56 protein-coding genes, 1 pseudogene and 1 other annotated feature (1 of these 58 running past the window's edge) are annotated in these 57,671 nt (G+C 44.0%); of the genes and pseudogenes, 24 read left to right on the plus strand and 33 right to left on the minus strand.

What is annotated here, in order from left to right; all coding sequences use genetic code 11:
- Window positions 1-262: 262 nt before the first annotated feature.
- A complete protein-coding gene (gene serA / locus Q7A53_RS19460) occupies window positions 263-1,846 on the minus strand; it encodes a phosphoglycerate dehydrogenase (protein WP_411790875.1) in 1,584 nt (527 codons plus the stop codon).
- Window positions 1,847-3,010 (minus strand): pyridoxal-phosphate-dependent aminotransferase family protein, encoded by a 1,164-nt coding sequence (locus Q7A53_RS19465; RefSeq protein ID WP_411790876.1) that lies wholly within the window; start codon window positions 3,008-3,010, stop codon window positions 1,847-1,849.
- Window positions 3,011-3,255: 245 nt separating this feature from the next.
- Here Q7A53_RS19465 and Q7A53_RS19470 point away from each other — a divergent pair, with 245 nt between their 5' ends.
- Entirely contained in the window at window positions 3,256-4,920 is a 1,665-nt protein-coding gene (locus tag Q7A53_RS19470; protein ID WP_411790877.1) for a peptide ABC transporter substrate-binding protein, read from the plus strand.
- 187 nt (window positions 4,921-5,107) lie between these two features.
- Window positions 5,108-5,746 (plus strand): YczE/YyaS/YitT family protein, encoded by a 639-nt coding sequence (locus Q7A53_RS19475; protein ID WP_411790878.1) that lies wholly within the window; start codon window positions 5,108-5,110, stop codon window positions 5,744-5,746.
- Between the two features lie 532 nt (window positions 5,747-6,278).
- Here the strand turns inward: Q7A53_RS19475 and hmpA are convergent.
- Window positions 6,279-7,511, minus strand: a complete 1,233-nt coding sequence (gene hmpA, locus Q7A53_RS19480; protein WP_411790879.1) for an NO-inducible flavohemoprotein — start codon at window positions 7,509-7,511, stop codon at window positions 6,279-6,281.
- A 182-nt stretch (window positions 7,512-7,693) separates the two neighbouring features.
- Between hmpA and Q7A53_RS19485 the strand changes: the two genes are divergently transcribed.
- Window positions 7,694-8,134: an Rrf2 family transcriptional regulator gene (locus Q7A53_RS19485; protein WP_411790880.1), complete on the plus strand. Its 441-nt coding sequence runs from the start codon at window positions 7,694-7,696 to the stop codon at window positions 8,132-8,134.
- 138 nt (window positions 8,135-8,272) lie between these two features.
- Here the strand turns inward: Q7A53_RS19485 and rpsR are convergent, their stop codons facing one another.
- The 7 genes from rpsR to Q7A53_RS19520 form a co-directional block, all read right to left on the minus strand.
- Window positions 8,273-8,500: a 30S ribosomal protein S18 gene (gene rpsR / locus Q7A53_RS19490; protein ID WP_411790881.1), complete on the minus strand. Its 228-nt coding sequence runs from the start codon at window positions 8,498-8,500 to the stop codon at window positions 8,273-8,275.
- 22 nt (window positions 8,501-8,522) lie between these two features.
- On the minus strand, window positions 8,523-9,005 hold the full coding sequence (gene ssb, locus Q7A53_RS19495; protein ID WP_411790882.1) for a single-stranded DNA-binding protein: 483 nt from the start codon (window positions 9,003-9,005) through the stop codon (window positions 8,523-8,525).
- 11 nt (window positions 9,006-9,016) lie between these two features.
- Complete coding sequence (rpsF, locus tag Q7A53_RS19500) at window positions 9,017-9,307, minus strand: 30S ribosomal protein S6 (RefSeq protein ID WP_411790883.1); 291 nt, start codon at window positions 9,305-9,307, stop codon at window positions 9,017-9,019.
- 143 nt (window positions 9,308-9,450) lie between these two features.
- Window positions 9,451-10,548: a redox-regulated ATPase YchF gene (gene ychF / locus Q7A53_RS19505; protein ID WP_411790884.1), complete on the minus strand. Its 1,098-nt coding sequence runs from the start codon at window positions 10,546-10,548 to the stop codon at window positions 9,451-9,453.
- A 256-nt stretch (window positions 10,549-10,804) separates the two neighbouring features.
- Entirely contained in the window at window positions 10,805-11,002 is a 198-nt protein-coding gene (locus tag Q7A53_RS19510; protein WP_411790885.1) for a DUF951 domain-containing protein, read from the minus strand.
- Window positions 11,003-11,022: 20 nt separating this feature from the next.
- Window positions 11,023-11,925, minus strand: coding sequence for a mechanosensitive ion channel family protein (locus Q7A53_RS19515; RefSeq protein ID WP_411790886.1), 903 nt, complete (start codon window positions 11,923-11,925; stop codon window positions 11,023-11,025).
- 52 nt (window positions 11,926-11,977) lie between these two features.
- Window positions 11,978-12,997, minus strand: a complete 1,020-nt coding sequence (locus Q7A53_RS19520) for a YkvI family membrane protein (protein ID WP_411790887.1) — start codon at window positions 12,995-12,997, stop codon at window positions 11,978-11,980.
- A gap of 89 nt (window positions 12,998-13,086) precedes the next feature.
- Here Q7A53_RS19520 and yyaC point away from each other — a divergent pair, with 89 nt between their 5' ends.
- Window positions 13,087-13,707 (plus strand): spore protease YyaC, encoded by a 621-nt coding sequence (gene yyaC / locus Q7A53_RS19525; protein ID WP_411790888.1) that lies wholly within the window; start codon window positions 13,087-13,089, stop codon window positions 13,705-13,707.
- 7 nt (window positions 13,708-13,714) lie between these two features.
- On the opposite strand, the pseudogene Q7A53_RS19530 reads toward yyaC, so the two are convergent.
- From Q7A53_RS19530 to noc, 4 genes and pseudogenes are all read right to left on the minus strand, one after another.
- A pseudogene (locus tag Q7A53_RS19530) lies at window positions 13,715-14,417 on the minus strand (DUF554 domain-containing protein).
- A gap of 74 nt (window positions 14,418-14,491) precedes the next feature.
- The gene (locus Q7A53_RS19535; protein WP_411790889.1) at window positions 14,492-15,334 is read right to left on the minus strand and encodes a ParB/RepB/Spo0J family partition protein; all 843 of its coding nucleotides are present in this window, start codon (window positions 15,332-15,334) and stop codon (window positions 14,492-14,494) included.
- Window positions 15,315-16,088 (minus strand): ParA family protein, encoded by a 774-nt coding sequence (locus Q7A53_RS19540; RefSeq protein WP_411790930.1) that lies wholly within the window; start codon window positions 16,086-16,088, stop codon window positions 15,315-15,317. Before Q7A53_RS19540 ends, Q7A53_RS19535 begins: the two co-directional genes overlap by 20 nt.
- A gap of 250 nt (window positions 16,089-16,338) precedes the next feature.
- Window positions 16,339-17,199: a nucleoid occlusion protein gene (gene noc / locus Q7A53_RS19545; RefSeq protein ID WP_411790890.1), complete on the minus strand. Its 861-nt coding sequence runs from the start codon at window positions 17,197-17,199 to the stop codon at window positions 16,339-16,341.
- Window positions 17,200-17,669: 470 nt separating this feature from the next.
- Here noc and Q7A53_RS19550 point away from each other — a divergent pair, with 470 nt between their 5' ends.
- A complete protein-coding gene (locus tag Q7A53_RS19550) occupies window positions 17,670-18,416 on the plus strand; it encodes an aminoglycoside adenylyltransferase domain-containing protein (RefSeq protein ID WP_411790891.1) in 747 nt (248 codons plus the stop codon).
- A 211-nt stretch (window positions 18,417-18,627) separates the two neighbouring features.
- Here Q7A53_RS19550 and Q7A53_RS19555 read toward each other — a convergent pair whose 3' ends face one another.
- Both Q7A53_RS19555 and Q7A53_RS19560 read right to left on the minus strand, forming a co-directional pair.
- Complete coding sequence (locus tag Q7A53_RS19555; protein WP_411790892.1) at window positions 18,628-20,199, minus strand: MFS transporter; 1,572 nt, start codon at window positions 20,197-20,199, stop codon at window positions 18,628-18,630.
- On the minus strand, window positions 20,180-20,740 hold the full coding sequence (locus Q7A53_RS19560) for a PadR family transcriptional regulator (protein WP_411790893.1): 561 nt from the start codon (window positions 20,738-20,740) through the stop codon (window positions 20,180-20,182). The genes Q7A53_RS19555 and Q7A53_RS19560 overlap by 20 nt, the downstream gene beginning before the upstream one ends.
- Window positions 20,741-20,912: 172 nt before the next feature.
- Between Q7A53_RS19560 and Q7A53_RS19565 the strand changes: the two genes are divergently transcribed.
- Complete coding sequence (locus tag Q7A53_RS19565) at window positions 20,913-21,053, plus strand: hypothetical protein (RefSeq protein WP_411790894.1); 141 nt, start codon at window positions 20,913-20,915, stop codon at window positions 21,051-21,053.
- A gap of 184 nt (window positions 21,054-21,237) precedes the next feature.
- Here Q7A53_RS19565 and Q7A53_RS19570 read toward each other — a convergent pair whose 3' ends face one another.
- The 4 genes from Q7A53_RS19570 to Q7A53_RS19585 are packed head-to-tail and all read right to left on the minus strand — an operon-like array spanning window position 21,238 to window position 24,565.
- Window positions 21,238-21,786, minus strand: coding sequence for a GNAT family N-acetyltransferase (locus Q7A53_RS19570; RefSeq protein WP_411790895.1), 549 nt, complete (start codon window positions 21,784-21,786; stop codon window positions 21,238-21,240).
- Window positions 21,787-21,798: 12 nt separating this feature from the next.
- Window positions 21,799-22,242 carry a GNAT family N-acetyltransferase gene (locus Q7A53_RS19575; RefSeq protein ID WP_411790896.1) on the minus strand — a complete coding sequence of 148 codons (444 nt, stop codon included), beginning with the start codon at window positions 22,240-22,242 and terminating at the stop codon, window positions 21,799-21,801.
- A gap of 48 nt (window positions 22,243-22,290) precedes the next feature.
- Window positions 22,291-23,550: an MFS transporter gene (locus Q7A53_RS19580; protein WP_411790897.1), complete on the minus strand. Its 1,260-nt coding sequence runs from the start codon at window positions 23,548-23,550 to the stop codon at window positions 22,291-22,293.
- Window positions 23,513-24,565, minus strand: coding sequence for an ArsR/SmtB family transcription factor (locus tag Q7A53_RS19585; protein ID WP_411790898.1), 1,053 nt, complete (start codon window positions 24,563-24,565; stop codon window positions 23,513-23,515). The genes Q7A53_RS19580 and Q7A53_RS19585 overlap by 38 nt, the downstream gene beginning before the upstream one ends.
- 150 nt (window positions 24,566-24,715) lie before the next feature.
- Between Q7A53_RS19585 and Q7A53_RS19590 the strand changes: the two genes are divergently transcribed.
- Together Q7A53_RS19590 and splB are read left to right on the plus strand one after the other, a co-directional pair.
- The gene (locus Q7A53_RS19590) at window positions 24,716-24,976 is read left to right on the plus strand and encodes a transcriptional regulator SplA domain-containing protein (RefSeq protein WP_411790899.1); all 261 of its coding nucleotides are present in this window, start codon (window positions 24,716-24,718) and stop codon (window positions 24,974-24,976) included.
- Complete coding sequence (splB, locus tag Q7A53_RS19595; protein ID WP_411790900.1) at window positions 24,970-25,998, plus strand: spore photoproduct lyase; 1,029 nt, start codon at window positions 24,970-24,972, stop codon at window positions 25,996-25,998. Before Q7A53_RS19590 ends, splB begins: the two co-directional genes overlap by 7 nt.
- A gap of 58 nt (window positions 25,999-26,056) precedes the next feature.
- Here splB and Q7A53_RS19600 read toward each other — a convergent pair whose 3' ends face one another.
- Window positions 26,057-26,536: a GNAT family N-acetyltransferase gene (locus tag Q7A53_RS19600; RefSeq protein ID WP_411790901.1), complete on the minus strand. Its 480-nt coding sequence runs from the start codon at window positions 26,534-26,536 to the stop codon at window positions 26,057-26,059.
- A 175-nt stretch (window positions 26,537-26,711) separates the two neighbouring features.
- Between Q7A53_RS19600 and Q7A53_RS19605 the strand changes: the two genes are divergently transcribed.
- Window positions 26,712-27,593 (plus strand): GNAT family N-acetyltransferase, encoded by an 882-nt coding sequence (locus Q7A53_RS19605; protein WP_411790902.1) that lies wholly within the window; start codon window positions 26,712-26,714, stop codon window positions 27,591-27,593.
- 224 nt (window positions 27,594-27,817) lie between these two features.
- Window positions 27,818-28,687 carry an SDR family oxidoreductase gene (locus Q7A53_RS19610; RefSeq protein WP_411790903.1) on the plus strand — a complete coding sequence of 290 codons (870 nt, stop codon included), beginning with the start codon at window positions 27,818-27,820 and terminating at the stop codon, window positions 28,685-28,687.
- Window positions 28,688-28,780: 93 nt separating this feature from the next.
- On the opposite strand, the gene Q7A53_RS19615 is transcribed toward Q7A53_RS19610, so the two are convergent.
- Window positions 28,781-29,650, minus strand: a complete 870-nt coding sequence (locus Q7A53_RS19615) for a DMT family transporter (protein ID WP_411790904.1) — start codon at window positions 29,648-29,650, stop codon at window positions 28,781-28,783.
- Window positions 29,651-30,105: 455 nt separating this feature from the next.
- Between Q7A53_RS19615 and nei the strand changes: the two genes are divergently transcribed.
- Window positions 30,106-30,972, plus strand: coding sequence for an endonuclease VIII (gene nei / locus Q7A53_RS19620; protein ID WP_411790905.1), 867 nt, complete (start codon window positions 30,106-30,108; stop codon window positions 30,970-30,972).
- Window positions 30,973-31,035: 63 nt separating this feature from the next.
- Here the strand turns inward: nei and Q7A53_RS19625 are convergent, their stop codons facing one another.
- The 10 genes from Q7A53_RS19625 to rpmH form a co-directional block, all read right to left on the minus strand.
- Window positions 31,036-31,797, minus strand: coding sequence for an SDR family oxidoreductase (locus Q7A53_RS19625; protein WP_411790906.1), 762 nt, complete (start codon window positions 31,795-31,797; stop codon window positions 31,036-31,038).
- 125 nt (window positions 31,798-31,922) lie between these two features.
- The gene (locus Q7A53_RS19630; RefSeq protein WP_411790907.1) at window positions 31,923-32,411 is read right to left on the minus strand and encodes a metallophosphoesterase family protein; all 489 of its coding nucleotides are present in this window, start codon (window positions 32,409-32,411) and stop codon (window positions 31,923-31,925) included.
- Window positions 32,408-33,022 (minus strand): hydrolase, encoded by a 615-nt coding sequence (locus Q7A53_RS19635; protein WP_411790908.1) that lies wholly within the window; start codon window positions 33,020-33,022, stop codon window positions 32,408-32,410. Before Q7A53_RS19635 ends, Q7A53_RS19630 begins: the two co-directional genes overlap by 4 nt.
- 194 nt (window positions 33,023-33,216) lie before the next feature.
- Complete coding sequence (rsmG, locus tag Q7A53_RS19640; RefSeq protein WP_411790909.1) at window positions 33,217-33,933, minus strand: 16S rRNA (guanine(527)-N(7))-methyltransferase RsmG; 717 nt, start codon at window positions 33,931-33,933, stop codon at window positions 33,217-33,219.
- A 15-nt stretch (window positions 33,934-33,948) separates the two neighbouring features.
- The gene (gene mnmG / locus Q7A53_RS19645; RefSeq protein ID WP_411790910.1) at window positions 33,949-35,838 is read right to left on the minus strand and encodes a tRNA uridine-5-carboxymethylaminomethyl(34) synthesis enzyme MnmG; all 1,890 of its coding nucleotides are present in this window, start codon (window positions 35,836-35,838) and stop codon (window positions 33,949-33,951) included.
- Between the two features lie 25 nt (window positions 35,839-35,863).
- Entirely contained in the window at window positions 35,864-37,240 is a 1,377-nt protein-coding gene (gene mnmE, locus Q7A53_RS19650) for a tRNA uridine-5-carboxymethylaminomethyl(34) synthesis GTPase MnmE (protein ID WP_411790911.1), read from the minus strand.
- 963 nt (window positions 37,241-38,203) lie between these two features.
- On the minus strand, window positions 38,204-38,818 hold the full coding sequence (gene jag / locus Q7A53_RS19655) for an RNA-binding cell elongation regulator Jag/EloR (RefSeq protein ID WP_411790912.1): 615 nt from the start codon (window positions 38,816-38,818) through the stop codon (window positions 38,204-38,206).
- Window positions 38,815-39,576, minus strand: coding sequence for a YidC family membrane integrase SpoIIIJ (gene spoIIIJ, locus Q7A53_RS19660; RefSeq protein WP_411790913.1), 762 nt, complete (start codon window positions 39,574-39,576; stop codon window positions 38,815-38,817). The genes jag and spoIIIJ overlap by 4 nt, the downstream gene beginning before the upstream one ends.
- A 95-nt stretch (window positions 39,577-39,671) precedes the next feature.
- The gene (gene rnpA, locus Q7A53_RS19665; RefSeq protein WP_411790914.1) at window positions 39,672-40,019 is read right to left on the minus strand and encodes a ribonuclease P protein component; all 348 of its coding nucleotides are present in this window, start codon (window positions 40,017-40,019) and stop codon (window positions 39,672-39,674) included.
- 91 nt (window positions 40,020-40,110) lie between these two features.
- Window positions 40,111-40,245 carry a 50S ribosomal protein L34 gene (rpmH, locus tag Q7A53_RS19670; RefSeq protein WP_411790915.1) on the minus strand — a complete coding sequence of 45 codons (135 nt, stop codon included), beginning with the start codon at window positions 40,243-40,245 and terminating at the stop codon, window positions 40,111-40,113.
- 682 nt (window positions 40,246-40,927) lie between these two features.
- Here rpmH and dnaA point away from each other — a divergent pair.
- The 8 genes from dnaA (at window position 40,928) to Q7A53_RS19710 (ending at window position 51,538) form a co-directional block, all read left to right on the plus strand.
- Window positions 40,928-42,283 carry a chromosomal replication initiator protein DnaA gene (gene dnaA, locus Q7A53_RS19675; RefSeq protein WP_411790916.1) on the plus strand — a complete coding sequence of 452 codons (1,356 nt, stop codon included), beginning with the start codon at window positions 40,928-40,930 and terminating at the stop codon, window positions 42,281-42,283.
- Between the two features lie 175 nt (window positions 42,284-42,458).
- A complete protein-coding gene (gene dnaN / locus Q7A53_RS19680) occupies window positions 42,459-43,601 on the plus strand; it encodes a DNA polymerase III subunit beta (protein WP_411790917.1) in 1,143 nt (380 codons plus the stop codon).
- Window positions 43,602-43,916: 315 nt separating this feature from the next.
- Window positions 43,917-44,138, plus strand: coding sequence for a S4 domain-containing protein YaaA (gene yaaA / locus Q7A53_RS19685; protein WP_411790918.1), 222 nt, complete (start codon window positions 43,917-43,919; stop codon window positions 44,136-44,138).
- A gap of 24 nt (window positions 44,139-44,162) precedes the next feature.
- Entirely contained in the window at window positions 44,163-45,281 is a 1,119-nt protein-coding gene (recF, locus tag Q7A53_RS19690) for a DNA replication/repair protein RecF (protein WP_411790919.1), read from the plus strand.
- Between the two features lie 9 nt (window positions 45,282-45,290).
- Window positions 45,291-45,572, plus strand: coding sequence for an extracellular matrix regulator RemB (remB, locus tag Q7A53_RS19695; protein ID WP_411790920.1), 282 nt, complete (start codon window positions 45,291-45,293; stop codon window positions 45,570-45,572).
- Window positions 45,573-45,635: 63 nt separating this feature from the next.
- The gene (gyrB, locus tag Q7A53_RS19700; RefSeq protein WP_411790921.1) at window positions 45,636-47,558 is read left to right on the plus strand and encodes a DNA topoisomerase (ATP-hydrolyzing) subunit B; all 1,923 of its coding nucleotides are present in this window, start codon (window positions 45,636-45,638) and stop codon (window positions 47,556-47,558) included.
- A 104-nt stretch (window positions 47,559-47,662) separates the two neighbouring features.
- A complete protein-coding gene (gene gyrA / locus Q7A53_RS19705; protein WP_411790922.1) occupies window positions 47,663-50,239 on the plus strand; it encodes a DNA gyrase subunit A in 2,577 nt (858 codons plus the stop codon).
- Between the two features lie 195 nt (window positions 50,240-50,434).
- Window positions 50,435-51,538 (plus strand): HD-GYP domain-containing protein, encoded by a 1,104-nt coding sequence (locus Q7A53_RS19710; RefSeq protein ID WP_411790923.1) that lies wholly within the window; start codon window positions 50,435-50,437, stop codon window positions 51,536-51,538.
- A 17-nt stretch (window positions 51,539-51,555) separates the two neighbouring features.
- Here the strand turns inward: Q7A53_RS19710 and Q7A53_RS19715 are convergent, their stop codons facing one another.
- Window positions 51,556-52,275, minus strand: coding sequence for a YaaC family protein (locus tag Q7A53_RS19715; RefSeq protein ID WP_411790924.1), 720 nt, complete (start codon window positions 52,273-52,275; stop codon window positions 51,556-51,558).
- A 176-nt stretch (window positions 52,276-52,451) separates the two neighbouring features.
- Here Q7A53_RS19715 and guaB point away from each other — a divergent pair, with 176 nt between their 5' ends.
- From guaB to serS, 5 genes are all read left to right on the plus strand, one after another.
- Window positions 52,452-53,921, plus strand: a complete 1,470-nt coding sequence (gene guaB, locus Q7A53_RS19720) for an IMP dehydrogenase (protein ID WP_411790925.1) — start codon at window positions 52,452-52,454, stop codon at window positions 53,919-53,921.
- Window positions 53,922-54,028: 107 nt separating this feature from the next.
- Complete coding sequence (locus Q7A53_RS19725; protein WP_411790926.1) at window positions 54,029-55,366, plus strand: serine hydrolase; 1,338 nt, start codon at window positions 54,029-54,031, stop codon at window positions 55,364-55,366.
- 126 nt (window positions 55,367-55,492) lie between these two features.
- Window positions 55,493-56,377, plus strand: coding sequence for a pyridoxal 5'-phosphate synthase lyase subunit PdxS (pdxS, locus tag Q7A53_RS19730; RefSeq protein ID WP_411790927.1), 885 nt, complete (start codon window positions 55,493-55,495; stop codon window positions 56,375-56,377).
- A 19-nt stretch (window positions 56,378-56,396) separates the two neighbouring features.
- Window positions 56,397-56,987, plus strand: coding sequence for a pyridoxal 5'-phosphate synthase glutaminase subunit PdxT (pdxT, locus tag Q7A53_RS19735; protein WP_411790928.1), 591 nt, complete (start codon window positions 56,397-56,399; stop codon window positions 56,985-56,987).
- Window positions 56,988-57,033: 46 nt separating this feature from the next.
- Window positions 57,034-57,260, plus strand: a binding site (T-box leader).
- A 154-nt stretch (window positions 57,261-57,414) separates the two neighbouring features.
- A protein-coding gene (gene serS, locus Q7A53_RS19740; RefSeq protein ID WP_411790929.1) for a serine--tRNA ligase crosses the window boundary here: on the plus strand, window positions 57,415-57,671 show its start. It continues 1,018 nt past the right edge of the window; 257 of the gene's 1,275 nt are visible here — the first part of the coding sequence; it begins with the start codon at window positions 57,415-57,417; its stop codon lies beyond the right edge, outside the window.

The raw sequence follows: 57,671 nt of genomic DNA on the forward strand, positions 1-57,671 counted from the left end.
TTGGATAAGTGTCCAACAATCGGGGGTCAGTGTAGGCCTTCCGGGATCTCACCTGTCATGTGCATCCCACAGGAGATTCCTGTGGGAATTGCGGGACAGCTGAGACCCCGGAGAGCTTTGCTCGAGGAGGCTCAGCGCGCGCCCCACGGAAAGCGAACCTTTTCCCGCAGCCCTTAGATCCCCACTATCGTCTCGAAACTGAGTCTTCCTATAAAAAGATCCTAAAAAAAGCAGGTAAGCGTTACGCTCACCTGCTTTGATCTTACAACGTCAAACACTGCACTTTCTTAATATTACCCACTTCAGCAAGCGATTCTTTACACTGGCCTTCGACTTCCTTATCGACCGTTAGAATCATGACCGCGTCACCGCCTAAAATCGTCCGGCCCACCTGCATCGTTGCAATATTCACATGATGCTCAGCAAGCAGACTTCCAACATGACCGATGGCACCCGGCTGATCCTGGTGATGGATCACGATTAAATGTCCTTCTGGAATCACGTCAATTGAATATTGATCCAGCTGAACAATTCGTGCGCCTAATCCATTCAGCAGAGTCCCGGCAATGCTGCGCTTTTCCTGATCCGTTTCAATTTCAACTGTGATCAGGTTAGTAAATCCTTTGGTCGAAGTAGATTTTTGTTCATTGATAATAATGCCTTTATCTGAAGCCGTCTTAAAGGCGTTCACATCATTGATCCGACTTCCGATATGTCGCTGCAAAATACCTTTAACCGCAATTCTCGTCAACGGCATGGTATCTACATCCAGCAGATCACCAGAGTAATAGACGTTCACTTTTTCCAATGCCCCATTGACTACTCTGGATAAGAAAGCTCCTAATCGTTCAGAAAGCTGGAAATAAGGGGCGATTTTATCCATCGTTTCTGAGGATACGGATGGCATATTTACCGGATGCTTCACGGTGCCTCCTCGGAGAAGTTCCATCACGTCATAGCTGACATCGGTCGCCACATTCTCCTGAGCTTCAATCGTGCTTGCTCCCAAGTGAGGAGTCGCGATGACTTCCGGGAGGGAAAGCAGCGGATGATCAACGGCAGGCTCTTCTTCGAATACGTCAAGAGCAGCTCCGGCAATCTTTCCGCTTTTCACAGCTTCATAGAGCGCATCCTCTTCAATAATGCCGCCGCGGGCACAATTTAGGATACGAGCTCCCGGCTTCATCAGCTGGATCGCTTCTTTATCGATTAAATGCTTCGTTTCTGCGATTAACGGGGTATGTACCGTTAAAAAGTCCGCCTGCTGCAGCACTTCCTGAACGCTGCCATGACTTACCCCCGCTTTGTCTGCTTTTTCTTTTGTTAAAAAAGGGTCATAAGCGACTACATTCATGCGGTGTCCTTTCGCACGCTGAGCGACCTCTTTACCAATCCTTCCAAAGCCCACAATACCGAGGGTTTTATTTTTTAATTCTACCCCTACGAACTTCTTGCGCTCCCAGTTCCCGAGCTTCAGTTGATGATAGGCCTGCGGAATATTACGGGCAAGTGACATCAGCATGGCCATCGTATGTTCCGCGGTAGAAATCGTGTTTCCATCAGGAGCATTGACCACGACGACTCCGTTCTCTGTCGCCGCATCCAAATCAATGTTGTCCACACCGACCCCGGCCCGTCCAATGACTTTCAGTTCCTTCGCATGCTCAATCACTTCTCTGGTCACCTGCGTCTGGCTGCGGACGAGAATCGCATGAGCGCTTCCTACAGCTTCCAGCAGTTCTTCATGGCTGAGGGAAGGATCCATCACCGCTTCCACATCTTCCGCATCTAATAGCGGACGAATCCCATCCTCACTTAATGGATCACAAATTAATACACGATGCATTTATACCAGCTCCCTTGCAGCAGTTAAATAGACTTCCTGGGCAGCTGCCGTACCTGCGCCAGCTTCAAATTCATGCCCTACCCTTTTTAAAACGATTTCCAGCACACTAATATATTGCAGCACATTGGCCGGGCGGCTGTAGCCCATATGACCGATTCTAAAAATCTGCCCCTTCAAATGCTGCTGACCGCCTGCGAGAAGCAGACCGAATTCTTCATTGGCAATTTTGCGCAGCTGTTCCGCTTCAAAAGTTTCCGGTTTGATAGCCGTCACCGTACAGGAGGCGTCCTCATCGGACACAAATAAAGGCAGATGAAGAGCTTTACAGGCTTCCCGGGTCATGCGTTTCATTAATTGATGGCGTTCATACACGTGTTCCAGACCTTCTTCTTCTATTAAATTGAGCACCTCTTCCAGTCCGAATAATAAGGAAAGGGCTGGCGTAAACGGAGTCTGGCCGTCCTGTAATTTCTTATCGTACGTTTTTAAATCGAGGTAGAAGCGAGGACGGTCATTCTGATGGATAACTTCCCACGCCCGTTTGCCAATTGCAGCAAAAGCCAAACCTGGAGGCAGCATCATAGCTTTTTGAGAACCTGAAACTAAGAAATCGATTCCAGACTGTTCCATATCGATCTTTGCTCCTCCTATGGAAGACACTCCATCTACAATCACTAGCGCTTCACTCAGCTTGTGCACACGTTGAGCGATCTCTTCCACAGGGTGCATGACACCTGTCGAGGTTTCACAATGAGTCACAAAAACGGCCTTCGTATCCGGGTGCTGTTTCAGTACGGCCTCCACCGCTTCTGGCTGCACAGCTTTTCCCCATTCCACATCGATTTGATGGACCGTTAATTCGTAGGTATTACAAATCTTCGCAAATCGTTCTCCAAACGCGCCGGCGACCACTACAATCACTTCATCGCCAGGCGAAGTCGTATTCACAACGGCCGCTTCCAGTGCCGAGGTTCCGCTTCCCGTTATCAATTGCACATCCTGAGAAGAACCAAAAACCGTCTTCAGGCGTGGAGTCATTTCCTTAAGTAAGTCTTTACACTTTTGTCCTCTGTGTCCAATGATCGGCTGGCTCATGGCACGATCCACACTGGGCGGAATTGGAGTCGGACCAGGTGTATGAAGTAATTCCCATTCACGCTTCATCTGCTTATTCCCTCCTGATTCTGGTTTCTTTTCCTTTTCGTTCATCCTTTAATGCGTTAGAAAAGAAATGATATTCCTTAATCCTATCAAAAGTTATTTCATTGTCAATCTTATTCGAATATTCTGCCATATGACTTTTTTTCTTTTTTTTCTCTTGTAAAATTACTGTAATATTCGGTAATAATCTGTATAATCAAAAAAGTAGGCATTTTTAGAAAATTACAAATTACTTTGGGGGGATTACTTTGAGAAAACACCGAAAACTATGGCTATTATTAACTTTGATGCTTTCCCTGGTACTCGCAGCATGCAGCGGGGGCGGAAACGATGAATCAAGTTCCGATGACAGCGATAGCAGCTCAGATTCAGATAGCTCAAGCAAACAGGAAATCACCGTAACAGCGAAAAGTGAGATCCCGAGTATGGATCCATCCTTAATCACCGACACTGTTGCCTTTCAATGGGCAGGGGAAACAACGGAGGGTCTTTACCGTTTAGGAGAAAACAGTGAACTTAAAGAAGGTATGGCTAAAGATAGCAGTGTCAGTGATGACGGCCTCACCTGGACGTTTAAACTGCGCGATGCCAACTGGTCCAATGGAGACCCGGTTACAGCGAAAGACTTTGTCTATTCCTGGAGAAGAGCCGTAACTCCTGATGTAGGATCCGAATATGGTCCGTATTTCCTTGGCGGCGTCATTAAAAACGCTACTGCTGTCAGCCAGGGCAAAAAAGATCCTGAAGAATTAGGCGTAGAAGCTGTAGACGATCATACGTTGAAAGTACAGCTTGAAAAACCTGTTCCATATTTCAAATCAATGACCGTATTTATTACATTCATGCCTCTTAATCAGAAATATGTAGAAGAACAGGGCGATAAATTCGCAACTGAAGCAGGAAACACACTTTCCAATGGTCCTTTCAAAATGACGGAATGGAATCATGGTGAAGGCTGGACCATTGAGAAAAACGATAAATACTGGGATGCCGACAGTGTGAAACTGGACAAGATCAATGCGAAAGTCATTAAAGAGATTTCAACCGGCGTTAACTTGTACGAGTCCGATCAGATTGACCAAACGGAACTCAATGCCGAGTTTGTGGATCAGTATAAAGGTTCCGAAGACTTTAACATTGCAGAGAAACCTTATCTTTATTTCTTTAAATTTAACCAGGATAACGAGGTTCTTTCCAATGTAGATGCGCGTAAAGCGATCTCTTATGCGATAGACCGTGAATCCTTAACGAATGTTATTTTGAATGACGGTTCAGTTCCGGCTGAAGGCTATATCCCGTCAAACTTTGTTTCCATGCCTGACAGCGACAAAGATTTCAGAGATGCGCAAGGTCCTCTTGTCAGCTACGACAAAGATAAAGCCAAAGAGCATTGGGATAAAGCTATGAAAGCCCTAGGAAAAGATTCCGTTACGCTTGAACTGCTTGGTGATGATACAGGTACTTCGAAAAATGTACTTGCTTATTACAAAGACCAGCTGGAATCCAACCTGGATGGTCTAACGGTTAAACTGGCCGAAGTGCCATTTAAAGAACGTGTCCGCCGTGACCAGGAGTCTGAATTTGAAATTGAAGCAGCAACCTGGGGTCCTGACTACGTTGACCCGAACACGTACATGAATATGTACCTGACAGATGGCCAGAACAATAACATGAACTATTCAAGCAAAGAATATGATGCATTAATTAAGAAAGCCAATGGGGAATATGCTCAGGATCCTGAAAAACGTTACCAGACCTTCCTTGAAGCAGAACAGCTTCTGCTTACAGAAGACGCTGCCGTAGCACCGATGTATCAGGATGCGAAAGCTCAGCTGTTCCGTCCAAGCATTAAAGGGGTATTTACTACCGCTACCGGACCTGAATTTGAATTTAAATGGGCTCATGTAGAATAAATTGAGACCATGTAATCAAGAGCCTTTCCATTTTGATGGGGAGGCTCTTTTTTAACCGCATTTATTTGAATAAAAACCTATATTTCTTGAAAAAGCGGGATGGATAAGATACGTTTACGTGACAAGTATAGAGAAGAATTCAGATCGGAAACGGATAGGGATGAGAACCGGAAAGGGGGGCAGGTTTATGAAAAGATTCTATCAACGGGCACTCTATTATAGCGTAGGAATTGTAGTATTAACTTTAGGGATCGCGCTTACGATTCACTCGCACCTGGGCACCTCTCCATTTGATGCGTTGCTCGTAGGGTTATACCGCACCTTTGGATTAACAATCGGCAGCTGGGAAATCGTTGTCGGGCTGTCTATGATTCTCTTTAACTCCATCGCTGATCGAAGACTTCCGGAAATTATTGCGCTTGCAACGTCATTCATGACCGGCGCGGGGATTGACCTCTGGGTGTATACCACCGGGAGCTTTATCCATCCTGAGGGACTTGCCTCCCAACTCGCCTACCTTCTGTTAGGAATGATCTTTGCCGGGTTAGGGATTGCGATCAACCTGCAGGCGGACTTTGCCCCTAATCCATTTGACCGCACGATGCTGGTGGTTACCAAACTCACCGGATGGAACGTTTCGATTTCAAGAGCAGTCATTAGTATTATCTTAGTGATTGCCGCCTTCCTCTTTGGCGGAGCTATCGGCATCGGAACCCTGCTCATCACGGTGTTCAGCGGAACAATTATTCAACTGTTCATGCGGGTCGTCAAACGGTTTGATAAACGGATTAACGGATCAGCATCGACATCAAAGACGAGTGCCTAGTACACTAAATACAAAAAAAAAAGGAGCCTGAAACAAAAGAAAATACCTGCCATTTAAAGACAAACAAGGGAAGTGCAGGGGTTTACTTAGAAAGAACGCTCCGGAAATACACTCCGCTTTTCGCGGGCGGCTGGTCTGCCTCCTCGTGCTGCGCACTCCGGGGTCACACCAATGCCTTCCTCCCGCAGAAGTCTCCGTGTATTTCCTAGGCTGGAATGGTTTCTAATTTTTATTTCCTTTTTCCTGTTCATCAGGGAAACAAACCATACGTCCTGTGTAACCGTCAAGAAATCCCACGTTATGCTGGACAGAACAAAACCCGCACGATGAAGACGTGTTAACCTCTTCATCATGCGGGTTTAATAATGGCTAACAGACTTCTGTTCCAGCCTCTTTCATAATGAATAGTTTCATGAGGAACGGCTTTTTCCCCTTCCAGCGGTGGCTGCGACAGTGGTATTTCACCAGGAGTCTTCGCAGGTAGATTGAGCAGTCAATTATCCATTTTGTACTCACATCCACCTTTTCATAGTCAATTAGATTTTTGATCTAAACTGCCGGCAGGACCGAAGAATTCATAATGGATCTGGCCAGCAGGGACTTCCCACTCTTTAAGTGACTGGTACATAGCTTTCATAAAGCCGGTCGGTCCACAGAAATAAAATTCGGCATCCTTGGGAACGAGACTTTTTAAATACGGCAAATCAATGTATCCTTCATGGTCAAACGCCTGTGTAGTTCGGTCCTCTTCAGAAGGAGTTTCATAGACGATCGCCGTGTTGATATCAGGAAGGCGCATTTCCTCTTTTAACCCATGCACCGCTCCGCTGCGGGCAGCATGAATAAAGAACACCTGCCGCTCAGGCTGACGGATATGAACGGTTTTCATCATGCTCATCAAAGGAGTTAAGCCTACTCCTCCGCTAAGCAGGACCAGCGGTTTATCAGATTTCATATCTAAGTGGAAATCTCCTGCAGGGGCCGTAAGCGGCAGAATATCGCCTTCCTTGAGGTGATGGTGCAGCCAGGAGGACACTTTACCCGCATCTGTTCCTGCATTGCCATCTTCCCGTTTTACACTAATCCGGTAGTGTTCTTGCAAGGGAGCATCAGACAAACTGTATTGTCTCACATGCGTATACTCTTCTCCTGGAATCTCTGCCTTAACCGTAATATACTGCCCAGGCTTAAAGTTAGCGATCGCCAAGCCATCAACGGGCTCTAAGTAGAAGGAAGTGATCTCTTCACTTTCGATCTGTTTACGGACCACCTTAAAGTTACGATAGCCTTCCCAGCCTCCTTCCTGCTGTTTCGCTGCTTCATACATCTTTTCTTCCACTTGAATAAAGACTTGAGCAATGACCCCGTAAGCCTCCTCCCACGCCTGCAGAATCTCATCGGTTGCCGCGTCTCCTAACACTTCTTTAATGGCTCCCAGCAAATATTCTCCTACAATAGGATAATGCTCTTTGCGCACCTGCAGACTGCGGTGCTTCTCTGCAATCTTTTCCACCGCTGGCATAATTTCATGAAGCCGGTCGATATGAGCAGCTGCCGCATAGACCGCATTGGCAAGCGCCCTTGGCTGCTTTCCTGCTTTTTGGTGGGTTTGATTAAATAGATTCTTTAATTCTGGGTGGTCTCTAAATAAATTCTGATAGAAACAGGTCGTAATTGCTTCCCCATGGATTTTCAGGACGGGTACAGTTGATTTAATAATTTCGATCGTGCGTTCATTTAATGGGTTTTTTGTTTGAGTCAGCATAATCATAACTCCTCTTTAAATGATGTATTTTGTTTACATCTTTATTATACTTATAAAAGAAGCATTTTAAATACACCTTTAGTGACAATTCTATGACACTGCATAGGGCGTCGGTCAGCATGCAAAGACACGGATGGGGAATCTGTGGTAAGATAATGGAAAAGTTGAATGAGGGACGAACAATGCGATTAAAGAAATACACGGATTACGCTCTGAGAGTATTAATTTATACAGCATCCAAGCCCGAGGGAGAGCTTGCCAGTAAAAAAGAAATTTCTGAGGTTTTTCATATTTCGGAAAATCACCTTGGAAAAATTATTCACCAGTTAAATAAATTTGAGCTGATCGAAACGATCCGCGGCCGGAGCGGTGGCCTCAAATTAGCAAAGCAGGCCGCTCAGATTAATGTGGGCCACGTTGTGCGTCTGATGGAAGAGGATTTTCTGCTCTTAGAATGTTTTGATAAAGACAACAATTATTGCGTCATCACTCCCGCCTGCAAGCTTAAGCACATTCTAAACGATGCCTTGCGAGCATTTTTAGAGGTGCTTGATCAATACACGCTTGCCGACTTGCTCTCCAATAAAGATGAATTACGCGCGCTGATGGACATTCGTCTTTAAACCTTATAAGAAAAAGCCTTGTCGTCATTAAACAGACGACAAGGCTTTTTGTTTACTTATGAAACTGGGATATGAATCTGTCTTTTAGACGATAAAAAAAGCACATTAAGTTCGGAAACTTAATGTGCTTTAAGTCTACTATTCAGTGGTGTAAGGCAATAGAGCCATTTGACGAGAGCGTTTGATCGCTTTTGTCAATTTACGTTGGTACTTAGCAGAAGTTCCAGTTACTCGACGAGGAAGAATTTTTCCACGGTCGGAAACGAAACGTTTAAGCAAGTCTGTATCTTTAAAGTCGATGTGTGTAATTCCGTTTGCTGTGAAAAAACACACCTTTTTGCGTTTACCGCGTCCACGACGTGCCATGAGGCGTTCCCTCCTTACTTAATTAGAATGGTAAATCATCATCTGATATATCGATAGGTTCCCCATTATCTGCGAATGGGTCCTCATTGCGCTGCTGGTTATTAGAGTCGAAGTTATTTCCTGATGGTTGATTCTGATTTGAGCGAGACCCTGAGCCTTGGTTTCCTCCACCTTGTGAAGATCCGCCTTTAGACTCCAGGAATTGAACGCTGTCTGCAACAACTTCTGTTACAAATACACGTTTGCCTTCCTGATTATCGAAGCTGCGGGACTGTAAACGTCCGTCTACTCCGACAAGGCTTCCTTTATTCATAAAGTTAGCCAGGTTCTCTGCTGCTCGTCTCCAAACGACACAGTTAATAAAATCTGCATCCCGGTCACCCTGATTATTCGAGAATGGACGGTTTACCGCAATGGTAAAGTTGGCGACAGCTACTCCATTCGGCGTATAGCGTAAATCAGGATCCTTCGTTAATCTGCCGACTAAAACGACACGATTTAACATCAGATCACTCCTTATTTGTCATCTTCGCGTACAGCGATGTGGCGGATAATATCATCCGTGAACTTCGCTTGACGATCGAATTCATTAATCGCTTCACTTGTACCTTTGAAGTCGATTGTTACATAGATCCCATCACGATAGTCGTTAATTTCGTAAGCAAGACGACGCTTGCCAACTTCTTTAACTTTTTCAATCTCCGCTCCGTTATCAGTCAGAATTGTGCTGAAACGCTCAACTACAGCTGTTTTAGCTTCTTCCTCGATGTCTGGGCGGATGATGTACATGATTTCATAATTTCTCATCCGTTTTCACCTCCTTATGGACTTAGCGGCTCCTTCTGGCTGAAGGAGCAAGGAGTAATTTCTATTCAATTACTCACAATGAAGTATTATAGCAAACTTGTTCAAGAAATTCAATACTTATAACGGAAGGATCCTGGAGTCGCTTATACGTTAAACCGGAAATGGATAACATCGCCATCTTTCACCAGATAATCTTTACCTTCTAATCGTACACGTCCGCGGTCACGGGCAGCGCCCATTGTTCCTGCTTCGACTAAATCTTCATAAGATACGGTTTCTGCACGGATAAATCCACGTTCGAAGTCCGTATGAATAATTCCAGCTGCCTGAGGAGCGGTCATGCCTTCTTTAAAGGTCCAGGCACGTACTTCCTGTTCGCCTGCTGTGAAGTACGTTGCCAGGCCGAGCAAGTTATAGGTCGCTTTAATCAGCTGATCTAATCCCGCTTCTTTAATACCCAGGTCTTCAAGGAATTCTGCTTTTTCTTCCCCTTCAAGCTCGGCGATTTCTGCTTCAATCTTCGCACAGATGACAATAACTTCCGCGTTTTCTGCAGCTGCAAACTCACGGATTTGTTTGACTTTATCATTGTCACCTTCGCCGATCTCATCTTCGCTTACGTTCGCTACGTAGAGGATGGGCTTGGAGGTCAATAGATGAAGGCCTTTAACAATCTTCTGCTGATCATCTGAAAAATCAACGGCGCGGGCAGGTGTTTCAGCTTCCAGAGCTTCCTGTAGCTTTTCAAGCACCGTGTGTTCCGCCACAGCTTCCTTATCTTTCTGACGGGCCATTTTAGCCACACGTGTCATCCGTTTAGAAACGGTCTCAAGGTCTGCCAAAATTAATTCCAAATTAATGGTCTCAATATCAGAGATCGGATCGACCTGTCCGGATACGTGGGTAATATTTTCGTCTTCAAATGCGCGGACGACGTGACAAATCGCGTCCACCTGACGAATATGAGACAGGAACTGATTTCCCAGTCCTTCCCCTTTACTGGCGCCTTTTACGATGCCGGCAATATCAGTAAATTCAAAAGCGGTTGGGACAGTTTTCTTCGGGTTCACAAGCTCGGTCAGCGTCTGTAAACGACGATCCGGAACTTCCACGATCCCTACGTTCGGGTCAATTGTGGCAAACGGATAGTTCGCAGACAGCGCTCCTGCTTGTGTAATTGCGTTAAATAACGTAGATTTTCCTACGTTCGGTAAACCTACGATTCCTGCTGTTAGTGCCATATAAGACTTTCACTCCTTAAGGATATACATACATGCATGCTAGTCATACCAATTATAGATACTGTGATTGAAAATAACAAGTTGTAGAGAAGCAAAAAACAAGCCTGTCTGAGCGCTTGTTTTCTTCCTTTTCGCTTATTAAAAAAACGATTACCGGCTTGCATACGCCTCTTAATTCTCCTAAACCGCTTGTTTTCTGATGCAAAAGTTTACAAAGACTCAGCAGAGCAGATACAAGTGGGCTGCTCGGAAATGGTTACGCTTCGTTTTTTTCCAATACTTTCTTCATCTTCGTTTCGAACTTCTTACGAGGAATTAAAATGCTGTGGCCGCAGCCTTCACACTTAATTCGGATATCCGCTCCCAGGCGGATGATTTTCCAGCGGTTTTCTCCGCACGGATGAGGTTTTTTCATTTGCACAATGTCCTCTAAATCATAATTCTTCTCAGGCATTTTACTTCCTCCTACTATGATTAATGAACAGGTTCTTTGACTTTTTCTTCGTCGTTTCTGGAATACATGACCAGACGAGGGAACGGAATTTCAATGCCCTCTGTGTCCAATCGAGTTTTCACTTCTTTCCGGATCGCTCGTGCCACAGCCCAGTGCTGCATCGGTTCTGTTTCAGCGATTATACGCATGACAACGTCCGATGAACCAAGACCCTGAACACCCAGCAATTCTGGAGTCAGCACGAGGTCGGGGTAGCGGTCCGGCAGCTCAGCCATCAGCTCATGCAGGACCTCTTCGGCCCTCTCAATATTGCTTTCATAAGCGATGCTCACATCAACAACGGCAATACTATTATGAATGGAAAAATTGGTGACTTGCGAGATGTTTCCATTGGGCAGGATATGAACCTCGCCTGTCCAGCTCTTTATTTTCGATGTTCGTAAGCCAATTTCCTCCACAAAGCCTTCCACACCGGAAGCCTGCACATAATCGCCGACGGAAAACTGATCTTCGAAGATAATAAAAAATCCAGTAATGATGTCGCGCACTAGATTCTGCGCGCCAAAGCCAATCGCAAGACCGGCAATCCCGGCGCCGGCAAGCAAGGCTCCGACATCAAGAGAAAAGGTGTCTAAAATCATGATGAACGCGGTGAAGTACACAATGTAGTTGATCGTGTTCATAACGAGCTTCTTCAGCGTCGCCTCTCTGCGCTGGGTGATTTTAAATGGCCCCCGGCGGCGATTTTCAAAAAACTGAGAGGTGATCCTTCTTGCAAGACGATTTACCACAAACGTTAAGACTAATATGAGCACAATTTGCAAAACAGCCACACCAATCGTTACCCAAAGATCTGGACCAGTAACATAGTCTATGGTGTTGTCCCACTTGTTTGCCACTTCCTTCGTCACCTTTGCCGTCACCTGTTATCCCTCCCATTACGCCAATGAATATGAGAACTATTCTAACAGGTTTTTAACGGATTTTGAATCTTTGTAATACCGGATAAAGCAGGAGAGAAGTGAGCACATACAAGTTCAGAACCCCATAAAGCGGGTACAAATACTCAATTAATGTCGAGAACCCGAAAGAGGTAAACGGAAGCATGAGCGCAATCATCCCCATCGCCACAATCCACAGGGGCTGCTTGGAAAAGTCTCGGAACCTGGTAACTAAGCCAAGCGTGCCTGATGCAGCCGTCGTGAAGATCGCAATCCAGAGCATTAACGACATGAAAATCAGCATCTCGTAAGGGTAGTGCTTTAGTATGGCAAAAAGTGGAATTTCATATAGGATGATTTCATCAGAAATTTGGATCAAACTATTATTATATAAATAGGAAATCACCCCGAGAATTAATCCGCTCCCTAAGCTGGCGACCCAAATCTCTCCTTTATATTTCACTTTATTCCCGATCGCCCCAAGGACAGCTATCAGCGGCAGAATGTTCAAAGCTGTAAACGGAAAGGCAGCCATCCAATTGCTCATTTCATCAAAATGACCGAAAATCTCTAAATTGTGGTCGTTAATAAACATGATTAACACAAACAGTAAACCCGTAATCAGCAAAGGGAGAACCAGACTGTTCACGGCGACAATCCCTTTCACGTCCCACACAAATAATAGAATGAGCGGGATCACAATAATCATCACGCCTAGCCGGTAGGAAAAGTGAAACGCCTGAAACGTCGCCCCGCTTCCTGCGAGCATAATGACAGTGGTCGTGAACAAATAAATAATAATCATGCCGTCATAGACAACCGTCAAATGTTTCCCCACAATTGCTTTCAGTACCGGAAGATAATGGCCTGACTGTTTCTTGAAGCTTATATCCAAAATCGACACACAGCATATGCTGAACATGATCGCGAACAACAGAATAGCCATGCCTGAGTCTTGTCCAAAAAATTGCCAAAGCTCCCTGCCAGAAGCATAACCAGCGCCAATCATCGTCCCCACAATCAAAAACATCCACTTGATTCCTGCTTTTAACATGACCGCTCCTCCACCTTAATGTATTTGGCACGTATAGAACCGTGAACAGACTTATATACTGTTACTACTATGTGTCTGGAGGAGTGGCTATGAATTTTAAGGACAAGTTTTCCAACAGTGAACGGCGTGTAAATATGGACGATCCGGATATGAGTCAGCAATTAAGTGTCTACTTAGAGGAATGGCTGCCGGCAGAGCGCGAAGTTATTATTACTTGCATCGGCACCGACCGGTCCACCGGGGATGCATTTGGTCCATTGATCGGGTCCATGCTTGAGGATCAGCTTCTAGAAACCTTTAAAGTCTATGGAACGTTAGAGAACCCGTTACACGCCTTAAATTTACATGAACAATTGGAACAGATTCATAGGCTTCATCCCCGGCCGTTTATTCTCGCCATAGATGCGTGCTTAGGAAAGTCTTCCTCTGTCGGCTGCGTCAGCCTGGGAAAGGGAACCATTTCTCCGGGAGCGGCATTAAAGAAAGACCTTCCTCCGGTGGGGGATGTTCATATCAGCGGGATGGTGAACGTCAGTGGATTTATGGAATATGTGGTCCTGCAAAATACACGGCTGCACATTGTGATGAAAATGGCCGCGCAAGTAGCCGCTGCTATTCGTTTAACCGATCAGCAGCGTTTCAGCAAGCGTGCCGCTGCGCCTGCCTATCCAACGATGGTTTTTCCCATAAAAAAACAGCAGCCTCTTTAGCTGCTGTCTAGAACCACTGAGCCACGTACAAAATGATTCCTACCATAAAGAGAGGGCAGTAGATTAGCGACACGGATTTTCGTTAATTTAAGGAGATTTAAGCCAATCGCTACAATGAGCAATCCTCCCGCTGCCGTCATTTCCGTAATAAATAAATCAAGCATCTCCTGCGGCACCCAGCGATTAATTTGTGTGGCAAGCAAAGCAATAGAGCCCTCATACAGCACGACAGGGATGACAGAAAAAATAACCCCGAATCCGAGCGTTGAGGTGAGCACAAGAGCGACAAAGCCATCAATAATCGCTTTCGTAATCAGAACTTCATGATCATTGCGCAACCCGCTGTCCAGCGCGCCAATAACCGCCAGCGCACCGATGACAAAAATCAGCGAAGCGGTAATAAATCCTTGAGCGACACTTGACTGTTTATCAGGACTGGAAAATTTTCTTTCTATCCAGCGGCCGATGTATTCCAGTCTCTCTTCTAAACGAATTGCTTCTCCCAGGATACCACCGGTTAACAGACTGAGCAGCACAATGACAATATTGTCCGTTTTAAATCCCATTTTCAAACCAATTAGAAGGACCGCAAGCCCGACACCGCTCATCACGGTTTCTTTATAGCGTTCGGGAATCTTGGTAAAAAACAACCCCAGAAGCGTCCCGGCAGCGATACAGGCCCCATTGACTAAGGTTCCTAGTAATACCATGACATTCTCTCCGATTTCTGTTTCCTGTGAAACATAGATTCCTTATGTAAACCTGCCTGAAGGTGCTCTATCCATCAGGCATCCTGTTCCTTTGTTTCAAACCATTCAAGGATTCGTTCTAAATCCTCATCATTAAAAAATTCAATCTCTATTTTCCCTTTTCGTTTCCCTTTATGAATCGTAACTCCTGTGCCGAGCTGCTCTTTCAACGTTTCTTCGCGGGCTTTTATGAAAATATCTTTCTCTGTTTCTTTCTTCTTCTTCGCGGCCTTCTGTTCATTCATATCCGCAATAAGACGCTCTACCTGCCGGACATTCAATTGATCTTTAACAATTTTATCAGCAACGGAGGAGAGCTCCTGCTTATCCTTCAATCCAAGCAGGGCACGGCCGTGGCCCATCGTTAAAGTTCCTTGATTCATATGCTTAATGATGTCCGACGGGAGCGACAGCAGCCGGACGAGATTAGCGATATGGGAGCGGCTTTTTCCTAACCGTCCGGCTAATTGATCCTGAGTGACGCCCAATTCCTTCATCAGGCTCTGATAAGCCATCGCTTCTTCAACCGGAGTAAGGTCTTCACGCTGTAAATTTTCGAGCAGCGCAAGCTCCATCATTTGTTCATCGGTCAGATCACGGACGAGAGCGGGAACTGAGTCGAAATCGGCGGCCTTGGCTGCCCGAAACCGGCGTTCTCCTACAACGATTTCGTAGCCTTTAATGCTTTTTCGAACGATGAGCGGCTGCAGGATCCCGTGTTCAAGTATCGACTGCTTTAGCTCGTCAATCGCTTCCTCTGTAAATTCTTTCCGGGGCTGATACGGATTGGGCCGGCATTCTTTAACAAGGACTTCACTGATTTCCTCACCCTGCTGCTTAATTAAGGATCCTAATCCTTTACCTAACCCTTTCGCCATTAGCGATCACTTCCTTTGCTAGGTCTAAATACACTTCAGCCCCGCGGGATTTGGGATCATATAAAATAATCGGTTTTCCATGACTCGGGGCTTCACTCAGCCGGACATTCCGGGGAATGATCGATTGATAGACTTTTTCCTGAAAATATTTCTTTACTTCATCAATTACCTGAATTCCCAAGTTCGTTCTCGCATCCAGCATTGTCAAAAGGACGCCCTCAATCATCAGCTGCTTGTTCAAATGCTTCTGCACAAGCCGGACGGTATTTAACAATTGACTCAGTCCTTCCAGCGCATAGTATTCACACTGGACAGGAATCAGCACAGCATCAGAAGCGGTCAGTGAATTAATCGTCAGCAGCCCAAGGGATGGAGGGCAGTCGATAATCACATAGTCATACTCGTCTTTAATTTTGTCGATGGCCTGCTTTAATCTTACTTCCCGGGAAATGGTAGGAACAAGCTCAATTTCTGCCCCTGCTAATTGAATGGTCGCCGGGATGGCATCTAAATTCTCTACCAGGGTGGTCGTCCGTACCTGACTTGCTTCCACATCGTCCACCAGTACATCATAGATGCACTGATCCATTTCCCCTTTCTCAACACCTATCCCACTCGTAGCGTTGCCTTGAGGATCTATATCTACCAGAAGTACTCTGTTATTTAAATATGCCAGGCATGCGCTTAAATTAACCGCCGTCGTGGTCTTACCTACGCCTCCTTTTTGGTTGGCAATGGAAATCACTTTCCCCATGCTGTCACCTGCCTCTTTCCTCATATTTCGATTCTTGCGTGAACCAATCCTGCTGCCGCCGTTTCCCCATCTCAAAAATCGATTACACCCTTGAAATTCCTCGCTTTTTCGGTACTCTATGTCTTTTTATTCTATCATTCTTCTAAGAAAATAGGAGGAAAAAGGCGGGTTTTATCCAAATATTAGAAATATTAAAGAATCCTTGAAAAAACACCCACCTTCACAGCCGTAAAGATGGGTGTTCAGAAAGCTATGATTTTTTCTTTGGAATTTTTATCGTGATTTGATAATAGTCTTCATGATCTTCTTCATCTGTTTCCAGATCAATGCCGGTGTCCGACACCATAGTAAGCGATTGGCGAATCGTATTCATCGCAATCCGCATATCTTTATTGACCCCTTTAAGGGTCGGTTTCTTTTTCTTCGGTTTAGGCTCAGCCAGCTTGGCGATCCGCTCTTCGGTCTGTTTCACATTTAGATGCTTTTCGATAATTTCAGCGAGAATTTTCTCTTGCAGCTCCGGATCCTTTATTCCAATTAAAGCACGGGCATGCCGCTCTGTAATCTTCTTATCCATAATTGCTTGCTGTACCGATTGCGGAAGCTTTAACAGCCTCATTTTATTAGCGATTGTCGATTGACTCTTGCCTAGACGCTGTGCCAAAGCTTCCTGCGTCAATTCATGGATTTCAATCAGCTTTGCGTAAGCCATGGCTTCTTCAATAACCGTCAGCTCTTCACGCTGCAGGTTCTCGATTAACGCGACGGATGCGGTCTGTGAGTCGTTCATGTCACGAATAATGGCGGGGACCGTTTCCCAATTGAGCGATTGAACCGCTCGCCACCTTCGTTCTCCAGCAATCAATTCAAAATCCTCATCATTTAAGCGACGGACCACAATTGGCTGAATCATCCCATGCGTATGGATCGTCTGGGCAAGTTCTTTTATCTTTTCGTGGTTAAATATCGCGCGAGGCTGGTAACGGTTCGGCTGAACACGTTGAACCGGTATTTGCAGAACTTCGTCAGGATTATATCCTTCCCCATCATTCTCATGATCAGATTCTGACTTGTCTCCCAGTCCGAACAAACGGCCAAAAGGATGTAACACGATCAGACACCACCTTTTTACGATCAAGCATACGCTACCTCTGCTGCCTGTATAGAACCAGCTCAAAAACAGAAAAAAGCGCTGCAGGCTTTCCGGCTGCTGCGCATAGGTATGCCGTTTTCACTCTTACGTTATTTTATCATATTTACAGTAGTAAAAGTATCTAGTATATGGAAAAATTAATAGATAGAATAGTCATAAAGAATTGTTTTTCTTCACACGTATATAGTCTAAGTATAGAAATAGACCACATGAAATGCAAAGTATTTAATTACTAAGGAGACTCGCAAAAATCGAGAATGGATTCACCATCCCTGTTACGGCAGGGTATACCCTGATTTACTAAGCTTAAAAATAATTTCCCGCACTCCTCTTTCATTCGTATGCTCATTCATTCGGCGCGGGTCCGGTATTTTCCTCTAAAAAATAACAGAAGGATGAAAATTTACAAACGAGAAAGGTTGATCAAAATGAACATAAACCAGTATGTCCATAAGCTCGTCCAAACCTTGGAACCCTCCCCTTTCGGAATCTATCAATATGGTTCCGGGGCCATTGGTGCATTTAATAAGGAACAAAGTGACTGGGACTTGATCATATTTTTTCATTCTGAAGATGATCTACTTCAGCTGACTCCGCAAATTCAAATGTTCCATGACACCATCCGCCATACATATCCTGAATTCTATCATAGACTGGACGTCATGTTCCTGCCGATTTCTGCGCATGGCAAAGGGAACGGCGACGTTTCTCCTTATCCCTCTCTTGAAGGCGGATCGTTTGCTTCCGCTAGCTATCATAACCTTAATGCGGTGACCTGGTGGACGTTGAGAACCAGCTGGTACGGCCCTGAGCTCCTTCCAGCTGTAACTATGGACGACGTGATGGAGGAAATGAAATATAACCTGACTCACTACTGGCCGCATTACATAGCCAAAGGGCAGCAGGCAGATGCAGACGGCGAGGAGATCGTCTGGGTCGTCTCGGGATTAGCGAGAATCCTCTATACGGTTGAATGCCACGACATTATCGGAAAAGAATCCGCTTTAGACTGGGCTAGGAAAATGATGCCTGAACACCAGGAAATTATCGATGAAGCTATTCAGCTGAGAAGGGGAAAGAAAAGCTTCGTCCTGGCAGATTCCGCCATGAAAGCGCAGGTCCTGCAATTCGCTGACCAGGCAATTGAGCTTGGGCAGCGCAAACTGAACCTGTAAAGAAAGGAACATAATTAGAAAAGCGGAATGTATTTCCGGAGCGGTCATTCAGGTAACCCTTTTCTATTCCCTTAATTGCAGGACAAAAATCCGAACGGTGATGAAATCATGTGATTAACACTTCATCATCGTTCGGATTTAATAATGGCTAAAAAGATCCCTGTCTCATTCTGTCATATGAAATTGCTTTTCTCTCGCAGCGTTAAAACGGTTAATCGACAAAATCACTCTTTTTAATGAGGAAGAAACTTAAAATCGCTCCCAGGCTTAAGATGATTCCCGCCGTGACAAAAACCTGGTCTAAGCTATTCACAAAGGCGGTCTGAGCAATATCCTGAATTTGAGAGAATCCCGGCATACTTTGATATTTATCGGCGCCTGCTCCTTCTAGACCCTGGCTCCCGGCAATCGGACCAGCCGAGGAAATTCCGTCAATAATATCCTGTTTCGCATCATCAGGAACTCCTTGCATATTTAAGCCGCTGATTTTCTCTTGAATCGCATTGACGTATTGGTTGGAGAGAACAGCTCCCAGAAAGGCTGTCCCAAAAGCGATTCCAATTTGTCTGGAAACGTTATTCACCCCTGATGCCATCCCGACAATTCGATTAGGAACGGTATCCACAGCAGTGGTCGAAATTGGAGGGTTAATCAGACCATTTCCTACACCAGCCACTAAGAATGCTGGTAATAAATAAATCCAATTGCTCTGGTCCTGCGTAGAAGATACGAGCGTCATCATAAAGTCAGCAATCGCAAGAATCGCTAACGCTGTGACGATCACGGGTTTTGAGCCGATTTTATCGGTCAGGTTTCCGGAAATGGGTCCAAGGAATAAGGCAAACCCGCTGATCGCAATAAATCTCAGTCCAGCTTCAAGCGCTGAAAACCCGAGATAATTTTGCAGATAAATGGTTAAATAGAAGAAAAGTGCATAAACACCTGCGCTTAAGCAAAAAGCAGCGATACAAGCCCCGGAATAACTAAGGTTTTTAAATATTCTTGGATTCACCATCGGGGTTTTTATTTTTAATTCGACTAGCACAAAGACGATAAAGCTGATGAGTGCTCCGCCTAGCAGCCCGATAATTTCAGGGGACGTCCAGCCGAGATCTGATTTATTCACTTCAATTAAACCAAATACCAGACAGAACATGGCCGCTGTAATCAGCAGAAATCCAATAATATCAATCGACTTCGAAGTTTCTTCATCCTTCGTTTCCTTAATAAAAAGAAAAGCCATCACTAAGGCGATCAGTCCAATTGGGAGATTAAGATAAAAGATCGACTGCCAGCTGAAATTCTGTACTAAAATTCCGCCTACCAAAGGGCCGATCGCTGTCGCCAGACCGCTGACGCCTCCCCAGACTCCAAACGCAATCCCGCGTTCTTTTCCAAAAAAGGTGGTCGAAATGATCGCCATCGATAACGACATCATGGCTGAAGCACCCAGCCCTTGAATTCCCCGGGAAATATTTAAGAAATTAATACCAGGGGCCAGCGCACATAGTAAAGAACCAATCGTAAATACGATTAATCCGAGCATGAAAAATCGTTTTCTTCCAAAAATGTCACCCAGACGCGCCACGGTAATTAAAGCTACCGCAAAGATCAATGTATAAGCATTCACAATCCATTCTAACTGGCTAAAATCTGTATTAAAATCACTTTGGATGGTCGGCAGGGCCACGTTTACTATGGTCACATCAAGCAGGGCCATAAATAATCCAAAACAAACGGCCGCTAACCCCCACCAGCGTTTATTACTTTTCTCCTGTGTCATACTTTTCCTCCTTCACGTGCTCCATCTCCTGTTTCAGCCATTGTAAATCGGCTTCGATCCGCTTGCTTCGATGAGTTAATACTGAATTAATACTTGTTTTTTCATCATTTTTAATTTCTTCTTGATCCATGACAAGGGAACGATTTTCTTCTACATAATCAAGAAGATAAAGCAGATAGCTTTTATGTTGTTCTAGAATCGCCAATCTCAGCTTTTCATTTATATGATGAAAGTTACTAAGCTTGATATGAAAAAGATCTTCCGTATTTTGGTCGTATTCTGCTGGTTCCTCCATTAATTCATCGAAACGGCTGAGACCTTTGTCCGTGATTTTGAGAATCTTTTTAGGACGTCCCGGACCGGATTGTTCCTGAAGAGTTTGAGTAATATACCCTTCCTTAGTCAGCCTTTGAAGCAGCGGATATAATACGCCCCAGCTCATCTTACGGTCAGGACCTATTATTTTCCCCAGCACATATTGAAGCAAATACCCATGCATCGGTTTATCTTTAAGTTCTCCTAATATAAATAATTCGTACATCGTAACCTCCTCATTCAATGACAGACCCTTACCGCTCCTTATAATATATCTATAAGATATAAATAACAACTATTTATGGGTCAAATTTATATTTTTTTTACAATCCAGCTTGATTAACATTTCTAAACCAGCAAAGACTAGAGAAAAAGCAAAGACATAGGGGGGAGAAGAGATGAATCAGGAAAGCAGAAGTGAAGATTATAAGCCGGCAGACCTTAACCATGGTATGCTCAGTGAAATTCAGCGTTTAGAGAAGCTTATGAAAGAAGAGACGACGGAGGAAATCATCCTCATTGCTTACAAACAACAGTAAAAAACGAGGCAGGGACAAAAGTCTTTCCTTCATTATAAAATCCGAACAATGACGGAATAACTTTGTTACCATTCCATCATCGTTCGGATTTACTTGTTCTGCTTGTTGTACACTTTTTACTTTTGATTATTCTGTTACCAAGGAGGAATCAAGAAATATAGTCCTACCCTCCAGCGTAGGTTCGTTATTTTGTTTCATGTGAAACATATGTACTTGAAAGAATTCCATAGATATCTACATCGGCATAGGTTCCCTGATGGTAAAGATCCTCTTTCAATGTGCCTTCATAACTCATCCCCGTGTACTCGAGAACTTTTTGCGAAGCAGCATTTGAATGTATGACCTGGGCCCAGATTCTATGTAAGTATAGCTCCTCAAAGCCAAATCGGATCACTCTTCGGGCCGCTTCTGTGGCGTACCCTTTTCCCCAGTAGGGCTTGCCTATCCAATAGGCAAGCTCCCCTTTATGATGGTTTTTATCGATACGGATCGTAATGGTCCCCACTAATTCTGCTTCTTCCCAGGTGACCAAAGCAAACGGATAGGCCGAACCTTTCTCCATCCAGCCTCTATGCAGGGCAATCCAATCTTCTGCCTTCTCCAATGTAAAAGGATAGGGAATCTGGGTCGTGGCTGCAATAACTGGATCATCAGCAAGCTTGGAAACCTTCTTCGCATCCGTGTACGAAAAGGGGCGTAGATGCAGTCGTCTTGTATTCAACTGGGGATCCATGAGATTTCCTCCTTAAATCGGCTTATCCATAACAATGCGGTGCTGGGAAAAGCCTAATTTTTCATACAGGTCGATGGCGAAATTGCCTTTATAGACGACGAGTCTGACCCGTTTCAGCCCATGATGCTTTAATTGATGGAGTGCTTCCTCCATCAATGCCGTCGCATAGCCTCTTTTTCTATATGGTTTTAACACATGAAGTTCATAAATAAATCCGAAATCATCCTGGGTGATTTCATCTTTCTCAATTCCATATAAGATCCATCCCGCAAACTCGTGAGTGTCAGGTTCCTTCATCACTAATACTCTTCCGCCTCTGAGCAGGACAGTATTCATCATTTCTGACGCTAAAGCATCATTCACATAGTAATTCCCCTGCGAGCCTTCATTAAACGACTCGGCCGTATGTCGTAAAATTTCCTCCAGATCCTTTTGCACTGCAGGCATGATGACCATAACCCTCTCCCTTTCTGTAAAAATAGTGTCGTTACTTAAGACTATTTGTTACAGAAGGGCTTTATTCCCTAGCGAACGATGTAAATAAAAAAAGGAAGACAATATGACGATCACACCGGCGGTAAGAATCGTTCTGCCCGTTCCAAAAGAATCGGCCAGGATGCCTGCTAAAAACGCAGCAAATGGCATGGTGAACCAGGTAAGAAAGCGGCTGGTGGCCTGTACTCTTCCTAATAAGCGATCGGGCGTTAATTTCTGCCTAATGGTAAGGATACAAGGACTTTGAATGGATGCTGCAAACGTACCTATAGCATTACCAGCCAGCAGCCAGACATACGAATCAGCATATCCGAAAAGCACGATTGAACCGCCGCCGATTATAGACCCTGCAAAAAGGATGGAGCGGTATGTAAGGTGCTTTCTGACAAAGCTCGAGGTAATCGAACCTAGAATCGCTGCAAGTCCTCCTGCCGATAGCAGCCAGCCGATTTGGACGGCATCTAAACGAATGACCTGTTTCAAATGAAACACCAGCATCGTTAAAAATAACGTCGTTCCGAAAACCGAAAAAAACATGGCAGCGTTGGTAAATAAGATCGGTTTCATTGACCAGACATAGTCAAATCCAGCTTTCACATCCTTCATAAACGCACGTCCTGAAACCTCTTCCCGAGACATAGGGAGGGGCAGACTGACCACCGCGCAAAGGGCAGCTAAGAAACTGAGTCCGTTCATAAATAGAGCGGCTCCAGGATTCATCAAGGAAATGACAATACCTCCAGCGGCTGGGGCCGTGAACACAGCCGTGTTAAATAAACTGGAATTGATCGAATTGACGAGCTGCAAATCTTCTTTTCTGACAAGCTTGGGAACAGAGGCAAATTGACACGTATTATAAATTTGACTGAATACCCCGATGAAAAAAGCAGTGCATGATAGTTCCATCATCGTTAAAAGACTGAAGAAATACAAGAGAGCTGTTCCGATTAACAGGAGAAAGCGTCCCAAGTCACACGCGATTAAAATTTTTTTACGGTTGAAATAGTCCGTGAAAACGCCCATGAATGGCTGTGCCAATAAAGGAAGACGCTCAAGTGCGGCAACCAGCCCCATGCTGAGGGGCGAGCCAGTGATTTCTAGTACAAGCAGTGGAAGTGCCAGCAGGTACATTTGATCGCCTACAAAAGAAATAAGATTACCGCCCATCAAGCGAAAAACCGGAAAATTCCGTTTCAACGGGAGAGGGGATTCGTTGGGCTGAACGAGCGGTTCACTCATAATGGCCGCCGGCGTACCCTTGTAATTCATGCCCAAGCGACGCTAATTGATGAGAAGCTACCTGATAAATAGCTCCGTTCTGCTTCACAAATCTCGCTGCTTTCAATTGCTTTACATGATGATGGACGGTACTTTTCCGCATAGAGAGGAGAGTCGTTAATTCTTTCAGCGTCCGTTCCTTCTCGCCAAGAATCTTCAGGATGCGCAAGCGGTTTTCATCTCCTAAGGCTTTGCATTTCTGAACGAGAAATTGGTCAGGCATATAAGGGTCTTCAGGATTCATACTTTCGTTCGCCACGGGATAATAAAATACTTTCGTATCCTCTAAATCGGCTTCTACATTCCACGGACGATACGTCAGGTGAGGAATGAGCAGCACACGAGAAACGCTGGGCTCTGGAGTATACTCAATTCCGCCCGTTGCCCAGCTGACGAGTTCCTCGGGATGCATCTTTTCTTTGGCCACAGCTTTTGACTGATGATCGCGGGAAAGAATCGCCTCCAGGTGATCCGCTTCCGGAGCAATTACCTGCTCGTACCAGCCTGTCATTACTTCAATTAAATGCTTCTTTAGCCAAGCCGGATCGGCAGTGGCTATATATTCAATATAGTCTGTTAAAAAGGCGTGACCGGCCGTGAGTTCTTGAAGATCCTTCACTGCTGCCAGGTCACCACGAGCAGCAGCCATTCGTGCTCCTGTTTTCTTTTTGCCCATAAAAGGGAGGCAGTTGAACTTCAAATCTTCCTCAGTAAGCTGTTGTATGTAGTGGGTAAAGTCGGCAAGAGTTAGTAAATGTGATTGATGAAGCAGTTCAAGAAGAGCCTTCCACGTATTATGCTGCTGGACGGTATCCAGATGCTGTTTCATTCCTTGAGACATTGATTTGCGAATCGCCTCCCATTCGTTCATGGGTTTTTCCAGCGTATCCCTTAAGGCTGTATTGGTTATCGCTGCGATACCCAGGGCTGTTTCCCAGAGCAAGGAAGACTGAACGGCGATGTGATAAGTTTCTCGGTTTCTGCTTGAAGAATTGAATACTTCCATTAAAATCACCTCTTTTATATTCTATATTTTTAGAACATAAAATTCAATAAATATCGAACCATTTAATTAAGGAAAGTGGGTATCTTTTCAAGTAATATTTTCGAAGGGTTGTGGAAGAATGAGCACAACGAACAGAAAGCAGGTGGTTTAATGGATATGTATAATCCTGTCTATCGAGCAGGGGATGTGGTGTACGTCATCTATCGCAACCCTCATACATTTGACGTAGCCAACGTTCAGCAGGCGGCAGTGGTCAAAGATCCAGAAGAGCCCGGAGAATTGGCCTTATTCTTATATGACACGTATTTCCCTCTGGATTCTGAAATCGCTGTTTATGCCTCTCAAGGGGAAGCGATGCGTGCTTATGAAGAAGTCTTCGGCAGCTTTGATATGGAGGGACCGCAGTGGTAAAACCTTTCGTACCTCAACTCGTTTATATTGAACCCCGTGCTTTAGAGTATCCATTGGGGAGAGAATTAAAAGAAAAGTTCGAGAATATGGGGATCGAGATTCGCGAAACCACCTCTCACAACCAAGTGCGAAACCTGCCGGGAGAAAATGATTTTCAAAAATATCGAGTGGCCAAATCAACTCTTGTGGTAGGCGTTCGAAAAACGTTGAAATTCGATACGTCAAAGCCATCGGCCGAATATGCGATTCCCTTTGCTACCGGATGCATGGGGCACTGCCATTACTGCTACCTGCAGACGACGATGGGGAGCAAACCGTACATTCGTACGTACGTTAACCTCGACGAAATCTTTGATGCTGCCGAGCAGTATATGCAGGAGCGTTCCCCAGAAGAAACCCGGTTTGAAGCTTCTTGCACATCCGATATAGTGGGAATCGACCACCTTACTCATTCCCTGAAGCATGCGATTGAATATTTCGGGAAATCCGAGCATGGAAAATTGCGATTTGTGACTAAGTTTGCTCACGTTGACCATTTGTTAGACGCTGAGCATAACGGCCGGACTCGATTTCGATTCAGCATGAACGCCGATTATGTCATTAAATTTCTCGAACCCGGTACATCGAGATTAAAAGAGCGTATTGAGGCCGCTGTAAAAGTGGCTGCTTCAGGCTATCCGCTGGGATTTATTATCGCTCCGATTTACTTATACGACGAGTGGAGAGAAGGGTACAAGGAGCTCTTTGAACAGCTTCACGAAAAGCTTCCCGCTTATGCAAAAAAGGATCTTACCTTTGAACTGATTCAACACCGTTTTACGAAGCCGGCGAAGCGTGTCATTCAGAAAAACTATCCTATGACAAAGCTTGAGATGGATGAGGAAAGAAGAATGTACAAATGGGGACGCTATGGAATTGGCAAGTATGTGTACCCTAAAGATGAACAGCAGGATATTCAGCGTACGCTGGGGGAGTATATTGAAACATACTTTCCTGAAGCCCGCCTCGAATATTTCACCTAAACCATGGGACAAAACGAAAAACCCGAACTCATTTCGAATTTGAGTTCGGGTTTTCCGCTTATTTTACAAAAGAATCGGTGTGAAACTCCTGAATCGAATTCCTATCTTCATCATACCGCTCCACCATCTTTCCATTCGTAAGCCGGTGAATTAGCTTTCTCCAGAACGCCTGGGCAGGATAATTCGCTTCAATTTGGGAAAGAGTCCAATGGCCAGGATACAAGTTAAACAGCATGGCAGCGGCTTCTTTTCCAAATCCGCGGCCGCTGTATTTAGCCATAATAAAAAATTCCTGAATCGTCTTCACCGCTGGTTCGTTTTCCACAAGAGCAAATCCAGCAAGCTCTGTCTCATACGTAATAAAGAAGGCTTGGAAAGCGGGATCGTTCCAATATTTGTTCAAATCAAACGGAAGATAGGTTCCTTCAGGCTCTAAAGTAATCGACGGTTTATACCGACTAAACTCGTAAATATAAAACTGCATGAGATTGTGGAGGAGGCCTTCCTCTTCTTTTTTTACGTTCTCTAACTTAATCAACTTTCTTCCCCCTTGTCATTCGACAATAAATTCCATATTTATCCTCTATTTTACCACTAAATCCTTACATTTTTCGCTGTTTATTTCCTCTATTTTTTCCCTGAGAAAAATAGTATAATTTAATTAAATCAAAAGATGTCAGAACATTCGCATTGTTTATTTTAGGAGGGTTCAGATGAAGGTACTTACATTTGATACGGGTTATTCCCATGTTGATGTTCAGCGCGAACGTCTTTATCCGTTATTTGAAGAAGTGTTCGGTATCCCCGCCGCAGAATTCCGCCGATTCTATGACCAGGGATTCTGGGATCACACCTATCAGCCTTTTACTTACCTCGTCGACAATCTCGCCATATCGAACGTATCGTGTTTCGATATGCCACTGATTATGGAAGGAAAAATATATCAAAGTGCGGGCATACAATCGTTTATGACACATCCTGAGTACAGAGATCAAGGGCTCATGAAGTCGCTGTTCAAGCTATTGCTGGAGCATATCGATGAGCGATATGAACGCAGTTTTCTCTACACATCCAATCCAGAGCTCTACACTCCCTATGGTTTTCAAACCGTGACTCAGCACTATTTTAAAACCCGTTATCTCCACAAACCTGCCCAACCGCTCCCGCTCAAAAAGCTGGACTTAGCTAAGGATGAGGATGCGAAGCTTGTGTATCGTTTACTTAAAGAAAACGAGCCAAGCTCCCACCAAATGACAGCGCTCACTTACCGTTCGGCCTTTTATTTAAACTTGATGAATTCCGAATTAGCCTCGCATTTATATTATTCGAGTGACTTAGACATTCTGATACTTTTCCATGTAATAGAAGATTGCCTGGAAATTTATGATTGTGCCGGGGCGCATATGCCGGACTTAGCGCAAATTTGTGATCTGATCCCTGTGCCTTTTCAGGAAGTCCACGTATTCTTTACTCCTGATCGGCTCAACCATCCGTTCGAACCGGAAGTTTTTCACCGGGGCAGTGACCTTATGGTGAGGGGGAAATTTCTAAAGCCCTTGAAACCGTTTATGCTGCCTATTACGGCAGAATTCTAATCAAAAGAATAAAATGACTGCAAAGCAGAGAATCGATACCTGATTCTCTGCTTTTTCATTTAAAGATAACCCCCTCACAGCATAGTCATAGAGCTTAGGCTCTTTTCCCAACCAGGAGGGTAATTCATCCTCTTTTTTAGAAAAATGAGTTTGAATTCGTCCATACGTGGAATCAATCATAACATCTTGTAAAAAGTACCAATTAAAAAAGGAGGATTCATCAAATGGATCGTATGAATCGACAAACCCAAGGCCAGCCAGGACAGGAACAATCCAGACAGCCCGGTCAAGAACAAGAGATGAACCCTAAGCCGCTCCAAGCGGATGAAGACTATAAAAGCGGAAATAAACTACAAGGAAAAGTTGCCCTCATTACCGGCGGTGACAGCGGCATTGGACGTTCAGTAGCAATCAGTTATGCAAAAGAAGGAGCTGACGTGGCGATCTCCTATTTAGAGGAACACGAGGATGCCGAATACACGAAAGCGAAAATTGAAGCCGAAGGACGCCGTGCCATTTTAATTCCAGGAGATGTCGGGGATGAAACGGTCTGTAAGCAGGCCGTAGAACGAACAGTCAATGAACTGGGCAAACTGGACATTTTAGTGAACAATGCGGCCGAGCAGCACCCAACGGATGATTTACTCAACATTTCTACCGAACAGCTGGAGCAAACGTTTCGGACGAATATTTTTTCCATGTTCCACTTAACGAAAGCAGCAATCCCTCATTTGAAAGAGGGAAGTGCGATCATCAATACTGCCTCCATTAATCCTTATACCGGAAATCCGGAACTGGTGGATTATACAGCCACAAAAGGAGCTGTCGTTGCCTTTACGAGATCCATGGCTAAACAACTGGTGAGTAAAGGCATTCGTGTAAATGGAGTAGCACCAGGTCCGATCTGGACACCGCTGATTCCTTCTACTTTCCCAGAAGATAAAGTCAAAGAATTTGGAACCAACACTCCAATGGGACGTCCTGGTCAGCCTGTGGAACATGCAGGAAGCTACGTACTGCTTGCCTCAGATGACTCCAGTTATATTACGGGACAATTCATTCACATTAATGGCGGTCTATACACTTCAAGTTAATTATTTTTGTAAAACCAGTAAAAAACGCCTTCATTGCGAAGGCGTTTTTTTTATGCCGTTAACGAACGATTTATTGAATGAAGTAAAATTTACTTAGTCGGACTGCTTTACACTCAGTACAGTAACGGTAACCAGGATGAGTACCATACCAAGTAGTTGAATCATTGTCATAGAGTCTCCGATAACCAGAACACCGAATAATGAAGCTGTTACGGGCTCTACCATCGCAACCATCGAAGCCGTCGTAGGAGCCGTCCGGCGGATACCAATGAAATACAGAATAAACGAAATCCCAGCACCTAAGATCCCTAAGAGAATAAACCATCCTGCATCGCTGGAAGTCAACGCAGCTGCCGTTTGACCCTTATCCGCAAAAACAAGAAGGATGATACAAAATGCAAAAAAGGCGATGGTTAAAGTTGTCTGTGGCTTTCCGATCTCAGATGCATTTTTAAACCCGAATATAAACAAGGCATAGGAGAGTCCGGCAGCAAGTCCTGAAGCAGCTCCTAGAAAACTCACCGTAATAGAATCCATATTGTAGGCACCTGTAAGCAGGATAATTCCTATAAGCACACCAGCGATACATCCCCATTTAAACCAAGTTGACCGCTCTATTCGTAATAAAAAAGAGAATAGAAGAACGAATACAGGGGCGGAATACATTAAAGTAGCGGCCACCGCAATACTGGCAGATTGAATACTGAGAAAATAAAAAGTGAAATTTCCTGCAACACCCACCCCGGCAAGTAAAGACCATTTGTATAACCGAGGAGAGAAACTCCAGTTTTGTTTAAAACGAAAGAGAAACCATACGAGAAAACAAAAAAAGCCAACCGCACCACGGTATAGGGAAATTACAATAGGGTCCCAGCCCTTACTCATTAAAATATCGGCAATGCCTCCGCTTACCCCCCAGCATATAGCGGCCAGCATAACTAAACCTATTCCTGCAAATCTCATGATCTCCCTCCTAAACATAAATGATACTGCGAAATTTTATACGCAATTAAAGACCTAACCTGACCATAATCACGTAAATTTAACAGCCTGATAATTTTCCATTTGCCCCTAATCAAACCTACGTTGTTTAAAAAAAGGTATTACCGTTAATTCCTTATAACTTCCATATTTAAACTATCATTTTTACAGAAAAAGATATTTCAATATATTATACCGAGATAATATATGTTAGGTGAGTCTAATTACACAGGGATGAAAGGTGTTTAGCTAAGCATTTGGTAATCATAGAGTTAAAAAGCTATAAACTGGTAAAGATAGTCATTTATTTTAAGGAGAATAATCATAAAAAGTATAGAAATTGATTTCTTAGAATAATTGTACGAAGTATTCCTCTCCCATTCTTCCCATCTTTACGTTAGACTGAAATCAGCAGAGTGAAGAGAGGAGGAATGGGTATGCCGGAAGGTCCCGAAATACGAAGAGCGGCAGATGAACTGGAAAACGCCTTGCTCCATCGGCCAGTTTTGGAGATCTCTTTTGCCTTTCCTTATCTGAAGGATTATGAACCCTTCTTTAAAGGATCATCTATTAAGAAAGTCGAAACGAAGGGGAAAGCCATGCTGATTCGATTCGATAATGGCTATACGCTTTATTCTCACAATCAGCTATACGGAAAATGGTATGTCAGAAATGCCTATAACTATCCTAAAACGAACCGGCAGCTTCGGCTTGCGATTCACAATGAAGAGAAGTCGGCTCTGCTTTACAGTGCCTCTGATATTGAAGTATTAAAAAACGAAGAAGTACCTGAACATCCGTTTATTTCAAAAACAGGTCCAGACCTTCTCAATGAACCCATCTCTGAGCAGAAACTCGTGGAGCGCTTTACAAGCAGGGCATTCACCAATCGAAAATGGAGCATACTTCTGCTGGATCAATCCTTCATTGCCGGAATCGGCAACTATTTAAGAAGTGAAATTCTATTTGCCGCTCAGATACACCCAGATCTGCGACCGGCAGACTGCAGTAGAGAGCAATTACACGATGCTGCTAAAGCGTGCATGGAATTGACGTGGCGATCCTACCGAAATAAAGGAATTACCAACGATCTTCAGTTAGCCCGGGAGCTAAAAGCGCAGGGAGCCAAACGGAATGAATATCGTCATTGGGTATTTAATCGCGAAGGGCTGCCTTGTCGGATCGACGGTACAGAAATTATCAAATTCCGCGCAGGTTCAAGACGGTGCTACTATTGTCCAACCTGTCAAAAAAGCAGCCGGGACAAAAATAGGTTCCACAGCAAAAAACCCGAACCCATGTAAATGACAGGGTTCGGGTTTTTCAGGTGTCTACTATTTTGTCGCCGACTCTTTATTTTTTTCTAATTATCTACCTAACCAGCCGCCATCAACAGCTAATTGATGACCGTGAACATAGTTAGAAGCATCTGAAGCAAGGAACACGGCCGTTCCTTTAAAGTCTTCAGGTTTTCCCCAATCTCCGGCAGGAATGCGGTCAAGAATCTGCTGATTACGATTCTCATCATTAATCAGTGCCGTATTCATATCTGTTGCCACATATCCTGGCACAATCGCATTCACATTCACATGGTGCTGCGCCCATTCATTGGACAGGGCTTTCGTTAATTGAGATACACCGCCTTTGGACGCTGCATAAGCAGGCACCGTGATGCCGCCCTGGTAGGATAAGAGAGAAGCAAAGTTAATGATTTTTCCGCTTTTTTGAGGAACCATATAGCGACCCGCTTGCTGACAAAGAAGCCAAACGGTTTTTAAGTTCACATTAATTACGTCGTCCCAGTCTTCTTCCGGAAAATCAACCGAAGGCGAACGACGCTGGATACCGGCACAGTTGACTAGAATATCAATCTTTCCGAACGAGGAAACAACGGACGGAACCGCTTCCTTCACCTGTTCTAATTGGTTGAGATCACAAGGAATGATGTGACACGTGCGGCCAAGCTCTTCGATTTCATTCTTCACATCTAATTGATCTGGATTCCTTTGAAGAAGAGCGATATCTGCTCCGGCTTCTGCCAAAGCCAAGGCGACAGAGCGCCCAATCCCTCTCGTGGCTCCTGTAATAGCTGCTACTTTTCCATCCAAATTAAATAGATTCTGACTCATAAAAATCCCCTTTTTCTCTCATATTTAAAACACTAATAAGAAAGCGTTCTCTTAACTACTTCGACTTTAACACTAAAATTCCTTTCTTGTATAGTGATAAGCGATAAAAATTTTTTTCACTTACCTTAAGTAAAGAATATATGGCGAGCTTCAATTTCTTCATTGACATGTAAAATACCGAAAGAATAATAGGGGAGTTTCCGCTTATCTGTGACAGATCCAGGGTTGAAAATCATCACCTTTTTGACATAACGCAAGAGCGGCAGGTGAGAGTGACCGAAAATAATCAGATCGACTTGATCTTCTGAAAAGGCTTCGACCACACGTTTCTCCGTGGTTTTCTTTTCTCCATGGCCGTGAACCAGACCGATGCGCTTTCCTTCTATTTCAAGAATTTGCTGAAAAGGGACCAGTGCCTTGATGTCATCTCCATCGACGTTTCCATACACTCCTTTTACAGGTGCGTAACCGGCTAATTCCTCATAAAGCGCAGGTGTCTGCCAATCCCCTGCATGAATGATTAAGTCTGCGCCAGGCAGCTCTTCTAATAGTCGTGAAGGAAGATTGCTGCCTTTTTTCGGGAAATGGGTGTCTGCTAATACGACGATCTTCATAAGCGTCCTCCTTCTAATCCTGACAAGCGATTCATCAACACGAGACTTTTATCCACACTCGTACAGATATACCCAATGATTTGCGGCATCGTAAATACCTGAAGAGGCGCGTTAAGATCCTCCTGACTGTAGTGTAAATCCTCTAGGGCAGAGTCGAGAAAGCTACTAAAGTCCGCTTTGTTCATCTCACTTATTTCTGGAAAGGAACAGAAGGCTTTCAAGCTTGCCTCAAGCTCTTCCTTTAATCCAAAATGCTTCAGTAATTTCCCATTCAGCAAACGAAAATCTTCATGGTAAACGGTATAAAATTGCGGATCATTTTTCATACGATTTCTCAACCAGGCAAAGTAGAAACCCTGCAGCCATATTTGGTCAGCAATTAAATGTGAATAATAGCCTAACCAAAAAGGCGAACTGAGCTCCTCTTTATGATCCGTAACAAAACGCTGTAAATCCATCGTTCTTGAATAATCCTCATGGTTGCCTATGTAATAATGAGTCGTGTCTTTAGAAGAAACAGCGTCCGGGGCTAAAGCTCCTGCAAGCATTTCGGTTTTCCGATCGATCGAATAGGCCTTGGCAATTTGATAGGCAGCAATTAAATGCATCACTCTGGAACCGATAACCTTTCACCTCACGATTGATATATGATTAACCTTCTTCTAAATTATCATAATTAAGATAAATAGGAAATTATATCCTTTAACAGAGACTTAGTCCGGCTTTTTGCTCCCCTTAACACGCAGAAAACCCGAACCATTGATTTCTTTGGTTCGGGTTTCTAATGACTTCCTGTTCGTTTGTATTATTGAATCGGCGCTTTATTCGGTGTTCCCGCTTTACGCGGGTATTTCTTAGGAGTTTTTCTGCGCTTTTCTACCAAGGCAATATTACGCTCGCCGCCTTCTTCAGGCAGTTCAAACGTGTGAATATCCTCAACCTCGCCTCCAACCGTCTGAAGTGCTAGATTTGCCTCTTCCATTTCATCCTGTAGATGAGGACCTTTCATGGCCATGAAATGCCCTCCTTTTACGGTTAAGGGTAAGCAAAGTTCACTTAAAACGGACATGCGGGCAACTGCTCTTGCCATGACTAAATCATAGCTTTCGCGAAACTTGGCATTTTTTCCGAAATTCTCCGCACGATCGTGATAGAAAGCAACCTCATCGAGTTCAAGCTCGTGGGCTAAGTGGTTCAGAAAAGTGATCCGCTTTTTTAACGAATCAACAATCGTGACCTTCAGTTGCGGAAATACGATTTTCAAAGGCAGACTAGGAAAGCCGGCGCCCGCCCCGACATCACAGATCCGCAGCGGCTTGGAAAAGTCATAGTAAAAGGCAGCGGTTAACGAATCATAAAAGTGTTTCAAATATACCCCTTCCAGATCCGTAATTGCTGTGAGATTCATCTTTTCATTCCATTCTACTAGAATGTTGAAGTATTGCTGAAACTGGTGCTGCTGCTTCTCACTTAGTTCAATACCTTGTTCTTTTAAAGCTTGTAGAAAGGTGTTTGTATCCATGAGTCCATCCTTTCTTTATTCCCCGGAAACTCGGGCGATTTTTCCTTGTTCAATATAGACAAGTAAAATGGAAACATCCGCAGGGTTCACACCAGAGACGCGGGAAGCCTGTCCGACAGAAAGCGGACGAACTTCTTTCAGCCGGTCTCTTGCCTCTGTAGCGAGTCCGTTAATGTCATCATAGTCGATATTCTCAGGGATCGATTTGGAATCCATTTTCTTCATCCGATCAATTTGCTCTAGTGCTTTTTTAATATAGCCATAGTATTTCACCTGAATTTCGACCTGCTCTTTAATATCTTCTGTGAGCGGTACATCACTTGGTGAAATTCGTTCAATATGGTGATAGTTCATTTCTGGACGTTTAAGAAGATCGGTAGCTCGCACCGCATCTTTAAGATGAGAGCCGCCAGCTTCCTCTACAATTTCCTGAACATCATCGGTATTTTTAATAATAAGATTTTCTAAACGATTCTTCTCTACTTCAATATGTTGTTTCTTTTCCAGGAAGCGTTCGTAGCGTTCGGTGGGAACGAGTCCTAGCTCATGACCGATTTCGAGCAAGCGTAAATCTGCATTATCATGACGTAGTAATAACCGAAACTCCGCGCGAGACGTCAGCAGACGATACGGTTCACCGGTTCCTTTAGTCACGAGATCATCAATCATAACGCCAATATACCCTTGAGACCTGTCCAGAATTAAAGTTTCTAGATCGAGAGCTTTGGCTGCAGCGTTAATTCCTGCCATAAGTCCCTGTCCTGCCGCTTCTTCGTACCCGGATGTGCCATTAATTTGTCCGGCCGTGAACAGACCGCTGATTTGCTTCGTTTCTAGCGTCGGCCATAGCTGCGTTGGCACCACGGAATCATATTCGATCGCATAGCCTGCGCGCATGATTTCCGCATTTTCCAGCCCCGGCACGGTTTTCATCATTTCATTTTGGACAAATTCAGGAAGCGAAGTGGATAATCCTTGCACATACACCTCTTCTGTATCTCTTCCTTCTGGCTCCAAAAAGATTTGGTGGCGCGGTTTATCATGGAAACGAACGATTTTGTCTTCGATAGACGGACAATAACGCGGTCCAGTCCCTTTAATCATGCCAGAATACATTGCAGAAAGCCCGAGATTTTCATTAATAATGCGGTGAGTTTCCTCATTCGTATACGTTAACCAGCAAGGAACCTGGTCTGTAATAAATTCAGTTGTTTCATAAGAAAAAGAGCGTGGTTCCTCTTCTCCAGGCTGAATTTCGGTTTTGGAATAGTCGATGGTATGGCTGTTCACGCGCATTGGCGTGCCTGTCTTAAACCGAACCATATCAATCCCTAGCTCTTCCAGGTGTTCGGATAAGGAGACGGAAGTCCGCTGGTTATTAGGACCACTCTCATAAGCGAGGTCGCCGATAATGACTTTTCCGCGCATAAAGGTCCCTGTCGTCACAATAACAGTAGGCGCATAATAAGCTGCCTTCGTTTCCGTAACCACTCCTTTGATTTGGTTATCCTCTACCATCAGTCGTTCAACCATACCCTGACGAAGCGTAAGGTTTTCCTGATTCTCTAATACACGTTTCATTTCTTTAATATAAAGAGGTTTGTCGGCCTGCGCACGCAGCGCTCTTACCGCCGGTCCTTTTCTCGTATTAAGCAGACGCATTTGAATATGGGTTTTATCGATAACTTTCCCCATAGCTCCGCCTAAAGCGTCAATTTCCCGTACAACAATTCCTTTTGCCGGTCCGCCGATGGACGGGTTACACGGCATAAACGCAACCATATCAAGGTTGAGTGTAAGCATGAGCGTCTTTGCGCCCCTTCTGGCAGAGGCCAATGCTGCTTCAACCCCCGCATGACCGGCACCAATTACAATTACATCATAATGCCCTGCATCATAAGTCATTTGGTTTGTCTCTCCTTCGCTGATATTATTTCCCTAAGCAAAATTGCGAGAACAGCTGATCAATGAGACTTTCGTGGACGGCTTCTCCTATGATTTCCCCAAGAATTTCCCACGTTCTTGTGACATCAATTTGGACAACATCCAAGGGAACACCCATTTCCATCCCGTTCTGAGCATCCTCAAGAGCTTCTTTCGCCTGCTTGAGAAGCTGGACATGGCGTACGTTGGACACATACGTCATATCGCCTGCGTCAAGCTCACCTTCAAAGAACGTATCGGCAATCGCATGTTCTAACTGGTCAATTCCTTCTTCACGGATCAAGGCTGTGGTAATCACTGGATGTTCAGCCGTTAATGCTTTGACCCTATCTATATCAAGTCGCTGTTCTAAATCCGTTTTATTAACAATGACAATCACATTCATGTCATCAATCGCTTCAAAAAGTTTTTCATCTTCTTCTGTCAGCTCATCTCCATAGTTTAACACAAGCAGGATGAGGTCTGCTTCTTTCAATACTTGTCTGGAGCGTTCGACACCGATCCGCTCCACGATATCTTCCGTTTCACGAATTCCCGCTGTGTCCACTAACCGGAGCGGAACGCCGCGGACATTGACGTATTCCTCAATGACATCCCGAGTTGTTCCAGGGATTTCTGTAACAATTGCTTTATTCTCATGAACAAGAGCGTTCATAAGCGAAGATTTCCCCACGTTCGGCCGGCCGATAATCGCGGTTGCTAATCCTTCTCTTAAAATTTTCCCCTGACGAGCGGTTTCTAACAGCTTCGTAACCTCACGATGAACTTCATCCGTTTTCTCTTTCATCATCTCGTGGGACATTTCTTCCACATCGTCGTATTCAGGATAGTCAATGTTTACTTCCACGTGTGCGAGCGTCTCAAGCAGCTTTTGTCGTAAATCCTGAATCAGATGAGACAGACGACCGTCCATTTGCTTTAAGGCGACATTCATCGCCCGGTCCGTCTTGGCCCGGATTAAATCCATCACTGCTTCTGCCTGTGATAAATCAATTCTGCCGTTTAAGAAAGCACGCTTCGTAAATTCACCTGGTTCCGCTAAGCGAGCACCGGTTTCGAGCACGATCTCCAGGACACGATTCACAGAAACCAGTCCGCCGTGGCAGTTGATTTCTACAATATCTTCTCTGGTAAAAGTCTTAGGAGCCCGCATGATGGAAACCATCACTTCCTCCGCCATTTCCCCAGTGTCGGGATCAATTATTTTTCCATAATGCATAGTGTGCGAATCAACAAGGTTTAAATCTTTCCCGCGAAATAAACGGTCTGAAATGGCAACCGCTTCTGGTCCACTTAATCGAACGATCGCAATGGCTCCTTCTCCCATTGGCGTTGAAATGGCCGTTATTGTATCAGTTTCCACACACGCCACCTCCTTCTTTCATCGTTTATATTTATATTTATCCACAGTAATAAATTTCAGTAGTCACTAACTTAATAGATTACCACACATCCGGGTGTTTTGAAAAGATATCAACAGATATTTTTAAAGTTTATCTTAGAAAACATTATCCACATGTGTATAACTACTTATTCCTTCTTTAAATGAAATCTATAAGTAAAAGCAAACTTATTTGCCAAGAATCGATGTCATTTAAGGCCGCAGCCAAAAAAGAGTTAGGGCGGCGAGGAAACAACTCGCTTTCCTGCGGGGGAACTGGCAAGCCTCCTCGGTCGTTATCAATCCCTGTGGGGTCTCGCCTAGCTCCTTCTCCCGCGGGAGTCTCACTGTTTACCTGCCGCCTTGTAATTTTTAAAAATGAACGGCTATACGAAGATCATTTAATGCTTCTCTCTCATTTCATTATCAGAAGTTGTCGTTTATTTTATCCTTCCAGCAAGTTCCGTCAATAACCCAATCGGTGAAAAAATCTTCCCGCTGCCTGAATGGCGCGGGAAAGTTCTTTGTTGCAATGGAGGCTCCACATTCTTCTCTTATTTGTTTTTAAAGGTGATAGAGATAATTCATTAGAACTCTGTTTTCCATAATAGAGTTGAAAAAGCAATGCTCTTCTAGGTGGTTCCGAACCCCACAATTTGAGAAGGGGGAAGGAAAACGGCGAGACTCCTGCGGGACGTGCAGACAGGGGAGACCCCGCAGTTTTGAAAAAACGAGGAGGCTTCCCGTCCTGCCCCGCGGAAAGCGAGTCGATTTTCCTGGACCCTTTTCGCCCGTTCGGCACGGTACCGAGAATGATGCCTCATTAGAGCCAGGAATAGCGAGTTATTCGACCTCTTAAACCTTGTTAAAAGAAAATAACCCTTCTCGAATCAACAAAAAATACTCCTGCCAAATCACTTTGACAGAAGTATAAATCGTAAACCATTATCTCGGCTCAATCACAACATGACGCTTAGGATCATTGCCATTTGAGTCCGTTTTTACTTTATGATGATCTTGCAATGCCGTATGAATAATTTTTCTTTCGTAGGACGGCATCGGTTCAAGCTTCACCGCTTTGCCTGTCCGAACAGCCTTCTCCGCTAAACGTTCAGCCAAAGTTTCCAGCGTTTCTTTACGCCTGTCCCGATAACCCTCCGCATCGAGAAGAACGGTGTAAAACTGATCCGATTCCCGATTTACGACGAGCTGAACAAGATATTGCAGTGAATTTAAGGTTTGGCCGCGTTTCCCTATAAGTAAAGCAATTTTCTCTCCTGCTAAATCAATAGAAATATCACGGTTATGAACTTCTGTTTTCGTTTCAACAGGAGCCCCCATTTTTTCTGCTACTTCTGCGATGAATAATTCGGCATCCTGCACAGGATCTTTCAGAATGGAGACTTTAACAATAGCCGGTTTTGAACCAAATCCTAAAAACCCTTTTTTACCCTCATCAATGACATCCACATTTACTTGGTCCCTTGATGTTTGTAATTGCTCTAGTGCTGATTGGACCGCTTCTTCAACAGTAGTTCCAGTAGCAGTCATCTGCTTCACTTTTCAGTTCCTCCTGTCGCATCTTTCATCATTGGCTTACGAATAAAGATCGTTTGCGCGATCATGACACAGTTACCAACGATCCAGTATAATGCCAGCGCTGATGGGAAAAAGAAAGCAAAAGTACCGATCATCAGCGGCATAATGTAAAGCATCATCTGCATTTGCGGGTTTTGGCCCGCCGCTCCGCCGGCAAGCATCAATTTCTGCTGCAGGAAGGTGGTTCCTGCGGTCAGAATGGCTAAGAAAGGATCGGACTCTCCAAGCTGAAGCCATAGAAAACTGTGCGCCTGAATCTCATGGGTCCTCATAATCGCATGATAGAAACCTATAAGAACTGGCATTTGCACAACGATTGGTAAACAGCCAGCTAATGGGTTAACCCCATTGGATTGGAAAAGCTCCATCGTTTCTTTTTGCAGTTTCTGCTGGGTTTGAGCATCTTTAGAACTGTATTTTGCTTTCAATTCTTTCAGCTGCGGCTGAATATCCTGCATAGCTTTTGAACTTCTCAGCTGCTTGATATTTAATGGCAGCAGAATCACACGAATAATAATAGTAACGACGATAATAGCTAAACCATAGCTATTTCCTAGTAAGTCAGCGAAAAACATAAGGGTTTGTGATAATGGATATACAATATATTCACTCCAGAAACCCGTACTATCCGCGGTAATATCCTGATTAACCTGGGAACACCCGGATAAGAACGTAAGCACGCCTGTAAACACAAGCAGCGCTAAAATCTTGTTACGCAAAATCCCTTCCTCCTTATCGATTCACATCTAGCTATTTCTATCCAACAGTGTAGCATTATTTCACTTTATAATTCTATATAATATATGGATTAAGTTCATGATCTTTTCATTAGCAGCTTAGACCGTGAAAGGACATGAGTTAAACTCTTCTTTATTTCATGAAATTCCATTTGATTCGTCGGTTTTCTTGCAATAATAACAAAATCACATGGAAATTTAATTTCTTCTTCCAGTTCATGAAAAGCCTGTCTCAAATATCGTTTCACTTGATTACGAACCACGGCCGGACCAATCTTTTTACTGACCGATAATCCTATTCGAAAATGAGCCTGGTCCTTCTTCCTTAAGTAATAGAGGACGAGCTGCCGATTCGCGAAAGACTGACCATGCTGAAATACTTGTTGGAATTCTTTATTTTTTTTAATTCGGTAAGCTTTCTTCATGGAATTGCGCCCCTCCGTAAATAGACCAGCAGATCTCCTCTGCTTCTTTCTCTTTAATTAGAAAAAAAGACCACTGATAGTGTTCAGTGGCCTATGCTGATAAAACTTTTCTTCCTTTTTGGCGACGACGAGCAAGGACTTTACGTCCGTTCTTAGTGCTCATACGCGTACGGAAACCATGTACTTTCTTACGCTTACGAGTATTTGGTTGAAATGTACGTTTCATTATATATACACCTCCTGCATTAATTCCAAAACTAACATCTAAAAGGCAGTCCCGATAATTATAATCAAGACCGCCAAAACTGTCAACGGGTACTTTAATGATTCTAGCTGATTTTTCTTCAATCTGCAAACAGTTATATAACAGAAACTGTTACATAACAACTTGAAAATAATCAGCCTACACGTTATAAAAGGAAGAGTGATTCAGCGAACATTCACAGGCCCTGTGTATAATTTTTTCGACCGGAAACGACTATCCACACCAAATATCGACAAGCTAATCACAAAATATAGTGTTGTGGACAGAATCTGTCTACAAGCTGTTGGGATTGTGGATAAGTTAGCCAGAACCATTGCAACGCTAGCTTTTATCTGGTATTATATTTGTGCTTAACCGAGAATTACTTCTGCTGCCAAAAAATCTTATACACAGATTGTGGATAACGTGTGGACAGTTATTAACACGCTTGTTTATGCGTTTATACACAAGGGTGTGGATAATGAAAATAACATTCTATAATCCTATGAAATCAAATCTTTTCTATCCACATACGTTCAGAAGTTTTTCTATCGACAACTTTATACAAACCTTATACAATCGCCTTTCGATCCCTTCGCGTCGTTCGAAAAAGAGAACGAAAGGCTTTTTTGTTTTCCATTGATAGTGAAAGGGGTGAAACAATTTGGAGAACATCCACGAACTTTGGGACAATACCTTGGAGAAGATCAAAGAGAAAATCAGCAAACCCAGTTTTGAAACATGGTTAAAAGCTACCAAAGCCGATTCCTTAACGGAAAGCACGTTAACCATTGTCGCACCAAATGAATTTGCCAGAGACTGGCTGGAGAACCAGTATGAAGGCTTAATAACGGAGACGTTAAATGAAGTGACCGGTGTTGAGCTTGAGACTAAATTTATTATTCCCGAGTCGAAAGATCAGTCGCTTGAAGATGTGAAACTGTCTTCTAAAAAAGTACCCGACGTGAAAAATAACGGTAATGAGGAATCACCGCAGAGCATGCTGAACTCAAAGTATACCTTTGATACCTTTGTTATTGGCTCAGGGAACCGATTTGCTCATGCTGCCTCCCTTGCCGTTGCAGAAGCACCTGCTAAAGCTTACAATCCACTGTTTATCTACGGAGGAGTCGGCCTTGGAAAGACCCACTTAATGCACGCGATTGGCCATTATGTATTAGATCATAACCCGAATGCTAAAGTGGTTTATTTGTCTTCTGAAAAATTTACGAATGAATTTATTAATTCGATCCGGGATAACAAAGCGGTTAATTTTCGCAATAAATACCGCAGTGTGGACGTGCTTTTAATTGATGATATTCAATTCCTTGCCGGGAAAGAACAAACCCAGGAGGAATTCTTCCATACATTTAATACGCTTCATGAAGAAAGTAAACAAATCGTGATTTCCAGTGACCGTCCGCCTAAGGAAATACCAACGCTTGAAGACAGGCTTAGATCCCGGTTTGAGTGGGGGCTGATCACTGATATTACTCCGCCGGATCTGGAGACAAGGATTGCCATTCTGCGTAAGAAAGCGAAGGCAGAGGGCCTTGATATCCCGAATGAAGTGATGCTTTATATTGCGAATCAAATTGATACAAACATTCGCGAACTGGAGGGGGCTCTCATTCGTGTGGTTGCCTATTCTTCGTTAATCAATCGCGACATCAATGCTTCGCTTGCGGCAGAGGCCTTGAAAGATATCATTCCAAGCTCCAAGCCCCGGGTCATTACTATCGAGGCGATTCAGGAAATGGTAGGCGAGAAATACAATGTCCGTCTGGAAGACTTTCCAGCTAAGAAACGAACGAAATCGATCGCTTTTCCAAGACAAATTGCGATGTATCTAACGAGAGAGCTTACCGACTATTCTCTGCCTAAGATCGGAGAAGAATTTGGAGGGCGCGATCACACTACTGTTATACATGCCCATGAAAAAATTTCTAAAATGATTGCTGCGGATCAGCAGCTGCAAAGAGAATTGGATGAAATTACGGAACAATTAAAATCTCATTAATCTGGATAGTGTGTATAACCGGACCACGTACATCAACAGGTTATTCACATGTGGATAACCATACAGTGATTACGTTCAATCCGGTTATCCACAAATCCACAGCCCATACTATTACTATTACGGTTTTATAATACAAAAATATAAGTAATATATGCTCAGTAGGAGGAGTGTATTTATGAAATTTATCATTCAACGCGACCAATTGATGGACAGCGTCCAAGATGTCATGAAAGCCATCTCATCAAGAACTACGATTCCAATATTGACTGGAATGAAACTGGAAGCTTCACAGAACGGGGTAAAGCTGACAGGAAGTGATTCGGATATCTCTATTGAATCCTTTATCCCTGAAGAAGAAGACGGTATTGTCTATGTGGAGAATATTGAACCTGGCAGTGTTGTACTTCAGGCTAAATATTTCCCGGACATTGTTCGTAAACTACCTCAGAAAACCGTAGAAATAGAAAGTGATAATCATAGAAACGTCACGATTCGGTCAGGAAGCGCAGAATTCCATCTAAATGGCCAGGATCCAGAAGAGTACCCTCAGCTTCCTCAATTACATACGGAGGACAGCTTTGAGCTGCCGATTGATTTACTGAAAAATTTAATCAGGCAGACGGTATTTGCTGTGTCCACTTCTGAAACCCGTCCGATTCTAACTGGGGTAAACGTTCGAATTGAGGCAGGCGTGCTTCATTTTGTGGCGACGGACAGCCACCGTTTAGCTTCCCGTCAAATTCCGCTTGGGGAGTCAGAAGAACGCTTGGAATTGCCGTCGATCGTTATTCCTGGTAAGAGCTTAACGGAATTAAATAAGATTCTGGATGATTCTCAGGACAAGATCGATATTAGTGTGACGGAGAACCAAGTGTTATTCCGTACGAAGCACTTATATTTCTTGTCGCGCTTACTTGATGGCAATTATCCAGAAACGTCTCGCCTGATCCCTGAACAAAGTAAAACGATCGTCAAAATTGGCACGAAGGAATTGCTGCAGTCAGTGGATCGCGCTTCTCTATTAGCGAAAGAAAACCGTAATAATGTCGTACGATTGATTACAAAAGAAGACAATGAAATCGAAATCAACGGCAACTCTCCAGAAGTAGGAAACGTGATAGAAGAAGTCATTGCGGATTCCGTCGAAGGGGAAGATTTAAAGATTTCGTTCAGTTCTAAATATATGATGGATGCATTAAAAGCGATCGATTACGATCAAGTTAAAGTAGAATTCACAGGAGCCATGCGCCCGTTCCTGATTCGTCCTGTGGATGATGAACAAGTTCTTCAGCTGATTCTCCCAGTGCGTACGTATTAATGCTGGAAACTAGGAATGCCATTATGACATTGCTCATAATGGCATTTTTTTATGATCAGGCGCTTGTATACCGCCCCTTTTCCTAGTAGTGGAATCTCTTATTTTGATCAAAAAATCTTTTAGTGAAATGATTCACGTAGAAAAAAAGTAGACCCAGCAGAATAATGCCAGGATCAGTGGGATAAAAAACGCCATTTTGGAAGAAAAAATCGTCCTTTCCTTCTATTTTCTGTCTTATTCTGCTCTTGTCTTTTCTTACAGCCAGATCTTTAGTAAAATAAAAGAAGGTCAATTCATGGAAATAGGGTGAATGATATGAACGAACGTATTGAGATCTCAACAGAATATATTCCGCTGGGACAATTTTTAAAATTAGCTAATGTGGTGGAATCAGGCGGCATGGTAAAAATCTTCCTAGCTGAATTTGAAGTTTATGTGAATGGTGAGCTTGAAAACCGCCGCGGAAGAAAACTGTACCTGGGAGATACAGTTGAAGTCGAAGAATTTGGAATGTATGAGGTCGTCCGGGGAGAGTAACCGGACCGCCAAAACTTACAAATTATGTATATTAATGAATTGTCTTTACGATCATACCGAAACTATGATCAGCTTTCATTAACCTTCGATCACACCATAAATGTCATCATTGGTGAAAACGCCCAGGGAAAGACCAATTTGATGGAAGCCATTTACGTGTTAGCGTTTACGAGATCTCACCGTACTCCCCGTGATAAAGAATTAATACAATGGGACGCAGAGTATGGTAAAATAAAAGGTAGTGTATTTAAACGGAATCGCCGGTTTCCACTGGAAATTGTTATTTCCAATAAAGGGAAGAAAGCGAAATTAAATCATATTGAGCAAAAGCGCTTAAGCGATTATATAGGTGCCTTAAATGTCGTCATGTTTGCACCTGAGGATTTAAACCTTGTCAAAGGCAGTCCTCAGGTGCGTCGTCGGTTTATTGACATGGAAATCGGTCAAATTCAACCTACGTACATCTATCATCTGGGACAGTATCAGAAGGTTTTACGCCAGCGGAACCATTTATTAAAGGAACTGCAGCGCAAGCCCGGAGCTGACCGCACCATGCTGAGTGTTTTGACTGACCAGCTGATGGAACATGCTGCGACCATTATCGAACGTCGGTTTAAGTTTTTACAGCTGCTTCGTTCCTGGGCAGCCCCTATTCATGAGGGAATCAGCAGGAACCTCGAAAATCTTGAGATTTCCTATGATGCCAGTGTCAAAGTATCAGAGGATATGAATTTGGAAATAATAAAAAAGACCTATGAAGAGAAGTTTTTAGAGATAGAGAGTAAAGAAATTGACCGCGGAACAACACTTGCCGGCCCGCACAGGGATGACCTTGTATTCTATGTCAACGGCAAGGATGTCCAGACTTATGGGTCTCAAGGTCAGCAGCGAACGACCGCTTTATCTTTGAAACTTGCTGAAATCGAGCTGATTCATAGTGAAGTAGGCGAATATCCCATCCTTCTGCTTGATGATGTGTTGAGTGAACTGGATGATTTCCGCCAGTCTCACCTTCTGCACACCATTCAGGGGAAGGTGCAAACTTTTGTCTCGACGACAAGTATAGATGGAATTGAACACGAAGCGCTGGACCAGGCTGAAATTTTTCACGTAAAGGATGGAACCATCGAGGTTCAGAAATGAGGTGGCAAGTTGTTTATTCACATCGGGGATGACCATGTGATTCAATCTAAAGACGTCGTAGCAATCATCGATCAGAGTCTTATGTCCTCTTCTTCAATTATTGAAGAAATGATTTTCAACCAACGGAAGAATAAACGAGTGGTAGAAACAGAAGAAAATAATGCAAAAGCCATTGTAGTGACCAATGACATTATTTATTTCAGCCCCTTATCTGTCTTCACGTTGAAAAAACGTGCCAATATGATGTCGACGCTTAATAAGCTTGAGGACTTCTCAGAGGAAATGGAATAAACCAGGGCCACGCAGCCATGTCGAAGGAAGAGATAAACCACTTGAGGAATGTAGGTGAGTACCATGAAGGAAGAAACAGTCGGAGAATATCAATCCTATGATGAGAGTCAGATCCAGGTGCTTGAAGGGTTAGAAGCGGTTCGTAAACGTCCCGGAATGTATATCGGGTCAACGAATGAAAAAGGACTTCACCATCTGGTGTGGGAAATTGTAGATAATAGTATTGATGAGGCCATGGCCGGTTTTTGCGATCATATTCAAGTATACATCGAAAAGGATAACAGCATTACCGTAACGGATAACGGACGGGGAATCCCAGTAGGTATTCAGGAAAAAACCGGACGTCCCGCGGTAGAAGTCATTATGACCGTTCTTCATGCCGGCGGTAAATTCGGCGGTGGAGGTTATAAGGTTTCCGGTGGACTGCACGGTGTAGGCGCATCAGTGGTAAACGCTTTGTCTACCCAGTTAGAAGTTTTTGTTCATCTGCATGGAAATATTTACTACCAGGAATTCCGCCGCGGTGTACCGCAAGAGGACTTGAAGGTGATCGGAGAAACCGATATTACCGGAACGCGGATTCATTTCGATCCGGACCCGGAAATCTTTTCGGAAACGAAAGAATATAAATTTGAGACACTTGCCAATCGATTGCGTGAGCTTGCCTTTCTAAACCGCGGACTCACCATCACGATTGAAGATAAGCGTACAGATGAAGAACCGAAGGATTATTATTATGAAGGCGGTATTGTCTCTTACGTCGAACACATGAATCGTACACGTGAAGCTCTCCACGAAACGTTTTTCGTAGAGGACGAGCAGGATGAGATTACCGTAGAGGTCGCTCTTCAGTACAATGACGGATTTGCCAGTAACATTTATTCTTATACGAATAACATTCATACTTACGAGGGCGGAACGCATGAATCAGGGTTCAAAACCGGTCTAACCCGTGTAATTAATGACTATGCCCGAAAGAATAATATGTTTAAAGAGACGGATCCGAATCTGACTGGGGATGACGTCAGGGAAGGCTTGACGGCGATTATTTCGATTAAGCACCCTGATCCACAATTCGAAGGTCAAACCAAAACGAAGCTCGGAAACAGTGAGGTACGAACCGTAACTGATTCTCTGTTCTCTGAAGGCTTTTCAAAATATCTGTTCGAAAACCCTAATATGGCGCGAAGCATTGTGGAAAAAGGTCTGATGGCTTCCAGAGCCCGTATGGCCGCTAAGAAAGCCCGTGAGCTGACCCGTCGTAAGAACGCACTGGAAGTCTCCAATCTACCAGGTAAACTGGCAGACTGTTCTTCCAAAGATGCCAGAATCTCTGAACTGTATGTGGTTGAGGGGGACTCTGCCGGTGGATCCGCCAAGCAAGGACGGGACCGCCATTTCCAGGCGATTCTGCCATTGCGCGGGAAGATTATCAACGTGGAGAAAGCCCGTTTAGATAAAATACTTTCCAATAACGAGGTGCGTACGATTATTACTGCCCTCGGAACAGGGATTGGCGAAGACTTTGATATCGCTAAAGCCCGTTATCATAAGATTGTCATTATGACAGATGCCGACGTAGATGGAGCGCATATTCGAACGCTGCTATTGACCTTCTTCTACCGCTACATGCGTCCATTAATTGAGTCAGGCTATATTTATATTGCGCAGCCGCCATTATATAAAATTCAGCAAGGGAAAGCCGCTTATTACACGTATAGTGATAAACAGCTGGATAAGATGCTGGCAGAGCTTCCTAACTCACCAAAACCTGGCGTACAGCGCTACAAAGGTTTAGGGGAGATGAATCCGGAACAGCTTTGGGAAACAACGATGGATCCTGATACAAGAACGCTGCTTCAAGTCAGTCTTGAGGATGCGATCGGAGCGGATGAAACCTTTGATATTCTTATGGGAGATAAGGTGGAACCACGTCGTAACTTTATTCAGGAAAATGCCCAGTATGTTCAGAATTTGGACGTGTAATTAAAACGTTAGAAATAGATAGAATGAGATACCTCTGTGATTTTTTCATTAGAACGGCAGTACGTCGTTCTTTTCTGACTCACAGGTAACTAGGAGGTAAAAGAATGGTGGATCAACCCGAACGCCCGCGCGTGCAGGAAGTAAATATCAGCCAGGAGATGCGTACGTCGTTTCTCGATTATGCGATGAGTGTCATTGTGGCTCGTGCCCTTCCTGACGTGAGAGACGGCTTAAAACCTGTGCACCGCCGTATTTTATATGCGATGCATGATCTCGGAATGCACGCGGACAAAGCTTACAAGAAATCTGCCCGTATCGTTGGGGAAGTTATTGGTAAGTATCACCCTCACGGTGACTCTGCTGTATACGATACGATGGTGCGGATGGCGCAGGACTTTAACTATCGCTATATGCTGGTAGACGGCCACGGAAACTTTGGTTCTGTGGATGGCGACGCTGCCGCAGCCATGCGTTACACAGAAGCAAGAATGTCCAAGATCTCGATGGAGATTTTAAAAGATATTAATAAAGACACCATCGATTATGATGATAACTATGATGGTACCGAGAGAGAACCGAAAGTCTTGCCAGCTAAATTTCCGAACTTGCTCGTAAACGGCGGTTCCGGGATTGCAGTAGGGATGGCAACGAATATTCCCCCTCATCAGCTGGGTGAAGTCATTGACGGCGTCCTTGCGCTGAGTAAGGATCCGGATATTTCGATCCAAGAGCTGATGGAGAATTATATTTACGGTCCGGATTTCCCGACGGCTGGTAAAATTCTCGGCCTGAGTGGTATTCGTAAGGCTTATGAAACGGGCAAAGGTTCGATCACTGTCCGTGCTAATGCCGAGATTGAAGAGCTCGCTAATGGGAAACCACGCATTATCGTGAATGAACTTCCTTACCAGGTGAATAAAGCACGGTTAGTCGAGAAGATTGCCGAGCTTGCCCGTGATAAGAAAATAGACGGCATTACCGACCTGCGTGATGAATCCGACCGTAACGGAATGCGTATGGTCATTGAGCTGAGAAAAGATGCCAACCCTAACGTGCTGTTAAACAATTTATACAAAATGACAGCCCTGCAAACCACATTCGGCATCAACATGCTTGCGCTTGTCAATGGTCATCCGCGCGTGCTTAATATTAAGCAGTGTCTGGAATACTATCTGGAACACCAGAAAGAAGTGATTCGCCGGAGAACGGCCTACGAATTACGTAAAGCTGAAGCTCGTGCCCACATTTTAGAAGGGCTGCGTATCGCTCTTGATCATCTGGATGAAGTCATTAAATTGATTCGTGAATCACAGACAACAGACATTGCCCGTACAGGGTTAATGGAGCGTTTCGGTCTGTCTGAAAAGCAGGCACAGGCCATTCTCGATATGCGTCTGCAGCGCTTGACTGGACTGGAACGAGAGAAGATTGAGAGTGAATACCAGGACTTAGTTAAACTCATTGATGAACTGAAAGCGATTCTGGCAGACGAAGAAAAAGTACTGGAAATTATCCGTGAAGAGCTTCTTGATATTAAAGAACGCTACAATGACGAACGCCGCACGGAAATTGTACTTGGCGGAACGGACTTTATTGAGGATGAAGACTTAATTCCTGAAGAAACCGTCATCGTCTCACTGACTCACCAGGGGTATGTGAAACGACTGCCAGCAACTACGTATCGCTCCCAGCGGCGCGGCGGACGCGGCGTTCAGGGAATGGGTACCCATGAGGAAGATTTTGTCGAGCATCTCTTGTCTACTTCGACGCATAATACGTTACTTTTCTTCTCGAACAAAGGAAAAGTGTATAAAGCGAAAGGGTATGAAGTGCCAGAGTTCAGCCGGACGGCTAAAGGGATTCCAATCATCAATATGCTGAATATTGAACAGGACGAGTGGATTAACGCTGTCATTACGGTAGAAGATTTCGTCGATGACTGGTATTTAATCTTTACCACCAGGAATGGAATTACGAAGCGGACGACGCTTTCCCAATTTGCCAATATCCGTAAAGGCGGGCTGATTGCTCTTGGTCTGCGGGAAGATGATGAATTAATTTCCGTTCGTTTAACCAATGGCACCAAAGACATTATGATCGGCACGCAGAACGGTTACTTGATTCGCTTTAATGAGGATCAAATCCGGGCGATGGGCCGTACAGCTGCCGGAGTGAAAGGGATTTCTCTTCGCGAAGACGACAAAGTGGTATCGATGGAAATTATTGATGATACCCTCCAAGTGCTGACGGTTACGAACAAAGGATTTGGTAAACGGACCCCTGCGGAAGAATATAGAATCACCAACCGCGGAGGTAAAGGGATCATTACCTGTAATCTCACCGAGCGTAATGGCCAGGTGGTTGCCACTAAAGCCGTGACTGGTGAAGAGGATGTTATGATTATTACCGCTAGCGGTGTGTTAATCCGTATGCCAGTGGAAAGCATTTCTGAAACGGGTAGAAACACTCAAGGAGTTCGCTTGATCAGACTTGGAGACGGTGAAGAAGTTGCTACCGTGGCCAGGATTGAGTCTGAAAAAGAAGAAGAACAACTTGTGGAAGAAGCCGTAGAAGCCTCAGAAGAAATGGATTCTGCGAATGTTGCAGATTCTGAAACTGAGGGAGAAGAACCAGCTGATCAGCCGGAAGAGGATGAAAAATCTTCTGACGATGAGTCCTGATGAACTAAATAATAGCACGCCGTCTGTCGATATAATAAAGGACAGGCGGCGTTTTATTTTTGTTCCTTCATGAGCGGGCAGAATGCTGGTGATAAGCAGGATTTCAGGTCAAAGAATTGCTCTTTTAACAGCATACATAATAAACTCCGTACAGATTAGATCTAAATTAAAATAGAATAGAGAGGAGGAGAATGCATGCGTGTGCATCCTTCTCAATTGGTTCCGGGCTGTATCCTTACTAAAGAAGTAATGGGGCGGACGAAACGACCGATCATCCCCAAAAATACAGTCATACATCACACTCATATTCATGTATTACATAATTTTCTCATCAGTTCGGTAGACGTAGCAGCCAAATTATCAGATGGGTCCCGGTATATGCCGCTGGAGAAAATGGAAGACCCTGAATCTCCCGCCATCTCTCCGGAAACACCACCGTCTGCCGAAGAGCCTTTATCTTTTCAAGAGCAATACTTAGAAGCGGTCCAGCAGTATAAGCAGTGGTACGCCAACTGGCGGTCCGGTGCCCCCATTGATATCCAACAAATACGGACTATTATGGTTCCGCTTTTAGAAGGGGCGGTGGAAAGCAGGCGGGAGGTATTTCTTCTGCACCATTATTCCTCTGAACAGGAATATCCTTATCATCACAGTGTGGCTACGGCCGTCATCTCCACGTTTCTAGCTGCAAAGATGGGGCATACCTATGGAGAATGGATTCAAATTGGGTTAGCGGGGCTGTTAAGTGATGCCGGCATGGCTAAAATAGATAACCGCATCCTGAATAAAGAAGAATCATTAGATGAACAAGAGTTTGAGGAAGTCAAAAAGCATGCCGCCTATTCCTACCGGCTTGTCGAATCCATCCCATCCTTAAGCATCAGTGCCAAGCTTGCCATTCTCCAGCATCATGAACGCTTAGATGGGAGCGGCTATCCTTTAGGATTAAATCAGGATAAGCTGCATCCATTCGGGCAGATCATCGCTCTCAGTGATATGTATCATGCGATGACCTCTGAACGCGTTTACCGGGACAAGCATTCCCCCTTTAAAGTACTGGAAGAAATTCTTCAGGAACAGTTTGGAAGATACGATCACAAAGTCATTCAAGTGTTAGCCAAAGAATTGGCTAGCTATTCGACCGGCAGCAAAGTCAAGCTTTCGAATGGGCAGGAAGCTGAAGTCATGTTTGTAGAAACCAATCATCCCGCCCGGCCGATGCTCCGTACTAAGGAAAATGGAGAGATTGTGCATTTGAAAGAAAGACTAGATCTGCATATAGAGGAAATTATCGACTAAAAAAGACCAGTTCACGACTAAATAATACCTGTGAACTGGTCTTTTAACCATTGTGAAACCAAAAGAGGGATGCGCTTGGATGTTTCCTGTAAATAATGGACAATAAATACGTAGTCATCCCGATCTTTTAACTGCTGCATTTCTCCCCACCATTCTCCTTCATAACGCACCAGCATGCTTAAATTATAAAGAATAGCAAAATGAGTCAGAAATTCCGGCCACGGGGCCTCGGGCAGCTCGGTGGAAATATTTTTATAGTGATAAATCCACTGCATATAAGGAAGCGGCCGCATAAGTTCATCCATAGAGATTTTCTCTTTATCGGGTTGATAGTTAAACAAGTGAATCGCTGCATAGGGAAACAACCCGTGCGGCTGGATTCTAATATCATCTTCTAAAAAGCGGTAGTGCTGCTTTTTTCGCTTTCTCGTTGATAATCCATGCGCTAATACTTTAGCGGTAGCTGGATATCCCGGGTCCACTGTAAGCAGGCAGCTTTTTAAATAATGAGTCAAACTATAATAATAGAGCAGAGGCTGGACGCTGAGAGGAGTATCTTTAGCAGCTTTCCAGTATTCCTGACCGAAATTTAATCCGTAGATAAACCTTTCTGCATTATTGTAGGCATGCTGCCCGGCTTTGCGATTTTCTATTTTTTCATAACAGGCTGAGAGGAAAGGACGTGTGTGAGCGGTTACTTGCAAATAGGTAAGGATCGCTTCTGTATCTTCTTTCACCAAATTTCTTCTCCTTTCCTTACGAATAGGGGATTTCTCCCATTTTTTTATGCTTGAAAAAGCATAATCTATGTCGTATTGTAAATAACAATAAGTATATGAAATGGAATCATTCTCATTTATTTTACCCACTTTAACCCAAAGTATTTTAATCTCAATAAAGGAGAGGATTAAGCATGCGTGAGGATAAATTTACTAAAGAAGGATTAACGTTTGATGATGTCCTGTTGCTGCCAGCAAAATCGGACGTCCTGCCTCGTGATGTTTCTTTAGCTTCTGAATTATCACCGACTTTAAAGTTAAATACACCGATTATCAGTGCGGGAATGGACTCGGTGACGGAAGCTGCCATGGCTATCGGTATGGCAAGACAAGGGGGACTCGGCGTTATTCATAAGAATATGTCTATTGAGGAACAGGCCGAGCATGTGGACCGTGTCAAGCGTTCAGAAAGCGGCGTTATTACGAACCCATTCTTCCTCACTCCTGAACATCAAGTGTTTGATGCGGAACACTTAATGGGCAAATTCCGTATTTCCGGAGTTCCTATCGTTAATAATATCGAGGAACAAAAGCTGGTTGGGATCATTACCAACCGCGACCTTCGTTTCATCGAAGAGTATTCTATGGCGATTTCGGAAGTCATGACAAGCGAGAATTTAGTCACAGCTCCTGTTGGGACAACGCTTGATGAAGCGGAAAAGATCCTTCAGCAGTATAAGATTGAAAAGCTGCCGATGATTGATAATGAAGGTGTGTTAAAAGGTTTAATAACTATAAAAGATATTGAAAAAGTTATCGAATTTCCATTTGCTGCTAAAGATGAACAAGGACGCCTGCTTGTGGCAGCGGCAGTCGGAGTAACCGCCGACGCCATGACGCGGATTGACAAGCTTGTAGAAGCGAAAGTCGATGCGCTGGTCGTTGATACGGCTCACGGTCATTCTCAAGGGGTTATTGATCAGGTGAAACGAATTCGTGCGAAATATCCGGAGATCAACATCATTGCCGGAAACGTAGCTACAGCAGATGCCACTCGCGAGTTAATTGAAGCGGGGGCAGATGTAGTGAAAGTAGGAATTGGACCCGGATCTATTTGTACAACCCGTGTGGTTGCCGGCGTTGGAGTGCCGCAAATTACAGCGATCAATGACTGTGCGAAAGAGGCAGAGAAATATAACAAACCGGTCATTGCCGATGGCGGTATTAAATTTTCCGGTGATATTGTGAAAGCTCTTGCTGCAGGAGGACATGCTGTTATGCTTGGAAGTCTGCTTGCCGGAGTTTCTGAGAGCCCAGGGGATACAGAGATTTTCCAAGGACGCCGCTTTAAAGTATACCGGGGCATGGGTTCTGTCGGTGCGATGGAAGCAGGCTCTAAGGACCGATATTTCCAAAACGATTCCGAATCTAAAAAATTGGTTCCAGAAGGTATTGAAGGACGTATGCCATATAAAGGACCTCTTGCTGATTCCATCCATCAGCTGCTCGGCGGGCTGCGTTCAGGCATGGGATATTGTGGTACCCCTACCATTGATGCCCTTCGTAACGACGCCAAATTTATAAGAATAACCGGAGCGGGATTGAGAGAAAGTCACCCGCATGATGTTCAAATTACCAAAGAAGCACCAAACTACTCCGTTTGACCTGGTTTTTTATTCATAGACAGGGACTATTCCCTGTCTATTTTTTTGAATATCCATGTGATAAAATAACAAAGATGCATAATATTTTCCGTGGAGGTTGAGAGATTTTGAAACAACGTTTTCAAGTAACAATGGCAGTCACGATGGCCTTTGTTCTTAGTGTGATGGTAATTTTTGCGAATCCTGGATCTACATATGCTGCTTCCGTGGACGTAAACGCGAAATCAGCTATTTTAGTCGATGCAAGTTCTGGTAAGATTTTATTTGAAAAGAATTCAGATTTGACCCTCCCTCCTGCTAGTATGACCAAAATGATGACCGAGTACCTTGTACTTGAAGCCATTGATAAAGGGAAGATTAGCTGGGACACAACGACTCAAATCAGTGATTATCCTTATAGTATATCGGCCAATCCTGGTTTTTCAGGGGTAGGTTTACGACAAAATCATGATTATACAGTACGTGAATTGTACGAAGCAATGGCCATTAATTCAGATAATGCGACCACCATTGCGCTTGCGGAGCTCGTAGCAGGCTCTGAAGCAGAGTTTGTGAAAATGATGAATGAAAAAGCAGCAGAGATGAAACTTCCGGACTATCAATTTGTTAACTCCACTGGTCTATCAAATAAAGATTTAGGAGATAACCGCCCCAAGGGGACAGAACCTGATGCCACGAATTTACTTTCTGCGAAATCTACAGCGCTTCTTGCCTATCATTTAATTCATGATTACCCTAAATCATTAGATGTAACGAGTATGACGACGACAGAATTTGACGGCCAGACGATTCAGAACTGGAACTGGCTGCTTCCGGATATGCCCGGTTACTTAAAGCAGTTTGGATATGAAGGTGTCGATGGTCTGAAAACTGGATTTACCGACTTAGCCGGCTACTGCTTCACCGGTACCGCTAAACGGGACGGACAGCGCTTAATTTCTGTAGTGATGAAAACGGATAGTAAAGAAGCCCGTTTCCAGGAAACAAGAAAGCTATTTGACTATGGTTTTCAGCAATTTAAGCAAAAAGAGCTATACCCGGCTGGATATCAAATCAAAGATAAATCAGAAATCCAGGTAAGCAAAGGGAAAGAAGATCAAGTTGAGGTGGAAGCGAAAGATGCACTCGCCACTGTCGTTAAGAACGGAGACGAGAAACAATACTCTATCAAGTATCACTTTAATAAAGACAAGATTGATAAAGACGGAAAAATAACCGCTCCTGTTAAAAAAGGAGAAAAAGTAGGGACAGCCGAACTTGTTTACAAAGGCGATGAAAAGTATCATAACCTGTTAACTGGTAAAGCGAGTACTACAAAAACAGACTTAGTCACCACATCTTCCGTAGAAAAATCAAATTGGTTTATGCTCGCTCTTGGAGGAATAGGAAACTTCTTCAGTGATATCTTCCACGGAGCTGTTGATACCGTCAAAGGCTGGTTCTAGGAAATAATCCCAGTTTATTTAATAGGATTTACAGCGCTGATGCGTTACAATAGAAAGTAAGAATGATTGGATGTAAAACCAAAGAGTTTTTAAAAATATACAGCTGACCTAGGGAGGAATTTGATTATGTCACAAACAGGTACTGATCGTGTAAAAAGAGGAATGGCCGAAATGCAGAAAGGCGGCGTCATCATGGACGTTGTTAATGCAGAACAGGCAAAAATTGCAGAAGAAGCCGGCGCTGTAGCCGTTATGGCTTTGGAACGTGTTCCAGCGGATATCCGTGCAGCAGGCGGTGTCGCCCGTATGGCGGATCCGACGATTGTAGAAGAAGTGATGAACGCTGTGTCCATTCCAGTAATGGCTAAAGCGCGTATCGGTCACATTTCTGAAGCGCGCGTACTTGAATCTATGGGCGTTGACTATATTGATGAGAGTGAAGTACTAACTCCGGCTGATGACGTTTATCATATTAAAAAAGATGAGTATACGGTACCATTTGTCTGCGGCTGCCGCGACATTGGAGAGGCTGCCCGCCGTATTCGTGAAGGAGCTTCCATGCTTCGTACGAAAGGTGAGCCCGGAACAGGGAACATCGTAGAAGCGGTCAAACACATGCGTCAGGTTCAATCTCAAATTCGTCAGCTTCGCAGCTTATCCGATGATGAAGTGATGGTGTTTGCTAAAGAACACGGTGCGCCTTTCGACCTGCTGATGGAAATCCGTGAAGAAGGACGTCTGCCAGTCGTTAACTTCGCAGCGGGCGGTATTGCTACTCCTTCTGATGCTTCTCTAATGATGCAGTTAGGTGCCGATGGTGTATTCGTCGGTTCTGGGATCTTTAAATCAAATAATCCTGAGAAATTTGCTCGTGCTATTGTTGAAGCGACGACTCATTACGATGATTACAAGCTGATTGGAGAATTATCCAAAGGTCTTGGTACAGCTATGAAAGGGATGGAAATGTCCACCCTGACTCCCGAGCAGCGTATGCAAGAGCGCAGCCAGTAAGAAAAAGGAGAAATGCATCATGATTAAAATCGGTGTATTAGGTCTTCAAGGAGCTTTTCGTGAACATGTCCGTTCTCTTGAAGCCTCCGGTGCAGAAGCCATTGTAGTAAAAAAGAAAGAACAGCTGGATGATCTGGATGGATTAATTGTTCCCGGCGGAGAAAGTACAACCATGCGACGTCTCATTGATAAGTACGGTTTTCTTGAACCTATTCGTCAATTTGGCAACCAGGGAAAACCGATCTTCGGTACATGTGCAGGGTTAATTCTACTTGCCAGTGAAATCGACGGCTCCCAAGATGTTCATTTAGGCTTAATGGATATTCAAGTTCGCAGAAATGCCTTTGGCCGTCAGCGTGAAAGCTTTGAAATCGACCTTGATATTAAAGGGATTGCAGAAGGGTATAACGCGGTCTTTATTCGTGCACCTTATATTGAAGGGGTAGGGAACAATGCAGAAGTACTTGCTACCTATAACGGCCATATCGTTGCCGCGCAGCAGCAGCAGTATTTAGCCTGTTCGTTCCATCCTGAATTGACCGATGACCACCGTCTCACAGAACATTTTGTGAAAATGGCGGAAGAATCGAAAAAATCTCTTGCATCTTGATCTATTTTAGGCTATTGTTATTTAACAAATAAACGTGTTTGATAAAAGCAAAGCGATGATAGGAAACAGTAACAGGTTCGCATTCTTTCTAGAGAGTCAGTGGCTGGTGCAAACTGATAAGAATCTCCTGTGAATCCATCCTTGAGTGTTCAGCTGAAGCCAGTAAGCTGAGCCGGAGCCTCACCGTTATGAGTGTTAAGCAGGAAAGTCAGGAAGTAGACTTTCAACCTGGGTGGTATCGCGGGAACCTTTTACCAAGCTCTCGTCCCTTTTTTAATTAAAGGGGGCGGGAGTTTTTTAATTTTCAGCTCCATTGCCTAGCCTTCATCGACTGCTAGGATAAAAAGCGGTCCACCAACCCTTTTCTTAAGCTTGTCGGGGCTGCTCAGCGTTTTAGTTTTTCCATTAGAATAAAGGAGGAATTTCCATGTTAGACATGAAGCATTTAAGGAAAAATTTTGCCGAAATTAAAGAAAAATTACAGCATAGAGGAGAAGATCTCTCTGATCTCGACCGCTTTGGCGATCTTGACAGCAGACGCCGTGAGCTAATTCAGGAAACAGAAGAATTAAAAGCCAAGCGTAATGAAGTTTCTAAGGAAATCCCTCAGTTAAAAAAAGAGAAGAAAAATGCGGACGATAAAATTAAAGAAATGCGTGAAGTCGGCGACCGAATTAAAGACTT

It is taken from the genome of Halobacillus rhizosphaerae (assembly GCF_046719735.1).
GTDB lineage: Bacteria > Bacillota > Bacilli > Bacillales > Halobacillaceae > Halobacillus_B > Halobacillus_B rhizosphaerae.

What these genes read in the sequence shown, in the direction of transcription:
- serA (WP_411790875.1), bottom strand. Translation starts at nt 1,846, where the DNA reads ATGCATCGTGTATTAATTTGTGATCCATTAAGTGAGGATGGGATTCGT.
- Q7A53_RS19465 (WP_411790876.1), bottom strand. Translation starts at nt 3,010, where the DNA reads ATGAAGCGTGAATGGGAATTACTTCATACACCTGGTCCGACTCCAATT.
- Q7A53_RS19475 (WP_411790878.1), top strand. Translation starts at nt 5,108, where the DNA reads ATGAAAAGATTCTATCAACGGGCACTCTATTATAGCGTAGGAATTGTA.
- hmpA (WP_411790879.1), bottom strand. Translation starts at nt 7,511, where the DNA reads ATGCTGACTCAAACAAAAAACCCATTAAATGAACGCACGATCGAAATT.
- Q7A53_RS19485 (WP_411790880.1), top strand. Translation starts at nt 7,694, where the DNA reads ATGCGATTAAAGAAATACACGGATTACGCTCTGAGAGTATTAATTTAT.
- rpsR (WP_411790881.1), bottom strand. Translation starts at nt 8,500, where the DNA reads ATGGCACGTCGTGGACGCGGTAAACGCAAAAAGGTGTGTTTTTTCACA.
- ssb (WP_411790882.1), bottom strand. Translation starts at nt 9,005, where the DNA reads ATGTTAAATCGTGTCGTTTTAGTCGGCAGATTAACGAAGGATCCTGAT.
- rpsF (WP_411790883.1), bottom strand. Translation starts at nt 9,307, where the DNA reads ATGAGAAATTATGAAATCATGTACATCATCCGCCCAGACATCGAGGAA.
- ychF (WP_411790884.1), bottom strand. Translation starts at nt 10,548, where the DNA reads ATGGCACTAACAGCAGGAATCGTAGGTTTACCGAACGTAGGAAAATCT.
- Q7A53_RS19510 (WP_411790885.1), bottom strand. Translation starts at nt 11,002, where the DNA reads ATGCCTGAGAAGAATTATGATTTAGAGGACATTGTGCAAATGAAAAAA.
- Q7A53_RS19520 (WP_411790887.1), bottom strand. Translation starts at nt 12,997, where the DNA reads ATGTTAAAAGCAGGAATCAAGTGGATGTTTTTGATTGTGGGGACGATG.
- yyaC (WP_411790888.1), top strand. Translation starts at nt 13,087, where the DNA reads ATGAATTTTAAGGACAAGTTTTCCAACAGTGAACGGCGTGTAAATATG.
- Q7A53_RS19535 (WP_411790889.1), bottom strand. Translation starts at nt 15,334, where the DNA reads ATGGCGAAAGGGTTAGGTAAAGGATTAGGATCCTTAATTAAGCAGCAG.
- Q7A53_RS19540 (WP_411790930.1), bottom strand. Translation starts at nt 16,088, where the DNA reads ATGGGGAAAGTGATTTCCATTGCCAACCAAAAAGGAGGCGTAGGTAAG.
- Q7A53_RS19550 (WP_411790891.1), top strand. Translation starts at nt 17,670, where the DNA reads ATGAACATAAACCAGTATGTCCATAAGCTCGTCCAAACCTTGGAACCC.
- Q7A53_RS19555 (WP_411790892.1), bottom strand. Translation starts at nt 20,199, where the DNA reads ATGACACAGGAGAAAAGTAATAAACGCTGGTGGGGGTTAGCGGCCGTT.
- Q7A53_RS19560 (WP_411790893.1), bottom strand. Translation starts at nt 20,740, where the DNA reads ATGTACGAATTATTTATATTAGGAGAACTTAAAGATAAACCGATGCAT.
- Q7A53_RS19565 (WP_411790894.1), top strand. Translation starts at nt 20,913, where the DNA reads ATGAATCAGGAAAGCAGAAGTGAAGATTATAAGCCGGCAGACCTTAAC.
- Q7A53_RS19570 (WP_411790895.1), bottom strand. Translation starts at nt 21,786, where the DNA reads ATGGATCCCCAGTTGAATACAAGACGACTGCATCTACGCCCCTTTTCG.
- Q7A53_RS19575 (WP_411790896.1), bottom strand. Translation starts at nt 22,242, where the DNA reads ATGGTCATCATGCCTGCAGTGCAAAAGGATCTGGAGGAAATTTTACGA.
- Q7A53_RS19580 (WP_411790897.1), bottom strand. Translation starts at nt 23,550, where the DNA reads ATGAATTACAAGGGTACGCCGGCGGCCATTATGAGTGAACCGCTCGTT.
- Q7A53_RS19585 (WP_411790898.1), bottom strand. Translation starts at nt 24,565, where the DNA reads ATGGAAGTATTCAATTCTTCAAGCAGAAACCGAGAAACTTATCACATC.
- Q7A53_RS19590 (WP_411790899.1), top strand. Translation starts at nt 24,716, where the DNA reads ATGGATATGTATAATCCTGTCTATCGAGCAGGGGATGTGGTGTACGTC.
- Q7A53_RS19605 (WP_411790902.1), top strand. Translation starts at nt 26,712, where the DNA reads ATGAAGGTACTTACATTTGATACGGGTTATTCCCATGTTGATGTTCAG.
- Q7A53_RS19610 (WP_411790903.1), top strand. Translation starts at nt 27,818, where the DNA reads ATGGATCGTATGAATCGACAAACCCAAGGCCAGCCAGGACAGGAACAA.
- Q7A53_RS19615 (WP_411790904.1), bottom strand. Translation starts at nt 29,650, where the DNA reads ATGAGATTTGCAGGAATAGGTTTAGTTATGCTGGCCGCTATATGCTGG.
- nei (WP_411790905.1), top strand. Translation starts at nt 30,106, where the DNA reads ATGCCGGAAGGTCCCGAAATACGAAGAGCGGCAGATGAACTGGAAAAC.
- Q7A53_RS19625 (WP_411790906.1), bottom strand. Translation starts at nt 31,797, where the DNA reads ATGAGTCAGAATCTATTTAATTTGGATGGAAAAGTAGCAGCTATTACA.
- Q7A53_RS19630 (WP_411790907.1), bottom strand. Translation starts at nt 32,411, where the DNA reads ATGAAGATCGTCGTATTAGCAGACACCCATTTCCCGAAAAAAGGCAGC.
- rsmG (WP_411790909.1), bottom strand. Translation starts at nt 33,933, where the DNA reads ATGGATACAAACACCTTTCTACAAGCTTTAAAAGAACAAGGTATTGAA.
- mnmG (WP_411790910.1), bottom strand. Translation starts at nt 35,838, where the DNA reads ATGACTTATGATGCAGGGCATTATGATGTAATTGTAATTGGTGCCGGT.
- rnpA (WP_411790914.1), bottom strand. Translation starts at nt 40,019, where the DNA reads ATGAAGAAAGCTTACCGAATTAAAAAAAATAAAGAATTCCAACAAGTA.
- rpmH (WP_411790915.1), bottom strand. Translation starts at nt 40,245, where the DNA reads ATGAAACGTACATTTCAACCAAATACTCGTAAGCGTAAGAAAGTACAT.
- dnaN (WP_411790917.1), top strand. Translation starts at nt 42,459, where the DNA reads ATGAAATTTATCATTCAACGCGACCAATTGATGGACAGCGTCCAAGAT.
- yaaA (WP_411790918.1), top strand. Translation starts at nt 43,917, where the DNA reads ATGAACGAACGTATTGAGATCTCAACAGAATATATTCCGCTGGGACAA.
- recF (WP_411790919.1), top strand. Translation starts at nt 44,163, where the DNA reads ATGTATATTAATGAATTGTCTTTACGATCATACCGAAACTATGATCAG.
- gyrB (WP_411790921.1), top strand. Translation starts at nt 45,636, where the DNA reads ATGAAGGAAGAAACAGTCGGAGAATATCAATCCTATGATGAGAGTCAG.
- gyrA (WP_411790922.1), top strand. Translation starts at nt 47,663, where the DNA reads ATGGTGGATCAACCCGAACGCCCGCGCGTGCAGGAAGTAAATATCAGC.
- Q7A53_RS19710 (WP_411790923.1), top strand. Translation starts at nt 50,435, where the DNA reads ATGCGTGTGCATCCTTCTCAATTGGTTCCGGGCTGTATCCTTACTAAA.
- guaB (WP_411790925.1), top strand. Translation starts at nt 52,452, where the DNA reads ATGCGTGAGGATAAATTTACTAAAGAAGGATTAACGTTTGATGATGTC.
- pdxS (WP_411790927.1), top strand. Translation starts at nt 55,493, where the DNA reads ATGTCACAAACAGGTACTGATCGTGTAAAAAGAGGAATGGCCGAAATG.
- pdxT (WP_411790928.1), top strand. Translation starts at nt 56,397, where the DNA reads ATGATTAAAATCGGTGTATTAGGTCTTCAAGGAGCTTTTCGTGAACAT.